We start from the raw sequence: 57671 nt of genomic DNA, 5'->3' as shown, positions 1-57671 counted from the left end.
ACGTACTCGAAGACACAGCCCTTGGGCTTCGCTTCCGCGAATCGAGACGTTCGCAGGCCGTTCTCGTCGATGGCGATGAGCTCGCCCGGCTCGATCTCGCGGACGAAGCTGGCGCCGACGATGTCGAGGGCGGCGGTCTCCGAGGCGGCGACCCAGCCGCGCTCCAGCCGGCCGAGGACCAGCGGGCGGATGCCCTGCGGGTCGCGGGCGGCGTATAGCGTGTTCTCGTCCATGAAGACGAGGGAGAAGGCACCCCGGACCTCCGGCAGCACCTTGGCGGCGGCCTGCTCGACGGTCAGCGGCTTGCCGTCCTCGTCGGTCTGGCCGGCGAGGAGCGCCGTGACGAGGTCGGTGTCGTTGGTGGCGGCGACCTGGGTGGCCCGGCCGTCCTTCTTGGGGAGGTCGGCGACCATCTCGGCGAGCTGCGCCGTGTTGACGAGGTTGCCGTTGTGGCCGAGGGCGATGGAGCCGTTGGCCGTGGCCCGGAACGTCGGCTGGGCGTTCTCCCAGACGGACGCGCCGGTGGTCGAGTAGCGGGCGTGACCGACCGCGATGTGACCCTGGAGGGAGCTGAGGGAGGTCTCGTCGAAGACCTGGGAGACGAGGCCCATGTCCTTGAAGACGAGGATCTGGGAGCCGTTGCTGACCGCTATTCCCGCGGATTCCTGACCCCGGTGTTGGAGGGCGTAGAGCCCGAAGTACGTGAGCTTTGCGACCTCTTCACCCGGCGCCCAGACACCGAAGACGCCACAAGCGTCCTGGGGGCCCTTCTCGCCGGGAAGCAGATCGTGATTGAGTCGACCGTCACCACGTGGCACGCCACCGAGTGTAGGCGAGATCGACCACTGGTCCGAATTGGGGACGGGCCCGCCCGCAGGGGCCCCCGCCGGGAAGGGCCCCCTGCCCAGACGCCCTTTCCCCGCCCGCGGGGACCCTTTCGCGCCACGTCCGGTGTGACGGACCTCGCACCCCTACCCGGCCGTGACGCGGGCGCCGAACCCGGAACCGTCCTGCGCGGTGACCGTCAGTGTGCGCTGTTGGATCCGGTACGTCACCGGACCGCTGCTCAGCGTCCCGTACAGCTTCTGCTCCAGCTCGTTCTGGGGCGCGGCGCACATGCGGCGGGTGAGGGCGATGCGGCCGAACGTCAGCTTGTCGCCGTCCGCCTTCACGACGGCGGTGAAGGTGTTGCAGCCGAGGTTGCCGCGGACGGTGCGGTCGATGCCGATCGTGAGGTGCGGCTTACCGGTGGCTCCGGCGGGCAGGGAGGTGGCGGTCCGCCCTTCGAGGAGCGTGTCGACGTTCCACTCGGTGCCCTCCAGGGGCGCGTCGAGCCGTTCGGACAGGGCGATGGCGTTCCCGTCGGGGGCGGTGAGGGTGAGGCGGTCGCCGCCGTCGTGGAGGCGGGCGGTGAGCCTGCCGGCGAACACCTCGCGGAAGTCGCTCGCGAAGGCGTTGACGGCGTCACCGCAGCCCTTGAGGGTCGAGGGGAGCTGTTTCGCGGTGATGGTGTCGCCGTCGATGGTGAGGTCGGCGCCGAAGCCGTTGCAGTCGGGGTTTCCGCGCACCTTGGCGTCCGGCGTGAACTCGACGTACATCGTGGGGCTGGGGGCGGCCTTCTCGGCGCCGTCGAGGGTGAGGCCGTCGATGGTCCAGTAGGTCCCCGCGAGGGGGATGTCGGGGCGGTCCCCGGCGCCCTGGCCGGGATCGGAGCCGCCGGAACCGCCGGAGCAGCCGGCGAGCGCGGCGGTCGCGGCGAGGACGGGAAGCAGGCACGTGGTGATCCGCATGCCGCTCTGACGGACCGTGCGCCGGTCCGGTTCCCTCCCCGCGCCACCGGTACGGGGGACGGGGCCCAGGGGTACGGGGGCGGGGAGCCGGGGTGGGAGTACGGGGCGGGGGGTGCGGGGCGCGGGGCGCGGGATCGGTCCAGGGCGGGGAGCCACACGGTCTCCGAGCCGTGGGCGTGCAGGCGCGCCCCGTGCGGGGTCAGCCCAGGACGGGGAGCCACGGCGCCAGGTCGGCGCGCTCGCCGCTGGCCTGGAGGCGGGCTTCCGACAACGCGTCCCGCCAGGCCGTCCGCCCCGTCGCCAGGCGGGTCCACGTCAGCGGGTCGGTCTCGACGACGTTCGGCGGCGTCCCGCGCGTGTGCCGGGGACCCTCCACGCACTGCACCACCGCGTACGGCGGCACCCGCAACTCCACCGACCCGCCCGGCGCCTTCAGCGCCAGCGCGTCCGCCAGCACGCGCGTGCAGGTCGCGAGGGCCTGCCGGTCGTGCGGCACGGCCAACCCCGTCGCCGCGTTCAGGTCGTCGGTGTGCGCGGTCAGCTCCACCGTCCGCGTCACCAGGAAGTCGCCCAGCGGCATCCCGCCGAACCGCGTCACGATCAGCCGCTCGTCCGGCGCCGCCGCCAGCGCCCCGGCCAGCTCGTCCGCCGTACGCGCGTACAGCTCCGCCAGCCCGCCCGCCCCGTCGGCCCATTCGGCCAGTTCACGGGTGTCCTCGTCCACCGCGCCCGCGAACCCCCGCGTCGCCGCGGGCCAGTCGAGCAGCCCCACGTCCCGTACGGCGGGCTCCGGCGCGGCCACGCCCCGCACGACGGACCGGAGCACCAGCGCGAGGTGCGCGGCCAGTTCCCGTACCGTCCACTCCCCCAGCCGCGTCGGCAGCGCCAACTGCTCCGGCGTCAGCCGCTCGACGCCCTCCCGCACGTGCGCGAACTGCGCGGTCACCGCCGCGCGGGTCTTCGCGGAGTCGTACCTGCGGGCGCGCTTCCTCGGCTGTGGCATGCCCCGAGGCTACCGCCGGCCCGTCGGGTCGGGAGCGCGGCGCCGCCCACGCCTTCGGGCCCACGGCGCCGTCGGCCCCCGGGCCCTTGGCGCACTGGAGGGCGAGGACGGCGTCCTCGGTGGCCGTGCCGAAGCCGCCGTTCCCGCACCGGGACCGCCGCCGGCGGACAGGGCCGGGTGCACGCGGCCCGTCCCACCGCTGCCGAGCACGCCGAGCGGGTCGTACGGGCCGATCCGCGCCGGGTCGGACGGCCGCAGCGGCGCGGCCCCCGCGTCCCGCGGCGCGGCCTCGCGGGAAGACGGGAACGAAGACGCCGGAGACACCGAAGACGCCGGAGACGCCGGAGACGCCGGAGACACCGGAGACGCCGGGAACACGGAGAAAGACGAAGAAGACGGTGACGGCCGCTGGTCCGACACCCGATTCCCCCGAGGACGCCTTGCCCGTGTGCCGGTCCTGTGAGGCCGTCGCGACGGCACGGAGGGCCGGCCCGCGGCGTCAACCGCGGGCCGGCCCTCCGTCCGTGGGTCCGGGCACCGGAGGTCTCAGGCCAGCAGGCCCGGGATCGTCGCCTCGTACGCCTCGCGCAGCTCCGCCAGCGGGATGCTGAACTCGCCCTGCACGTCGACCGCGTCGCCGTCCACGACGCCGATGCGCGTCGCGGGCAGCCCGCGCGCACCGCACATGTCGGTGAAGCGGAGCTCCTCGCTGCGCGGCACGGCCACGACGGCGCGGCCCGCCGACTCGCTGAACAGGAACGTGAACGCGTCCAGACCGTCCGGGACGATCAGCCGCGCGCCGTTCCCGCCGCGCAGGCAGGACTCGACGACCGCCTGGACGAGACCGCCGTCGGACAGGTCGTGCGCCGCGTCGACCATGCCGTCGCGGGAGGCGGCGATGAGGATCTCGCCGAGCAGCCGCTCCCGGCCCAGGTCGACCTTGGGCGGCAGGCCGCCGAGGTGGTCATGGACGACCTGGGACCAGGCCGAGCCGCCGAACTCCTCGCGCGTGTCGCCCAGCAGGTAGAGGAGCTGGCCCTCTTCCGCGAAGGCGATCGGCGTGCGCCGCGTCACGTCGTCGATCACGCCGAGGACGGCGACGACCGGCGTCGGGTGGATGGCGACGTCCCCGGTCTGGTTGTACAGCGAGACGTTGCCGCCGGTGACGGGCGTGCCCAGCTCCAGGCAGCCGTCCGCGAGGCCGCGCGTGGCCTCCGCGAACTGCCACATCACGGCCGGGTCCTCGGGCGAGCCGAAGTTCAGGCAGTTCGAGATCGCCAGCGGCTTGGCGCCGGACGCGGCCACGTTGCGGTACGACTCCGCCAGCGCGAGCTGCGCGCCCGCGTACGGGTCGAGCTTCGCGTACCGGCCGTTGCCGTCCGTGGCGATGGCGACGCCGAGGTTGGTCTCCTCGTCGATGCGGACCATGCCCGCGTCCTCGGGCTGGGCGAGGACCGTGTTGCCCTGCACGAAACGGTCGTACTGGTCCGTCACCCACGCCTTGGACGCCTGGTTCGGCGAGGCGACGAGCTTCAGGACCTGCTCGCGCAGCTCCTGGGCCGAGGCCGGCCGGGGCAGCTTGGCGGGGTCGTCGGCCTGGAGGGCGTCCTGCCACTCGGGGCGCTCGTACGGCCGGTGGTACGTCGGGCCCTCGTGGGCGACGGACCGCGGCGGCACGTCGACGATCTGCTCGCCGTGCCAGAAGATCTCCAGGCGCTCGCCGTCGGTCACCTCACCGATGACGGTGGCGATGACGTCCCACTTCTCGCAGATCTCCAGGAAGCGGTCGACCTTGCCGGGCTCGACGATCGCGCACATGCGCTCCTGCGACTCGCTCATGAGGATCTCCTCCGGCGAGAGCGTCGCGTCGCGCAGCGGGACCGCGTCCAGCTCGACGCGCATGCCGCCGGAGCCGGCGGACGCCAGCTCGGAGGTGGCGCAGGACAGGCCGGCGCCGCCGAGGTCCTGGATGCCCACGACGAGCTTCTCCCGGAAGACCTCCAGCGTGCACTCGATGAGGAGCTTCTCCTGGAACGGGTCGCCGACCTGGACGGCCGGGCGCTTGGTCGGCTTCGTGTCGTCGAACGTCTCGGACGCGAGGACCGAGACGCCGCCGATGCCGTCGCCGCCGGTCCGGGCGCCGTACAGGATGACCTTGTTGCCGGCGCCGGACGCCTTGGCGAGGTGGATGTCCTCGTGCTTCATCACGCCGATGCAGCCGGCGTTGACCAGCGGGTTGCCCTGGTAGCAGGCGTCGAAGACGACCTCGCCGCCGATGTTGGGCAGGCCCAGGCAGTTGCCGTAGCCGCCGATGCCGGCGACGACACCGGGCAGGACGCGCTTGGTGTCGGGGTGGTCGGCGGCGCCGAACCGCAGCGGGTCGACGACGGCGACCGGGCGGGCGCCCATCGCGAGGATGTCGCGGACGATGCCGCCGACGCCCGTGGCCGCGCCCTGGTAGGGCTCGATGTACGAGGGGTGGTTGTGCGACTCCACCTTGAAGGTGACCGCGTACCCCTGGCCGACGTCGACGACGCCCGCGTTCTCGCCGATGCCGACGAGCATCGCGTCCGAGTCGGGCTTCTTCTCGCTGAACTGCTTCAGGTGGACCTTGCTGCTCTTGTACGAGCAGTGCTCGGACCACATGACCGAGTACATGGCCAGCTCGGCGCCGGTCGGGCGGCGGCCGAGGATCTCGCGGATGCGCTCGTACTCGTCCTGCTTGAGGCCGAGCTCGGCCCACGGCTGCTCGACGTCGGGCGTCTCGGTGGCGTGCTTGACGGTGTCGAGGCTCATCAGGCGTTGACCAGCTTCTTGAGGATCGAGGTGAAGAAACCGAGCCCGTCCGTGCGGCCCGTGCCCACGAGCGGCTCCACGGCGTGCTCCGGGTGGGGCATGAGGCCGACGACGTTGCCCGCGGCGTTGGTGACGCCCGCGATGTCGCGCAGCGAGCCGTTGGGGTTCCCGTCCAGGTAGCGGAACGCGACCCGGCCCTCGGCCTCCAGCTCGTCGAGCGTGCGCGCGTCGGCGACGTACCGGCCGTCCATGTTCTTCAGCGGTACGGAGATCTCCTGGCCCTGCTCGTAGTCGGCGGTCCAGGCGGTGTCGGCGTTCTCCACCCGCAGCTTCTGGTCGCGGCAGACGAAGTGCAGGTGGTCGTTGCGCAGCATGGCGCCGGGCAGCAGGTGCGCCTCGGTCAGGACCTGGAAGCCGTTGCAGATGCCGAGGACGGGCATGCCGGCCCTGGCCTGCTCGATGATCGTCTCCATGACCGGCGAGAACCGGGAGATCGCCCCGGCCCGCAGGTAGTCGCCGTAGCTGAAGCCGCCCGCGAGGACGACCGCGTCCACCTGCTTGAGGTCCTTGTCGCGGTGCCAGAGCGGGACCGGCTCGGCGCCGGCCAGCCGGGCGGCGCGCAGGGCGTCCTGGTCGTCGAGCGTTCCGGGGAAGGTGACGACTCCGATGCGGGACGTCACGCCTCCTCCACCTTGACGACGAAGTCCTCGATGACGGTGTTGGCGAGGAAGGTTTCGGCCATCTCGTGGATGCGGGCGAGGGCGGCGTCGTCGACCGGGCCCTCCACATCCAGCTCGAAGCGCTTCCCCTGACGGACGTCCGCGATCCCCTCGAAACCGAGACGGGGCAGTGCGCGCTGCACCGCCTGTCCCTGCGGGTCGAGGATCTCCGGCTTGAGCATGACGTCGACTACGACGCGTGCCACTGGCACTCCCGGTGGTGTGTTGCGTGGGCGGTTCCCTCAGCGTACCTGCCTACAAATTCTACGCGAGTAGATTTCCGGAGGATCCCACAAACGCATGAAGTGATCATGGGCCGGAGAGGCGAAGGGGCGGCCCGGAAGACGCCCGAAGACCCCGGAAGGGGTGCGGGGAAGCGCACCGGAGCACCTCGGAGGCCCGGCGTCGAGAAGCACTCGGAAAAATCCCGGAAAAGAATCTCGGTACGGCGATAGCGTACGGACACGCGGGCGCAATTGCCGGGTCTTCCCAGTGCGGCACTCCGGGCTGTACAAAGGAATACACCCATGAGAATCCGGTATCGCCGCACGTCACGCGTGTGACAGAACACACCCTGAACGGCGGCTTACCACGGGAAAGGACCGATATCCGTGGCGCAGCGCGTAGTAGTCACGCTCACCGACGACATCGAGGGCGGAGAAGCGGCGGAAACGGTCAGGTTCGGCCTCGACGGTAAGTGGTACGAGATCGACCTCAGCGAAACCAATGCAGAGAAACTGCGCAAGGCTCTCGCCCCGTACATGGAGGCCGGCCGAAAGAAGTCCGGCACGGAGAAGCCCCGCAAGGCGTTCCGGCACACCGCCGTCGACCCCGACCCGGCGGCCGTACGGGCCTGGGCGCAGTCCAACCGGATGGAGGTGCCCGCGCGCGGCCGCATCCCGAAGCGGATCTACGAAGCCTTCCACGAGGCCAACTGACCCCGCACCGCCCGGGGCGGGGTCCGTGTCCCGGGGCGGGTGCCGCCGCGGGCCGGGCCGGCGGGGCACTGGGCCGGCGCGGCACCGCGCCCCGGGACACCGAGTTGCGCGGCACCCCCCTTGATCGGCTAGAGTCTGGAGCACGCCGAGGGGCGAGGCCGGAAAGCCGAGCGCCTCACGGAGCGTGCGGGTGTAGTTCAGTAGCAGAACATCCCCCTTCCAGGGGGAAGGCGCAGTGTGCAATTCCTGTCACCCGCTCCACATCACGTACCGACCACTCCGGTGGATCAGGTACAGTGGTGTTCGCACCGCCCGGTGAAAGCCGGTCGGGAGCAATGCGGACGTGGCTCAGTTGGTAGAGCATCACCTTGCCAAGGTGAGGGTCGCGAGTTCGAATCTCGTCGTCCGCTCGTGAGCGAAGGCCCCGGTCATCAGACCGGGGCCTTCGACGTTCGCCCTGTCGTTTGCCCTCCGGGCCCTCATGACATTTGTCATCGCCGGCCGCTGACAGCGCGTACTGCCGGGCGCCCCGCCCCGCCCCGACGCTGGAGCCATGACCAGCGACGACCACCACACGGACCGCGCGCGCCCCGCGCACGGCCACGCGATCGAGGCCGCGGAACTGCGGCGCCGGTACACCGGGGGCTTCGAGGCCGTGAGCGGCGTCACCTTCGCCGTCCCGTACGGCGAGGTCTTCGCCCTCCTCGGCACCAACGGCGCCGGCAAGACCTCCACCGTCGAGCTCCTCGAAGGGCTCGCCCCCGCGAGCGGGGGCCGCGTCCGCGTCCTCGGCCACGACCCGTACCGGGAACGCGCCGCCGTCCGGCCGCGCATCGGCGTGATGCTCCAGGAAGGCGGCTTCCCCTCCGACCTGACCGTCGCCGAGACCGTCCGCATGTGGGCCGGCTGCACCAGCGGCGCCCGCCCCACCGGCGAGGCCCTCGACATGGTCGGCCTCGCCGCCCGCGCGCGCGTCCGCGTCAAGCAGCTGTCCGGCGGCGAACGGCGCCGCCTCGACCTGGCCCTCGCCCTGCTCGGGCGGCCCGAGGTGCTGTTCCTCGACGAGCCGACCACCGGACTCGACGCCGAGGGCCGCCGCGACACGTGGCACCTCGTCCGGGACCTCCGCGACACCGGCACCACCGTGCTGCTCACCACGCACTACCTGGAGGAGGCCGAAGCCCTCGCCGACCGGCTGGCGATCATGCACGGCGGGCGGATCGTCGCCTCCGGCACCCCCGCCGAGGTCACCGCCTCCCGGCCCGCCCGCATCCGCTTCGAGCTGCCCGCCGGGGTGTCCGCCGCGCGGCTGCCGCTCTCCCTGCGCGCCGCGCGGTACGGGGGGCGGCGCGTCGAGATCCGCACGCACGACCTCCAGTCCGCGCTGACCGAGCTGCTCCGGTGGGCGGACGAGCGGGGCGTACGGCTCGAAGCGCTCGACGCGCGGTCCGCGTCCCTGGAGGAGGCGTTCCTGGAGATCGCCCGCTCCGGTGCCGCCACCGAGCCGGCGGGGGTGTGACATGGCGTCCGCGACCACCCCGCACCGGCCCGACTCCGGTCCTGGCCCCGACCCCGGCCCCGACCACGACCGCGGCACCGGTCCCGGCCCCGACCGCGACACCGGCCCCGGCACCACGGCGACCGGACGGCTCGGCGCGCTCGCCCGCGCCGAACTGGTCCTCCTCGTCCGGAACCGGACCGCCCTCTTCGTCACCCTCCTCATGCCGCTGCTGATGATCGGCTCCATCCGCGCCGGCCTCGACGAAGTCGGTCTGGAGGGGACCGGGCTGACCCTGGTCGAGGCGGTCGTGACCGGCGGCCTCGGCATGGTCCTCGTCATCGTCGTCTACATGAACCTCGTCCCCGCCTACGTCGCCCGCCGCGAGGAGCTGGTGCTGAAGCGGCTGCGCACCGGGGAGGCGTCCGACGCGGAGATCCTCGCCGGGACGGCGCTGCCCTCGGTGGCGCTCACCCTCGCCCAGTGCGTGATCATGGTGGTGGCCTCGGTGGCGTTCCTCGGCGTACGGGCGCCACAGCGGCCCGAGCTGCTCGTCGCGGGCGTACTCGCCGGCATCGCGCTGCTCGGCGCGCTCGCCGCGTTCACGGCCGCGCTGACCAGGACCGTGGAGAGCGCGCAGCTGACGACCATGCCGCTGTTCCTCGTGTCGGCGCTCGGCTCCGGGCTGTTCGTCCCGCTGGAGGCGTTCCCGGAGCGTGTCGAGGCGGTGTGCGCGCTGCTGCCGGTGACCGGGGTCGTGACGCTCGTACGGGCCGGGTGGCTCGGCGGGGCCGACGCCGGGGAGCTCGTACGGGCCGCGACGACCACGCTGGCCTGGGCCGCGGTGGCGGTGTTTGCTGTGCGGCGGCGGTTCCGGTGGGAGCCGCGCCACTGATGGGGAGGAGGGCACGGGGCGCATGACCGGACTGACCGGCTGGTGGACCCGCAGGAGCAACGCGGAGAAGGTCGAGCTCTACACGCGGTGGACGTACCACGGGCTCGCCTGCGTGGCCGTCCTCATCGGCGGGCTGCCCGCGCTGGCCGCGACCGGGAACGTGGGGCCGGTCGGCGGGTGGCTGTTCCTCCTGGTGCTCCTCCACACCGTGCTCGTCGCCGTGCTGGCGGCGCGGGCGCTCAGCTGGCAGCTGGGCCGGCGCGGGCGCCCGAACCGGCTCGCCGCCGCCGTCGCCGTGCTCACCGCGGGCGGTTGCGTCACCGTGCTGGCGCTGCGGCGGGCGCTGCCGGACCTGGACCTCCAGATGTCGATGTACGTGGCGGCCGGGCTGGCCAGCTGGGGCGTCGGAGCGCTCGCCCTGTGCACGACGCGGGTGCGGCACGTGCTGGGGCTGACGGCGGTCGCGGTGACGGGGCTCCCGGCGATCGCGACGGTCATGGGCCTGCCGCTCACCGACACGGTCGCGTACGCGTTCTCGGCCGCGTTCGGCATCCTCGTCTTCGCCTTCACCAGCGGTTTCTCCGGATGGCTGCTGCGGGCCGTGTGGGAGCTGGACGCCGCCCACCGGCTCCAGGCGCGGCTGGCCGTCGCCGAGGAGCGGCTGCGGTTCGCCCGGGACCTCCACGACGTGATGGGGCGGAACCTCTCGGTCATCGCCCTCAAGAGCGAGCTCGCCGTGCAACTGGCCCGGCGCGGGTCGGCCGACCGGGCCGTCGACGAGATGGCGGAGGTCCAGCGGATCGCCCGCGAGTCCCAGCGGGAGGTGCGGGACGTGGTGCGCGGCTACCGCGAGGCCGACCTGCACACCGAACTGGAGGGCGCGCGCGGCGTCCTGGCCGCGGCGGGCATACGCTGCCGCATCGACGTCCGCGACACGGACACGGACCTGTCCGCCGCGGCGCAGTCGGCCCTGGCCTGGGTCGTCCGCGAGGCCACGACGAACGTCCTGCGCCACAGCGACGCCCGCCACTGCCGGGTGGCGGTCTCGGCACCGGCGGACGGGGGACAGGCGGTGCTGGTCATCGAGAACGACAGCGCGTACGGCGCCCCGCACGACGGCGGCGCGGGGGCGGCGCCGGGTGGTACGGGTGCGTCGAGCGGTACGGGGGCGGCGGCGGGCGGCGGAGGGGCGCCGGGCGGTACGGGCGTGCCGGGCGGCGGAAGGGCGGCCGGCGGTGCGGGAGCGCTGGGCGGCGCGGGGACGGCCGGGTCCGGGCTGGCCGGGCTCCGGGAGCGGCTCGTGGTGCTGGGCGGGGTGCTGGAGGCCGGGCCCGTGGACGGCGGCGGGCGGTTCCGGGTGACCGCGCGCGTGCCCCTCGGGGGCGAGGACCGCCGCCCCGCCGTGGGCGAACCGGCCGGGAGGGGGCTGTCGTGACCGTACGCGTCCTGCTCGCCGACGACGAGCACCTCATCCGGGGCGCGCTCGCCGCGCTCCTCGGGCTGGAGGACGACCTGGAGGTCGTCGCCGAGGCCGCGTCCGGCCCCGAGGCGATCGCCATGGCCCGCGCGCACCGCCCCGACGTGGCCGTGCTCGACCTCCAGATGCCGGGCGCCGACGGTGTGAGGGTCGCCACAGCCCTCCGGGCCGAACTCCCCGGCTGCCACACCATGATCGTGACCGGTCACGGCCGCCCCGGGCACCTCAAGCGGGCCCTCGCCGCCGGGGTGCGCGGCTTCGTTCCGAAGACCGTCAGCGCCCAGCGGCTCGCCGAGATCATTCGCGCCGTCCACGCCGGAAGCCGCTACGTGGACCCCGAGTTGGCGGCCGACGCCATCTCCGCGGGCGACTCGCCGCTGACCGCCCGCGAGGCCGAGGTGCTGGAACTGGCCGCCGACGGCGCCCCCGTGGCGGAGATCGCCCGGCGCGCGTCCCTCTCTCCCGGAACGGTCCGCAACTACCTCTCGTCCGCCGTCTCGAAGCTCGGCGCCGAGAACCGGCACACCGCGGTGCGTCTCGCGCGCGAGCGAGGTTGGGTATAGTAGGTCTCGCGCTACGGCGCAGGCGGACGTGGCTCAGTTGGTAGAGCATCACCTTGCCAAGGTGAGGGTCGCGAGTTCGAATCTCGTCGTCCGCTCGTGAGCGAAGGCCCCGGTCATCAGACCGGGGCCTTCGGCGTTCCCGAAGCGGGGTCGGGGCAGGGGCCGGTCACCGCGGGGCCGCCCCGGGCACGCGTCGCGTCGCGCGCCCGGGGCGGGCCCACCGGCCTGCCGGACCGGTCCCTACGACCAGGCCGTGCCCGTCAGCAGCTCGTACGCCTCGACGTACTTCGCGCGCGTGGCGTCGACGACCTCCTGCGGCAGCGGCGGGGGCGGCTGCTCGCCGTGCCGGTCCCAGCCGGACTCCGGGGACGTCAGCCAGTCCCGCACGTACTGCTTGTCGTACGACGGCTGCGCGCGTCCCGGCTGCCACTCGGCGGCCGGCCAGAACCGCGACGAGTCCGGGGTCAGCGCCTCGTCCGCGAGGAACAGCCCGCCCTTCTCGTCGTAGCCGAACTCGAGCTTCGTGTCCGCCAGGATGATCCCCCGGTCCCGCGCCACGTCCCGCGCGCGGCTGTACACGGCGAGCGTCGACTGGCGCAGCTGCGCGGCGGTCTCCGCGCCGACCTGGCGGGCGACCTCCTCGTACGAGACGTTCTCGTCGTGCTCGCCGACCTCGGCCTTCGTCGCGGGTGTGAAGATCGGAGCGGGAAGTTCCGAGCCGTCGGCGAGGCCCTCGGGGAGGGCGAGGCCGCAGACCGTGCGGTTCTCGTCGTACTCGACCAGTCCCGAGCCGGTGAGGTAGCCGCGGGCCACGCACTCGACCGGGATCATCCGCAGCCGCTTGCAGACCAGCGTGCGGCCCGCCCAGTCGTCGGGGGCGCCCTCGGGCACCTCGGTCGAGATCACGTGGTTGGGGATCAGGTCGGCGAGCTGGTCGAACCACCACAGGGAGAGCTGGGTGAGGACCCGCCCCTTGTCCGGGATCTCCGTGGGCAGCACCCAGTCGTACGCGGACATGCGGTCGCTGGCGACCATCACGAGGTCGCCCGCCTCGTTCTGGTACAGCTCGCGCACCTTCCCGGTGTGCAGATGCACCAGGCCCGGCACCTGAAGGGGCTCGGGCTTTTCTACGAATCCGGACACGGTTCCTCCCCGTGGATCTGTCCCATCGACTCCGATTCTCCCGCACGTGGGGAGGCGGGCCGTGGCCAGGGGTGCAGGAAGGTTCTAGTCGTGTTTGCAGATGCGGTCCAGCAGGTTCGCCGTGGCGCGCTGGACACGGGGGTCGACATGACCCGGCCGGTCCAGAGCCGGGGACCAGCCGAACGTGCCGGACGCGAAGACCAGCGCCCCGGACGGGGACCGGTACAGCGACGTCTCCTGGTGGCGTACGGCCCCGTCCGCGTCCCGGTAGGGGGAGTGCGCGAGGAGGATGCGGCGCTGGTGCGCGGGCAGCGCCGTGCGCGGGAAGTACCGGTCGGCCTCGCCCGCGACGAGCCCCGGCAGCCCGTCGCCCTCGCCGGCGCCCGTCGCCTCCCAGAACCAGTGCCCGGCGTTCCGCACGACGAGGGGGGACGGCTCCGGAACGCGGCCCGCGTACTGGATGCCGAGCAGTTGCTGCTCCGGCCGGCCCGCCTCCCGCCACAGCGCCGGTCGGCCGGGGCCCCGGCGCTTCCGGCAGGTCAGGAGGCGGTCGGGCACGCCCGAGGGGGACGGGGCCAGCTCGACCTGCCAGTACAGGGTGTTGGCGGAGAGGAAGACCAGGGACGTGCCGCTGTCGCGGGCCTCCTCGACGGCGCGGCGCAGCGGCGCGGACCAGTACTCGTCGTGGCCGGGGAAGATCAGGCCCCGGTAGCGGGTGGGGTCGACGCGGCCGGAGTGGAGGTCGGTGGCGTTCGCGTAGGCGAGGTCGTAGCCGTAGCGCTCGGCCCAGCGGATGACGTCGTACGCGTGGCCGATGTGCAGGGGCAGGCCCTGGCCGGCGTACGGGCGGTCGAAGGAGATCGTGACCGCGGCGTGCGACTCGCCCAGGAGGCGGCCGTCCTCGTCCCACGCATGGTACAGGCTCGCGCCCGTGCGGCCGTCCTCCGGGTACAGGTTGTACGCCTGCCAGGTCATGTCGGGCAGGACGAGCAGCAGGTCGGCGGGGTGGCCGTCGCGGACGGTGAAGGGGATGTGGGAGCGGTAGCCGTCGACGGTCGTGAGGACGGCGACGTACGCGCCGGTCGACCAGTACGACGGGACCTGCAGCCGCCAGGAGAGCCACCAGTGGTGGCAGGAGACCGTGCGGTCGGCGGTGAGCGGGGGCGGCTGGACGATGCCGGAGAGGCGCGGACTGGTGATGATCTTGGTGGCGCCGTCCCCGCCGTAGTGGCCGATGCGATAGATGTCGACCGAGAACTGCTGCGGCGGGTTCACGGTGATGTGGAAATCGATCGCCTCGCCGGGAGCGACGACGCCGGTCGAGGCGAAGCCCTTGATCTGGAGGTGGACGTCGTCGGCGGCGCGGGGACCACCGCTCCGGCCGCCGCCCCTGCCCTCGCCCCGGCCACCGTCCTTGGTGCCGTCCTTGGTGCCGCCCCGGGTGACATCCGGTCCGTGGCCCAGGCCGTTGTCCGGTCCGTGGCCCGCTCCGGGGCGGTGCCGGTGGGGCTCGGCGCACCAGGGCGTGAACCGGCCGTCCTCGCCCACGTACCGCTCGGCACCGCGCAACCAGGGCAAGGGGCCCAGGCCGAACGGGTCGTCCGCGGCATGGGCCAGGGCCCCCGACTCCCACCGCCGTACCTGCTCCGCCCCCATGCTGCGCCCCTCCCTCGGCTCCCCCGGTGTCCCGACACGTTCATCGCCGGTCCCCAGCACATCACATTACGCACCCACTCCGTCACCCGTCGTCGCGAATTGACGTGAACGGAAGGGGTGGTACACGCCCATTCCACGGGAATGAGGCGGGAAACCACGCGCGGGGCGTGGCCGGAAACGGTGTGGGCTGCGGGGGCGCGGAAAGGGTCGCGAGGGCGCAGCGGGGCGCGGAAGGTCGCGGACGGGCGCGATGTAGGCGCATCGGGGGTGAAGAGGCGTAGGCAGGGGTGCGGGAGCGCGGGGGCCAGAGGCGTGGTGAGGCGGGGCAGGGCGGGTCACGGAGGGTGGGGAGCCAGGTGGAGGCGGGCCACGGGATGCGGGAAGCCGTGGGCGGCACGAGCGGGCGCGGGCGGGACACGGGGGCGGGAAGCCGTGGGTGGCACGAGCGAGCACGGGGAGCGGGAAGCCGTGGGCGGACGCGGGGCGGAGGCGGGTCACGGGGAGCGGGAAGCCACGGGCGCGGGGCGCGGGCGGGCGCGAAGCGCGGGCGGGACGCGGGCGGGCGCGGGGCGCAAAGCGCCGAAGTACAAGAAAGCGCAAGCAGACTCGGAGGTACGGGCGGGCGCAGCGTCACGGAAGATCACGGAAGGTCACAGGGACACGGAAGGTCACGGGGGACGAGCAGGTGCGGGGGCGCCGCGGGTCGATCAGACGAGGCGCACGGGCTTCTCGGGGCGGGCGCCGACGGAGGCGAGCCAGGTGCGCAGCGGCTCGGGGTCGGCGTCCTCGATCAGGGCGAGCACACCGGGGGCCACCTCGGCCCGCCGCCTTCCGCCGCCGTCACCGACGAGCAGCACGGGGCCGTCCAGCCAGTCGAGCCCGGGCGCCGCGCCGGCCGTGTCGACGGCGGAGCAGCACACCATGGCCAGCACGTGGTCCGCCAGCAGCTCCCGGCCGCTGCGCGGCGGCTGGAGCGGCAGCAGGGGCAACTCGTCGGCCCCCCGGACGAAGGGGGCGGGCCCGGTGGGCGTGACGGTGCCCCCGCCGGGGGCCGGGGCGGTGCCGTCCGCGCTCCGGCCGGTGGCGTCCGCGCGGCCGTCGACCGTGACCGGGGCGGTGTCCCCGGCCGGCCCGTACGCGGCGGCCGACCCGTGCACGGCGGCGGATCCGTGTGCGGCGGCCGGCTCCCGTACGGAGGGCGGCGCGGTGGCCGGATGCCCCTCCGCCGTTCCGTCCCCGCGGGGTGACCGCTCCTCGCGGCAGAGCTCCGCGCTCAGCGCCGCCGCCAGCACCTCCCCGTCCTCGGCCGTCGAGAAGTGGTCCAGGACCCGGGTGAGCGTCGGTCCCTCCGGGGTGGCGCGGGCGCCCAGGCGGTCCAGGACGCGGTGGAGGCGCGCGGCCTCGGTGCGCCACTTCCGGTCGACGACCTCCTCCGGGTAGTGCTGCCAGTCCACCGGCGCCCAGTCCGGCCCCGGCTCGGCGGGCCCGCCGTGGAAGAGGCGCGCGGCCAGCAGGGACGTGGCCTCGTCGACGAGTCCCGGCTCCTCCAGCAGGTCGCACGCCGGCCGCTCGCCGAGCCGCGACGTGAACCCCTCGGCGAGCCGGTCGCGCCGGGACAGCTCCGTGAGCGCCGAGACGACGCCCGCGTCCAGCCGGGACGGCCACCGCCCCATGCGCCACGCGGGCAGCGCCACCCGGGTCAGCAGCCGGTCCCACCCCGCGTACGCGAGGCCGACCTGCTCCTGGGCGACGATCCGCAGCCCGTAGTCCACGGCCTGCGCCCGCTCCGACGCGGCGACCGCGACGCCCCGCTCCATCTCGGCGGCGTGCTCCCGCACGGCCCGCAGCATCCGCCGGGCCACCGCGCCCGCGACGCGCGCGCCCAGGCGCCGTACCACCCCGAGGTCCGGCCGGCCGGGCAGCGCCACCGCCGCGTCCAGCCCCCGTACGAACCGCCGCGCGGCGGCTATGTCGGGGTCGGCGGACGGCCCCGTGCCGGCCACGACCGGCGCCAGCACCGCCCGGAGTTCGCCGACCCGCATCCACCACAGGAACGGCGACCCTATGACCAGCACCGGAGCGGTGCCCGGCGCCTCGTGCGCCCCGCCGCCGGAGATGCGGTGCGCCGGGTGCGTACGGTCCTCCAGCCAGCTGTCGCAGTCCGGTGTGAGCGCCACCGCGGACGGCGCCGGAACCGCCAGCCGCGCCGCCAGGTCCCGCACCATCCGGTACAGGTCGGGCGCGGACGCCTCCGCGATCTCCACCGTCGGCGTGAGCGCCGGCCGGGCCCGCGCGATCACCGCGCCGATGCCCGCCGCGCCCAGCAGCACGGCCACCGCGGCGACGGACACCGCCCACCGGGCGGCGTCCCAGCCGGGGCCCTCCCACCGCTCCGTCGCCCCGCCGGCCAGCAGGACGACGGCCACCGCCGCCGGCAGGAGCGCGACGGCGAGGGCCCTGCCGCGCACGCGCAGCACGGCCAGGGCCCGGGCGCGCGCGGTCCGCGCGCCCCGCTCCTCACCCAAGGCGCCCGGGGCGCGCATCGCGCTCCGGCCGCCCCCGTCGGATCCGGGTCCGAACACGGCCGTACGTCACCCCCTCCACCCCTGCGACGGTTTTGCTCACTCCCCCACTGTGACACTCGCCACTGACATCGCAATGCCGGTGGGCCAAGTGCCGGAACGCCTGCGCGGCACCCTAGTTGGGGTGTCGGCAGGCGTCATTCAGATGAGTGAGCCGTCACTCGATGGAATGGCTTGGGCAGGACTGGGGCCGTTCGGGGCGCTCGCGGGTGTACGGAGGGCCCGGAACGTCCGCCCCGGGCCCGCCCCGCGCCTACTGCTGTTCCGCTGCCGCGCGCGCGATGTCCGTACGGTGCTGGGAGCCGTCCAGCCGGATGCGCCCGACCGCCGCGTACGCCCGCTCCCGCGCCTGCGCCAGGTCCTCGCCGGTCGCGGTGACCGACAGGACCCGCCCGCCGGCGCTCACGACCGCGTCGCCGTCCTGCTTCGTACCGGCGTGCAGGACGTACGCGTGCGGGGCGTCCAGCTCCGCCACCTCGTCCAGGCCGGTGATCGGGTCGCCGGTGCGGGGCGTGCCGGGGTAGTTGTGCGCGGCGACGACCACGGTGACGGCGGCCTCGTCGCGCCAGGTCAGCGGCGGCTCGGTGTCGAGCGTGCCGTTCGCCGCGTGCAGCAGGACACCGGCGAGCGGGGTGCGCAGCCGGGCGAGGACGACCTGCGTCTCGGGGTCGCCGAAGCGGGCGTTGAACTCGATGACCCGCACTCCGCGCGACGTGATCGCGAGGCCCGCGTACAGCAGTCCGGAGAACGGCGTGCCCCGGCGGCGCAGTTCGTCGACGGTCGGCTGGAGGACCGTCGTCATGACCTCGTCGACGAGCTTCGGGTCGGCCCACGGCAGCGGAGAGTAGGCACCCATGCCGCCCGTGTTGGGGCCTTCGTCGCCGTCGAGGGCGCGCTTGAAGTCCTGGGCCGGGGTGAGGGGGAGGACGGTCGTGCCGTCGGTGATCGCGAAGAGGGAGACCTCGGGGCCGTCGAGGTACTCCTCGATGACCACGCGCTCGCAGGACAGGGCGTGGGCGCGGGCCTGCTCCAGGTCGCCGGTGACGACGACGCCCTTGCCCGCGGCGAGGCCGTCGTCCTTGACGACGTACGGGGGGCCGAACGCGTCGAGCGCCTCGTCGATCTCGGCTGGCGTGGCGCACACGTAGCTGCGGGCCGTGGGCACGCCCGCGGACGCCATCACGTCCTTGGCGAACGCCTTCGAGCCCTCCAGTTGCGCGGCCTCCTTGGAGGGGCCGAAGCAGGGGATGCCGGCCGCGCGCACGGCGTCGGCGACGCCGGCGACGAGCGGCGCCTCCGGGCCGATGACGACCAGGTCGGCTTCCAGGTCACCGGCGAGGCGGGCCACGGCCGCGCCGTCGAGGGCGTCGACCTGGTGGAGCTCGGCGACCTCCGCGATTCCGGCGTTGCCGGGCGCGCAGTGCAGAGCGGTGACGTCGGGATCGAGGGAGAGGGAGCGGCACAGGGCGTGTTCGCGGGCGCCGCCGCCGATGACGAGGACCTTCACGCCAGTCAGGGTAGCCCGGCGGGCGACCTGGTCTTTGTGCGGGCCGCCGAGTGGACGGCCCCTACTCGTTCGTGTATTCCTCCACCACGGTCGCGCCGAGCTCGCGGACGATCAGGTCGTGGCCGGAGAGCGCGGAGTCGACGAGGTCCGGGTCGTCCTCCTCCGGTACGTCGTCCTCGGGCGCGACCGGCGGGGGCGCGGTGGGGCGCCGGGCCTCGTGGCCGGCCGGTCCGGCGCCGGGTCCGCCCTGCGGCGGCCGGTGCGGTGCGGGGGCGGCCGGGGGCTGCTGCGCGGGGCGGGGCGCGGCGTGCGGGGCCTGGGGGGGCTGCGGGCCGGGCGTGGGCATGCCGGTGGGGCGGCCGTGTCCGCCCTGGTGGGAGGGGGCCTGCCCGGCGCCGCCGGACGGGTCGACGATCGCCTCGATCTTCCAGTCGACGTGGAACTGCTCGGCGAGGGCCTGTCTCAGGACCTCCTCGCTGCCGCTGCTCGCGAAGTTGTCGCGGGCGCCGGCGTTGAGGAAGCCGAGCTGGAGGGTGGTGCCGTCGAACCCGGCGACCTGGGCGTTCTGGCTGAGCAGGATCCACGTGAAGCGGCGCCTGTTCTTGACGGCCTCCAGGACGCCGGGCCACATGGCGCGCGCCTGGGCGGCGCCCTGCGCCATGTCGGCGGAGACGCCGGCGGCGGGGGTGGGGGCGGCCGGGGGCGCGGCGGGGGCGGGTGCCTGGGGCTGCGGCGGCTGGGCGGGCGCGGCGGGGCGGCCCTGGCCGGGCGCGGCGGCGGAGGGCCAGGCGCCGGGCTGCCGCGCGCCACCGCCGCCACCGGCACCGGGTGCGGCGGCGGTGGGCCAGGCGCCGGGGGCGCGGGACGCGGGCGCGGCGGTCGGGGGCACGGCGGGCGGCCCCACAGGAGCCGCCGGAGCCGTCGCGGTCACCGGAGCCGACGCGGCGGGGGCCACGGGCTGCGCGGGAGCGGGCGGCGGCGCGGCCGGAGCACCCGCTCCGCCCCCCGCCTGCGGGTCGCCGCCCCGCACGGCGGCACGCGCGGCGGCGGCCCCGCCGCCGTCCGGCGCGCCCGCGTACGCGGCACCCGGCGCCGCGACGGCGTCGGGCGCGTGGGCGCCGGGCCCCGGCACGTACCCCACGGCGGGTCCCGGCCCGGCGGGCTGGAAGCGCGCGCCGCGCTCCAGGCGCTCCAGGCGGGCCTGCACCGACCGCTCGTCGTCGAACGCGGCGGGCAGCAGCACGCGCGCGCAGATCAGCTCCACCTGGAGGCGGAGCGAGGTGGCGCCGCGCATCTCGGTCAGCCCGGTGTTGACGATGTCGGCGGCGCGGCTGAGCTCGGCGGCGCCGAACGTGGACGCCTGGGCCTGCATGCGCTCGACGACGTCGGCGGGCCCGTCGACGAGCCCCTTGTCGGCGGCGTCGGGCACGGCCGCGAGGATCACGAGGTCGCGCAGCCGCTCCAGCAGGTCGGCGACGAACCGGCGGGGGTCGTTGCCGCCCTCGACGACCCGGTCGACCACCTCGAACGCGGCCGCGCCGTCACCGGTCGCGAACGCCTCGACGACCGCGTCGAGCAGCGACCCGTCGGTGTACCCGAGGAGGGACGTGGCCATGGCGTACGTCACGCCCTCCTCGCCGGCGCCGGCGAGGAGCTGGTCCATGACGGACATCGAGTCGCGCACGGACCCGGCGCCGGCCCGCACGACGAGCGGCAGCACGCCGTCCTCGACGGGGATCCCCTCCCGCCCGCACACCTCGGCGAGGTAGTCCCGCAGCGTCCCGGGCGGCACGAGCCGGAACGGGTAGTGGTGGGTCCTCGACCGGATGGTCCCGATGACCTTCTCGGGCTCGGTCGTCGCGAAGATGAACTTGAGGTGCTCGGGCGGCTCCTCGACCACCTTCAGCAGGGCGTTGAAGCCCGCCGGGGTGACCATGTGCGCCTCGTCGATGATGTAGATCTTGTACCGGCTGGAGGCGGGCCCGAAGAACGCCTTCTCGCGCAGGTCGCGGGCGTCGTCCACACCGCCGTGCGACGCGGCGTCGATCTCGATCACGTCGATGGAGCCCGGCCCGTTGCGCGCGAGGTCCCGGCACGACTGGCACGCGCCGCACGGGGTCGGCGTGGGCCCCTCCTCGCAGTTCAGGCACCGCGCGAGGATGCGGGCGCTGGTCGTCTTGCCGCAGCCGCGCGGCCCGCTGAAGAGGTACGCGTGATTGACCCGGTTGTTCCGCAGCGCCTGCTGCAGCGGGTCGGTGACATGCTCCTGCCCGATGACCTCGGCGAAGGACTCGGGTCGATAGCGGCGGTACAGCGCGAGGGACGACACGCTTACGACGATATCGGGCCCCACCGACAAACGGCCCGCCCCAAGATCCCCACCAACGCAAGCGCCCCCCACGCACCCGCCAGAGCCGACCTACCCTTGCTGCCTTCCGGCCCTGGGGGAGTTCAGTCAGATAGCGCCACGTGAGGGGCTGCGCCCAGCGTACCCGATCCTTCGCCCGGGGAACGAGTTCGCGAGCACGGCTCAACGTCATGTAATGTTTCCGGCGGAGGATTCGCCTAGAGGCCTAGGGCGCACGCTTGGAAAGCGTGTTGGGGGCAACCCCTCACGAGTTCGAATCTCGTATCCTCCGCCAGTGCCTCACCGGGCACGATGTCGAAGGGCCCCACCGTTCGCGGTGGGGCCCTTCGACGTTGTCCGGCCATTTCCACCTCAGTAGGTCTCGGAACGGGTGTTGGGACCGCGTCCAGGACCTCCCCGGGCTCTTGCCGACGGTCATGTCCGGGACGACCCCGACGCGCGCAGAGCGGCCCTCCTGCCAGGCAAGTCCGGTCGCGTCGGCCTGTTACCAACAACGGCTGGAGCATGGCCGGTCAGCGCACAGGCACCCCGCATCCGGGGGTCGAAGGACACCGACCGGGTGTCGCGCACCTGACCGCCCGAGGGTGTACGACCCTGCGGATCAGTACGCGTGAAGAGCGAAGACGCAGCTCAGACAGGGGTTGCGGCGCTAACCCGCACATCACTCATCCTCACCGTGCTGCCGGGGACCTCCGCAGCCCACGGAAGAGGTGGAGCTCATGCGCTCCGCTTCGTACGTGCGAGTCACTCGCCTACTCAAAAGGATGTTTCTCGATGTCCCTGATCATGCTCGTGCTCCTCGTAGTGGTCATCCTCCTGACGCTGCTCCTGGCCTTGGCGCTCGGTCTGCTGGTGCTCTCGCGGCCCGCGCTGACGGCGCCGGTCCAGACCGCGATGGGCGGCGTCGCAGCGATGGTGGCGCTGATGGCCCTGCTCGTGGCCGCCACCCGTTGACAGACGCGGGGACACGGCTTTCGGCATCGCTCTCCCTCCGCCTGCTCGTCCGGGCGGGCGGAGGCCCCGGCCCATGGGGAATCGGGGCCTCCGGCTTCGTCCGGCCAGGTCATCCGTTGGTCGACCCCGCAAGGCTCCTCCGGCCTGCTGTACGACCTTCCGGAGCAACCGCCCGGTGACGTGCGCGTACCGGCCGCGATCCGTTTCCGCTCCCGGCCCCGGGCTTCCCAGGACCGCCGTGGGATCTCGTTCGTCAGCGCGAACCGCAGGAAGCCTGAGATCCCTGCGCATCAAAATCTACTCTCGCTGGAGTAGACATTGGCTCCTTGCGCGGTTAGGCTTTTTCTCGTTGACAGAGTCGAGAGAGACCCGGCAGAGACGAACTGGCGGGTAGTGGTACCGCAGTACGCATTCACCCAGTGGTTGGTTCAGAGGAAGGACGGAGGAGCAGACGCCATCAGGATCGCCCGGCCCGAGGAGCCCTCGGCCCGGGTACCGCAAGACCCCTGGATTGGATGGTGGTCCCCGGTCACGCAGCCGCGATCCCCGCACCCCTCCCCTCGTCGGGACGGGTAGCGGAAACAGAAGGTCGGCACAGCAAGAGGGCCGACAGATGGTGTTGAATTTCCTTCGGGGCCCTGGTGCCGTACGGCACCAGGGCCCCTCGATGCGTTGCACAACGAGGTGACATGGCAGCAGACACTCCGCTCAGCGATCGTCTGGACGACGACGACTACCCCGCGTACACCATGGGCCGGGCCGCCGAGATGCTCGGCACCACCCCCGGTTTCCTCCGAGCCATCGGCGAGGCCCGTCTGATCACTCCGCTGCGCTCGGAGGGCGGACACCGCCGGTACTCCCGCTACCAGTTGCGGATCGCCGCCCGCGCCCGCGAGCTCGTGGACCGGGGAACCCCGATCGAGGCTGCCTGCCGCATCGTCATCCTCGAGGACCAACTCGAGGAAGCCCAGCGCATCAACGCCGAGTACCGCCGCGCCGCGAGCGAGGCGTCCGGCGGCTCCCGTACCGGTTCGAGCTGATCCCGCGGGCGCGGGCGGATCGGCCCGAGCGCGTACGGCTCTGGAAGGCGCACGGGTGAAGACGCGCAGGTGAAGGCGTGTGTGCCGGCTGTCCGGCCCCGTCCGCCGTCCCTCCGGCCCCGCCCGCCGTCCGTCCGGCCGTCCCCTCCGCCACGGGACGGAACGCCCTTGGGCGAACCACCCACGTTGGAGAGCGGGGTGACCCCTCGCGGGTGCGCGTCCCGGGCCTCGGCGCCGCGGGGGCCGCGGGGGCCGGTGCGGTCGTCCACGGGCCGGCCGGGACCCGGTGACCTGGTGGCCCGATGCCCGATGGCCCGGCGGCCCGATGCCTGGTGACCCGATGGCTCGGTGGTCCGGTGGTCCGGTGGGGTGCGCGGGGTCAGCGGGGCGGCGGTCGGTCGGGGAGCGGGACGCTCGGACGGTCCGACGCCGGCCAGACGTACGGCAGGTCGTCGGGCACGTCGGGGAAGAGGTGGCCGTAGGCGGCCGGTTCCTTGCGGACGAGGGCCGACCGGTGGCTGCGGTGAAAGGTGTCGTCGCCGAGCCAGGGCGGCAGCTCCCCCGCGGCGGCCAGGGCCGCCTGGTCGCGTACCGGCGCGTGGGGGTGGAGCGCGGCGAAACCGGAGACGAGCGAGGCCGCGCAGCCGTCCTGGTGGCCCAGGCCGCGCCACATCCCGCACACCTCCAGGCCGTACCGGACCAGTGCCTCCTCGTACCCGGCCCACATCCGCACCGCCGGATGCCGGCGCCACCCGTAACCGGGCACCGTGAGGCCCCGCAAGACCTGCAGCGCCTCCACCCGTTGCTTGCCGAGCCGGCGGCGGTCCAGGGCCAGCGCGGAGGCCCGGAAGTCGGGGTAGGGGAGGAAGGTCTGCATCTGTCGCCCCTCGTACGGCGTGCGGAAGCCCGGTGCCGGTCCCCACGCGGGTACCACGCGGGTACCACGTGGGGCGCGGGCCGCACCTCCCCCGCCGCCGTCCTCGGCCTGGTCACCCGCCACCGGTCGTCCGGCCGGCCACCCGCCCCACACCGGTCCAGCCCAGTCGCCCACCCCACACCGGTCCAGCCCAGCCACCCACCCCACAACGGTCTGGCCCGGCCGCCCGCCCCACGGCGGTCCGGTGCGTGTTCCCGTACGGGGGCGGGGCACGCTCAGGAGTGGGCCGGCGGCGGGTGCCCGCCGCGGCCCCACGGGGCGGGCACCCGCCCGTCCTCCCCCACCGGCTGGACGGCAGGAACATGAACACGCACCACGACGGCCCCGACCGGGCCCACCAGCGCCCCGAAGGTGTCAGCGACACACTGGTGGAGGCGCTGGGGGCGCTGTCGAAAGCACTGGAGACGACGGAGCGGGCACGGGGGCACCTCTACGGCTTCCACCAGCTGACCGGCACGGCGGACCTGGAGCTGGACCGGGCCGTGGCACTGCTGCGCGAGGCCGGCCACCCGGAGTGGGCCGAGAAGGTGCGCAAGGAGATCCTGGGCCGCAACGTCATCCCCGGCCACTGGACCTTCCAGATCGTCGAGGCCTACGACGACACGTACTACCAGCCGTTCAAGGACCTCGAACGCGCCGCGGTGGACGAGCTGGCCGAGGGCCGCGCCCACCTGTACGAGGCGGAGATGAAGGAAGCCCGCCGCACCCCCGGCCACCCTGCCCACACCGCCCGCCCCGACACCACCGCGTGACGGGGCGCGCCGGGAAGGTCGTACCCGGACATCGACCGATCGGCTGATGGCGGGTCGAGCGCGATGGCCGATGTCCGGGCCCGCCCCGCCCCGGCAGGCTCATGGACATGGCAATCATCGAAGTCAGCGGCCTCCGGAAGGTCTACGGGGGCAGGGCGGTCGTCGACGGGGTGTCCTTCGCCGTCGAGGAGGGCGAGGTCTTCGGGATCCTCGGCCCCAACGGCGCCGGCAAGACCACCACCGTCGAGTGCGTGGAGGGGCTGCGGCGGCCCGACGCCGGCACCGTGCGCGTCGCCGGGTACGACCCCGCCGCCGACCGCGGCCCCGTCACCCAGATCCTCGGCGCGCAGTTGCAGGAGAGCGAACTCCAACCGAAGATCACCGTCCGGGAGGCGCTCGAACTGTACGCCGCCTGCTACCCGGACCCCGCCGACTGGCGTGCCCTCGCCGAGCGCCTCGGGCTCGCCGACAAGCTCGGCACGCGGTTCGCGCGGTTGTCCGGCGGCCAGAAGCAGCGCCTGTTCATCGCGCTCGCCCTGGTCGGCAACCCCCGGATCGTCGTCCTCGACGAGCTGACCACCGGGCTCGACCCGCGCGCCCGCCGCGACACCTGGCGACTCGTCGAGGACGTGCGCGACAGCGGGGTCACCGTGCTGCTGGTCACGCACTTCATGGAGGAGGCCCAGCGCCTGTGCGACCGGATCGCCCTGATCGACAAGGGCCGGATCACCGCGCTGGACACCCCGGCCGGGCTCATCGGGCGCGGCACGGGCGGTACGGAGGTCTCCTTCCGGCCCTCCGCCCCGCTGGACACCCGAGACCTGGCGGCCCTGCCGTCCGTCGCGTCCGTGGCGGAGCGGGACGGCCGGATCCTCGTCCGCGGCACCGACGAGACCGCGGGCGCCGTGCTGTCGCTGCTCGCCGGTCGGGGCGTCACCGCCCACCAGCTCCGCGTCACCGAAGCGACCCTCGACGACGCCTACCTCGACCTGACGGGACAGGACGCATGACGACCACCACCCGCCCCCGCCCCGCCGCCCGCCCCGTCACCGCCAGGGGCGGCGCCACCGCCGTCCTCAAGGCCGAGGCGCGCCTCTTCCTGCGGGAGCCCGCCGCCCTCTTCTGGATCCTCGTCTTCCCCACGGCCCTGCTGTGCGTCCTGGGCGCGATCCCCTCGTTCCGGGAGCCGTCGCCCGATCTGGGCGGCCTGCGCGTCGTGGACCTGTACGTCCCCATCGCCCTCCTGCTCGCCCTGATCACGGCCGGCATCCAGTCCATGCCGCCCGTCCTCACCGGTTACCGCGAGCGCGGCATCCTGCGCCGCATGTCGACCACGCCCGTGCGGCCCGTCGCCCTCGTCGGCGCGCAGATCGCGCTGCACGGCGCCGCCGTCGCGGTCTCCGCGCTGCTCGCCCTCGCCGTGGGCCGGATCGTCTTCGGCGTGGCCCTGCCCGGTCACGTGCCCGGGTACCTCGTGGCCTTCGTACTCGCCGCGTCGGCCGCCCTGGCGCTCGGCGGCACCGTCTCCGCCGTCAGCCGCACCACCAAGATCACCCAGGCGGTGGGGTCGGCGGTGTTCTTCCCCGCGATGTTCACCTCGGGGGTCTGGCTACCGGTCGCGGCCATGCCGGACGCCCTCCAGCGCATCGTGCTCCTCACGCCTCTGGGCGCCGCCGCGCGGGCCCTCGACCAGGCCGCCGCGGGGGGCTGGCCCGACGGGACGCTCTTGGCGATCATGGCTCTGTGGGCGGTGCTGCTGACGGTCGCGGCCCAACGCTGGTTCAGGTGGGAGTAGGACACGCATGACGACGACGCTCGAGGAGCGGTGGGCGCAGTTCTTCCGGTACGGCCCGTACCTGCTGCTCGGGCTCGCCACGCTCATCTCCGCCGCCACCGCCGACCTGCTGATGACCCCGCGTGAAGTGCGCGTCGCGGCGGCCCTGCTCCTCGCGTCGCTGGTCCTCCAGGTGTGGTGGAGCCGGGCCGCGCCCCGGCCGGACGGCGGGAAGCCGGAGAAGCAGGAGAAGCAGGAGAGGCAGGAGAGGCAGGAGAAGGGGAAGCCGGAGGGGCGGACGGCGGAGAGCGGCGTCGGCGCGGGGCCCGCCGTGCCGATGCCGTCCGGGGGGAGCGTCGCGGGGCGCGTCTACTTCACCCTGCGTACCGTCCTCGCCTTCGCCCTCACCTGGCTCAACCCCTTCTTCGCGATCTACGCCTGCCTCGGCTACTTCGAGGCCAGGCGCCTGCTGCCGACGCGTGCCGCCCGGGCCGGGCTGGTCGTCACCGCCGTCACGATGGCGGGCTCCCAGTCCGGCGGCCTCCCGCCCGCCTCCCCGATGAACTGGGCGGCCTTCGGCGTGCTGTTCGCGCTCAACGCGGCCCTCACCATGGTCATGGACCACCTGGAGACCAAGGAGGCGGAGAAGGCCGCCGAGCGGGCCGGGACCATCACCGCCCTGGAGGAGGCCCTCGCCGAGAACGCCGCCCTTCACGCCCAACTCGTCGTCCAGGCACGGGAGGCGGGGGTCGCCGACGAGCGCCGCCGTCTCGCCGCCGAGATCCACGACACGATCGCCCAGGGTCTGACCGGCGTCATCGCCCAGCTCCAGGCGGTCGCCACCACCGCCGACCCGGACCTGGCCCGCGAGCACCTGGACCGTGCCCAGGCGCTCGCCCGCCGGTCCTTGGGCGAGGCCCGGCGCTCCGTGCAGAACCTCTCCCCGTCCGCCCTGGAGCACGACGCGCTTCCCGAGGCGCTGAAGAAGACCGTCGCCGAGTGGGCCGAACGCACCGGCGTGGACGCCCGGTTCACGGTCACCGGCACCGAGGAGCCGCTGCACGACGAGGTCGCCGCGACCCTCCTGCGGATCGCCCAGGAGGCCCTCGCCAACGCCCACCGGCACGCCGGCGCCACCCGCGCCGGCGTCACCCTCTCCTACATGGGCGACGAGGTCACCCTGGACGTACGGGACGACGGGCGCGGCTTCGACCCCCTCGCCGTGCCGCCGCGCACCGGCGCCGGCGGCTTCGGCCTCGACGGCATGCGCGCCCGCGCCGAACGCATCGCGGGCACCGTCACCGTCGAGTCGGAACCCGGCCACGGCACCGCGATCGGCGCCCGCGTACCGTTGGTGCGCCATGACTGACCGCGTCATCACCCTGCTGATCGTCGACGACCACCCCGTCGTACGGGACGGTCTGCGCGGCATGTTCGCCTCCGACCCCGGTTTCGACGTCCTCGGCGAGGCGGCGGGCGGGGTCGAGGGCGTCGAACTCGCCCTGCGCCTCGACCCGGACGTCGTCCTCATGGACCTGCGCATGCCGGCCGGCAGCGGGGTGGAGGCCATCGCCGAACTCACCCGGCTCGGCGCCCGTTCCAAGGTCCTCGTCCTCACCACGTACGACACGGACTCCGACACGATCCCCGCGATCGAGGCGGGCGCCACCGGCTACCTGCTCAAGGACGCGCCCCGCGAGGACCTGTTCGCGGCGGTCCGGGCGGCCGCCGAGGGACGCACCGTCCTGTCGCCCGCCGTCGCCTCCCGCCTGGTCTCCGCCGTCCGGAGGCCCGCCGTGCCCGCGGGCGAGGCGCTGTCGGCCCGCGAGCGCGAGGTCCTCGGGCTGGTCGCCAAGGGCACGTCCAACCGCGAGATCGCCCGCGAACTCTTCATCAGCGAGGCGACGGTGAAGACCCATCTGACCCACCTGTACGGCAAGCTCGGCGTGAAGGACCGCGCGGCCGCGGTGGCGGTCGCGTACGACCGCGGCATCCTGGGCTGAGCCGGGGCGGACGACGGGCCGGGCCGCCCGGTTCGGGCCGGACCGGGCCCGGAGGGGCGGCGTACGGACCAGGCCAGGCCGGGCCAGGCCGGAGGGGAGCGACGTACGGGCCCGGCCAGGCACGACCGAAGAAACGGCGTGCGCACCGGGCCGGGCCCGGAGGAGTGACGTACGGGTCGGATCAGCGGCCCGGAAGGGCGGCGTACGGGTCGGATCAGCGGCCGGGAGGGGTGGCCGGGCGGCGGGTGGCGCCCGGGGGCCAGACGATCTCCACCGGGACGTTCCGGGCCCGGGCGAAGGCGACCAGGTGGGCCGTCGCGTCGCGGGCGTCCGTGGGGGAGCCGTCCCAGACCGCCAGGAGCAGGCGGCTCGTGGTGATCATGCGCTCGTCGGCGCCGACGCACGCGTCGCGGCCCTCCGGGTCGTACGGCACGAGCCGCGTCTGCGCGGCCAGCCGCAGCAGTTCGCCCGCCGCGCGGCGGTCGCGGTGCGGCAGCACCGCCGGTACCGAGCCCTGCGCCGGGAGCACCACCACCAGGGGCCGGCCCGCCTCCCGGGCCGCGCGGCCGAACGCCAGCGGCAGGCCCGCCCCGACGCGCACGACGCCCTTCGCGCCGTCCGCCTGGCGTACCAGGCGGGTGTGCAGTTCCGCCTCGACCAGGGTCAGCGTCTCGGGGGTCAGGTCGGTGTGCCCGACCACCGCGATCACCTCGCGGCTCGCTCTCCGGCCATGGTGCCTCCCGTTCGTCCGTGGTGGGCGTCCGCCAGTGAACACAGGTCGCCGGGGGGAACGGAAGGGGGGCGCGGGGGCGTACGGCAGGGGCGGGGGTGGTGGACGGCGCGCGGTTCGGTGCGCCGAAGGCCCCGGCGGCGACGACCCGGGGGTCGGGGCGGCCGGGGCCTTCGCGGTGGTACGGGGCGTCAGGCGTCCGTCGTACGGCGGCGGCGGACGGCGAACACCGCGCCCGCGCCGAGCGCCACGGCGGCGCCGCCCGCGAGGGCGAGGCCGTCCAGGGAGTCGGAGGAGCCGGTCTTCGCGAGCGTCCCGCCCGTCGTCGTGGTGGTGGCCGTGGTGGTCGGCGTGGCCGTCCCGACCGGGGTGGTCGTACCGCCGCCCTGCGCGGACGGGCCCGGCGACGGGCTGGCGCCGGTGGCCGCGACGACCTGGAACTTGTGGGCCTTGAGCGTGGTGTTGGCGCCGCAGTCGTCGCCGCGCTCGTACCAGCCGTACACCTCGACCCGGCCCGACCAGTCCTTGAGCGAGGCGGCGGGGTTCAGCCGCAGCTTCAGGTCCGCGTGGGCGCCGGGCTCCAGCGCGCCGACGTTGACGCCGATCCCCCAGGAGTTCCAGTCGCGCCACTTCGAGGAGGCGGCCGTCGCGTACTGGGGCTTGAAGAGGTCGACGAGGTTCTTGCCGCCGGGCGCCAGGGTGACCTGCCCGTACGCGCGGTCCACCTTCTCGCCCGTGTTGTTGGTGACGCGGACGGTGAGGTCGACGGCGGTCCCGGCGGTGACCTTCTCCGGCAGGCCGGTCAGCTCGGCGACGAGGGCGTCGTCTCGGGCGCACATGCCGTTGTCGTCGTCCTCTTCCTCCTTCTTCGCGTCCGCGAGCGCCTTCTCCGCAGCGGCGAGCTCGGCGAGGGCCTCCTCGGTCGCCTTCTTCGCCGTGCTGTAGGCGCGGACGAGGGCGACGCGGAGGTCGTCCAGGGCCGTGTCGGCGTCGGTGAACTTCTTGTCGGCCGCGGCCTTGGCGGTCGCGGCGGCGTCGGCGGCGGCCTGCGCGTCCTTGACGGCCTTCTCGGCGGCGGCGCGCTCCTCCGGAGTCGCGGTGTCGCCCAGGGCGGTGAGCTTCGCCTTCGCCTCGTCGAGGGCCTTCACCGCGGCGGTGTGCGCGGCGGTGGCTGCCTCAAGCTCCTTCTTGGCGGCGGCGAGGGCGACGACCTCCGGCGTGGTGTCGGGGAGGGGCTCCTTCGCCGCCTTGAGCGCGGCGGCCTCGGCCGCCACGGCCGCCTCGTACGCCTTGCGGGCCTTCTCGACGGCCTTCTCCAGGTCCTCGATGGACGGGCCCTTCGCGAGGGTGCCGGGCGACGGGGACGGGGACGCCGACACGGCCGGGGGCGTGGGCGGCGGGGTCACGGTCGCGGCGGACGCGGGGCCCGCGGCGAGGAGGAGTACGGGCGCGGTGACGGCAGCGGCGACGGCCGTTGCGAGAGTACGTCTGGTCTTCACGGATGCTCTTTCTCGGGAGCGGACGTCGTGAACGCGTCGGAGCACGTCGATGATCGGTCGATCGTAGGGAGCGGTTTCCGTCACGGCGAAGGCGGACGGTCCCGCCCCGGCCCGCCCGGTCACGGAAGGAACCTCTCCACCACCGGGCGAAGTCGGGCAATCGACACAGTTGCCCCCTCACCTCCGATTTCCCGTGTGGAGATTCTCATCAATCGCAGACGTGCCGGTCCCGCTCCGGGGAGTACAGGTGGCTGTCGCGGAACTGCGTCGCCGCGAGGGTGCGGCCGACGAGGATCACCGCCGTGCGCGTGACGCCCGCGGCCTTCGTCTGCCCGGCGATGTCCGCGAGGGTGCCGCGCAGCACCAGCTCGTCGGGGCGGCTCGCCATCGCGACGACGGCGGCCGGGCAGTCCTCGCCGTAGTGCGGGACGAGTTCGGCCACGACGCGGTCGACGTACCGGGCCGCCAGGTGCAGCACCAGCAGGGCGCCGCTGCGGCCGAGGGTCGCCAGGTCCTCGCCCTCGGGCATGGGCGTGGCCTGCTGCGCGACGCGCGTGAGGATGACGGTCTGCCCGACGGTCGGCACGGTCAGCTCCCGCTTCAGCGCCGCCGCCGCCGCGGCGAACGCCGGGACGCCGGGGACCACCTCGTACGGCACCCCGGCCGCGTCGAGGCGCCGCATCTGCTCCGCGACCGCGCTGAACACGGACGGGTCGCCGGAGTGCAGCCGGGCCACGTCGTGGCCGGCCTCGTGGGCGCGGACCAGCTCCTCCGTGATGGCGTCCAGGTCCATGCGGGCCGTGTCGACGAGGCGCGCGTCCGGCGGGCACTCGGCGAGCAGCTCCTTCGGCACCAACGAGCCGGCGTACAGGCACACCCGGCAGGAGGCGAGGGTGCGGGCGCCCCGCACCGTGATCAGGTCGGCGGCACCGGGGCCCGCGCCGATGAAGTAGACCGTCATTGTTCCTCTGCTCCCGCCTTCGTTACGGACCACTGCGTGACCGGCATCGCCTGCCGCCAGCCGGTGAAGCCGCCCACCGGCACGGCGTGGGCGACCGCCAGCCGTACGAGTTCGCCGCCGTACCGCCGGTACCGCTCCGCGAGGAGCGCCTCCGACTCCAGCGTCACCGTGTTCGCGACGAGGCGTCCGCCGGGGCGCAGCGCCGCCCAGCACGCGTCGAGCAGGCCGGGCGCGGTGAGGCCGCCGCCGACGAAGACGGCGTCCGGCGCGTCGAGGCCCGCGAGGCCGTCCGGCGCGGCGGCGGTGACCACGCGCAGGCCGGGCACGCCGAGGGCGGCGGCGTTGCGGGCGATCCGCTCCGCCCGCGCCGGGTCCCGCTCGACGGTGATCGCGCGGCACGTGCGGTGGACGCGCATCCACTCGATGCCGATGGAGCCGGAGCCGCCGCCGACGTCCCACAGCAGCTCGCCCGGCACGGGTGCCAGCGCGGCGAGCGTCGCGGCGCGGACGTGGCGCTTGGTGAGCTGCCCGTCGTGCTCGTACGCCTCGTCGGGAAGGCCCGGTACGGCGCCGAGGCGCGGGGCGCCGGGGGCGCGGACGCACTCGACGGCGACGAGGTTCAGGGGGTCGCCCGGCGGGTGCGGCCAGTCGTCGGCGGTGCCGTGCAGGGCGCGCTCGCGGTCCGGGTGGCCGAGCTGCTCCAGGACCCGCAGGCGGCTCGGGCCGTAGCCGCGGGCGCGCAGCAGGGCGGCCACCTCGGCGGGGGTCGCCGCGCCGGCGCTGAGCACGATCAGGCGGCGGCCGTCGTGGAGGGCGGCGGTCAGGGTGTCGAGGGGGCGGCCGACGAGGGTGACCGTCTCGGTGTCCTCCTGCGGCCAGCCCAGGCGGGCGCAGGCGTACGCGACGGAGGACGGGTGCGGCAGGACGCGCAGCCGGTCCGGTCCGAGAACCTCCGCGAGGGCGCGCCCGACGCCGTGGAACAGGGGGTCGCCGCTGGCCAGGACCGCGACGGCCCGGTCGGCGTGCGCCGCGAGGAGGGTGGGGACGGCGGGACGGAGGGGGCTGGGCCACGGCACGCGCTCGGCGGTCACCTCGGCCGGGAGGAGGTCCAACTGGCGGGCGCCGCCGCCGATGACCACCTCGGCGGCGCGGAGGGCCGCGCGGGACGGCTCGGACAGGCCGGCCCAGCCGTCGGCGCCGATGCCGACGACGGTGACGGTGCCGGGTCGGGGGCGGGTGCCGGCGTCGGGGTCGGTGCCGGTGCCGGGGCCGAAGTGGATTCCGGGGTCGGTGCCGGGGCGGGAGTCGGTCCCGGTTCCGGGGCGGTTGCCGGTGCCGTCGGGGCGGGTGCCGGGATCGGGGCGGAGGCCGGTTCCGGTTCCGGGCCGGGTGCCGTGGTCGGGGCGGGGGTCGTCCTGGCCGCCGGCGGGGCCACCGGCCGGGCCGCCGGCCGGACGGGTCGCTGGACTGCTCGCGGGCCTGCTCACGGGCCGGAACCCTACCGGCCGGTCGGGGGGCGGGTGGGCGGCGGGGGGCCGTGAAGGGCCCGGCAGCACACCGGACCGCGGGCCGGGCCGGAAGTCCACGGACCGGTCCGGGGTTCGGCGGGGGGCCTTCGCCCTCCGGAGGGAGCCCGGTGTTCCCCGCCCCCGGGGCGTTCCGTGGTTCCGCGGGGAGTCCGGGCGGCCCCGCGGTGGCGCGGCCCACGGTAACCGCGTACCGGCCGGGTCCGGTGACCGGGCTGCGGGCTCCGGGCTGCGGGCTCCGGGCTCCGGGCTCCGGGCTCCGGGCTCCGGGCTCCGGGCTCCGGGCTCCGGGAGCGAGATTACGATGCGGCTGTCCCCGCGCCATTTCCCCTGCCAGACAAGGACGTTCGGCATGCGCAACTCTTCCGGCAGAGGGCTCCGGCCCAACGCGCTGGGCACGTTCGACACCGTCGTGATGGCGGTCGCGGGAAGCGCCCCCGCCTACTCGCTGGCGGCGACGACCGCCGTGCTCGTCGGGGCCGTCGGGCTCGCCGCCCCCGCCGCGCTGCTGTACTGCGCGCTGCCCGTGCTGGGCATCGTGCTGGCCTACGGGAGGCTCGGGCGGCTCGACGCGAACGCGGGCGCCGCCTACTCGTGGGTGGGGCGGACCCTGCACCCGTTCCTCGGCTTCCTGTGCGGGTGGGCGCTGGTCGTGTCGGCGACGCTGTTCATGGTGGCGGGGACGCTGCCGGCGGGGGCGCTGACGCTGGCCCTGTTCGACCCGGAGGCGGCGAAGGACACGTGGTCGGCGACGGCGGTCGGGGCGGGCTGGTTCGTGGTGATGCTGCTGGTGGTGCTGGGCGGGGTGCGGCTGTCCGTACGGACGCAACTGGTCATCACCGGGGTCGAGCTGGTGCTCCTCCTGCTGTTCGTGCTCGGCGCGGTGGCGCACGGCGGCGCGGCGGCCGCGTTCGACTGGTCGTGGCTGGGGTTCGGGCACTTCGACGGGGTGTCGGGTTTCGCGACGGGCGCGCTGATAGCGGCGTTCTCCTACTGGGGCTGGGACGTCACCGGCAACCTCAGCGAGGAGACGCGCGACGGCCGGCGCACGGCCGGGCTGTCGGCGCTCGTCGGGGTGGGGATCGTCTTCCTGCTGTTCGAGGCGTTCACCGTCGCGGTCAACGTCGTCCTGACGACGGAGGGGATCAGCACGCGCGGCGACATCGGCACCCTCGCCCTGCTCGGCGACGCGGTCTGGCCGGGGATCGGCGGGAAGTTGCTGGTCGTGGCGGTGATGCTGTCGACCGTCGCGACGCTGGAGACGACGCTGATCCAGGTGACGCGGACGCTGTTCGCGATGGGCCGGGACCGTACGGTGCCGGCCGCGTTCGGGCTGGTGCACCGCCGCTGGAACACCCCGTGGGTGGCCGTCGCCGTCGTCGGCGGGGTCGCGCTGGCGCTGTTCGTCGCGTCGAACGCGCTCGGCTCGGTCGGCGACGTCCTGTCCGGCGCGGTCGGCGCGATGGGCTTGCAGGTCGCGTTCTACTACGGCCTCGCCGGGATCGCCGCCGTCGTCGCGTACCGTCGCGTACTGCTGTCGTCGGTACGGGAGTTCCTGCTGGGCGGGGTGTGGCCGCTGGCGGGGGCCGCGTTCATGCTGTGGATCTTCTACGAGTCGCTGGCGGAGCTGTCCACCGCGTCGCTCGTCATCGGCCTCGGAGGGCTCGCGACAGGACTCATTCCGATGATCTGGTATTGGCGGCGGGGCAGTTCGTACTACCGTCCGGCGAAGCTGGACGCGGTACGGAACCTGGCGGCGGAGGCGGACGTGCCGCACGGCGACGTACCGCGGCAGCACCGGCCGGCCGCCGACGAGGACCTGGCGACCGACTTCTGACCACGCGACCGACCACGCGAACGGGGGAGAAGGCATGGCCGCACGTCACCGCGCCACCGGAGGGGGACGCCCGGACCGGAACGCGGGCGCCGGGAAGTTCCGGCACGGGCGCGTCACGAGACGCGTCGGGCTCATGGGCCGCGCGGCCCGCGCCGCGCGCGAGAACCGTTTCGTCCCCGAGCCGGACCCGTACTTCGGGGACGAGGCGCTCGGCGACGTGCGCCACGACATCGCCATCGGCCGCTGGCAGGGCGTACGGGACCTGCTGCGCGCCACCGGGGACGACTGGCCGCGGCGCACCCACCGCATCCGGCTCCTCGCCCACGCGGCGGCCGGCACGTCGGTCGTCGAGTGCTGGCGGGCCGCCGAGCCCGACGACCCGGACGCGGCGGTGCTGCGGGCCGCGACCGAGGTGGTACGGGTCTTCGACGCGGCGATCGCGGCGGGCCGCAGCCGCTCCGTGGACCGGGCCCGGCTCGATTCCACGGTCCTGGCCTGCCTGTCCGCGGCGGACGCCCGGCCCGCGGACCCGATGCCGTGGGTGTCGCTGTTGACGGTGGCCCGGCTGTACGAGGGCGGGGTGTGCCGGGCGGAGCTGCGCCGCTGGTGGGACGAGCTGCGCCGGCGCGACCCGCACAACGCGGAGGGCCACGTGCAACTGCTGCGCTACTGGTCGGCGCGGTGGCACGGCACGCACGGCTCGATGTACGACTTCGCGCGGGACGCGGCCGGCGCGGCGCCCCCCGGCTGCCCGCTGCCGGTGCTGGTGCAGATCGCCCGCGTCGAGGAGTACCGGTACGTGGTCGACGGGGCGCTGGGGCGGGGCCGGGGGCCGGGCTCGGTGCGGGGCTTCGACCAGCACTGGAAGCACGAGCTGGCGGTGGTGGAGGTACGGCGCACCTGGGAGCGCTGGATCGGCGACCGCGCGCCGGGGCCGGTCCGGCCGGAGGAGGTGGAGCTGCTGAACTACCTGACGCACGCGGCGTGCTACGCGGGGCGGCTGGAGGTGGCGAACGACCTGTTCGGGCTGCTGGGGGCGCGGGTGTCACGGGTCCCGTGGTCGTACACGGGCGATCCGGCGGAGCAGTTCACGAGGTGGCGCGCACAGGCCCGCGCCACCCCGTGAAGCCCCGCCCCGGGCCGGTCCGGCTGCCGTACGGTCCCGGCCCGGGGGTCGTCCGGGCCCGGTAGCCCAGGTCCGGGCCTGGTGTTCCGGGTCCCGGCCGGGGTTCGGGTCCCGCCCGGGGTTCAGGCCGGGTCCGGTCCCGGCCCGGGGGCCGCCGCGGGGGGCGGGCGTCCGGCTCCGTGGGGACGCCCGCCCGGTCGCGGCCCCGGCCGTCGCCGGGCACCGGCCGGCCGCCGTCGGGCGCCACGGGGCGCCGTCGGGCGCCGGCCGGAGGTCGCGGTCAGACGCCGATCGGGCGGCCGTCCTCGCGGTAGACGGCGACGACGGACGGGCGGACCAGCCGGCCCGGGCCGTCGGGCCACGACGAGGCCGGCTTCTCGACGGACGCGCCGTCGACCTCGCCCGGGTGCTGCACGGCGACGAGCACCCGGCGGTTCTGGATGACCGGCCCGCACGTCTCGGCGCCCACCGGGACGGTCAGGAACTGCTTCAGCTCACCGCGCCGCTCGCCGTGCGTGGCCACGCCGAACAGGCCGTCGTGGGTGCCGAGCGCGTTGCCGTCCGTGGAGATCCACAGGTTGCCGTACGCGTCGAAGGCGACGTTGTCGGGGCAGGAGATCGGCGACACCTTCTCCTTCGGGTACCCGGCGAAGTACGTCGACGGGTCGTCCGGGTCGCCCGCGACGAGGAACAGCCGCCACGCGAAGCCGTCCGACGCCGGGTCGTCCCAGTGCTCGGCCAGCTCCAGGATCTGGCCGTGCTTGTTCCTCGCGCGCGGGTTCGCCTCGTCGACGCCGGGCTTCCCGTCCGTGCCGCGCTGCGAGTTGTTGGTCAGGGCGACGTACACGCGGCCCGTGCGGGGCGACGGCTCGACGTCCTCGGGGCGGTCCATCTTGGTGGCGCCGACCTTGTCCGCGGCGAGCCGCGTGAAGACGTACACCTCCTCGGCGGTCATGCCGGGGACGTGCGACACGTCGCCCGTGGCCAGCGGGATCCACACGCCGGAACCGTCGAACTCGCCGTCGTTCGGGAGCTTGCCGGTGCCGTCGAACTCGGCGGCGGGCGAGTCGCCGGTCAGCTTCGCGACGTACAGGGTGCCCTCGTCGAGGAGGGTCAGGTTGTGCGCGCGGGCGGCGCGGGAGGAGCCCTTCATCATCCGCTTGGACGAGACGAACTTGTAGAAGTAGTCGAAGCGCTCGTCGTCGCCCATGTACACGACCGGGCGGCCGTCGTCGGTGAGCCGGGGCTGCGCGGCCTCGTGCTTGAACCGGCCGAGCGCGGTGCGCTTGCGAGGTGTGGAGTCGGGGTCGTATGGGTCGAGTTCGACGACCCAGCCGAAGCGGTGCGACTCGTTGGGCTCCTGCTTCGCGTCGAAGCGCTTGTCGAACCGCTCCCACTTGCGCTCGGTGGCGCCGGAGACGAGGCCGTAGCGCTTGTCGGTGGCGGAGGAGCCGTTCGCGAAGTACTGGTTGAAGTTCTCCTCGCCGTGGAGGGTGGTGCCCCACGGGGTGGTGCCGCCGGCGCAGTTGTTCAGCGTGCCGAGGACCTTGCGGCCCGACGGGTCGGCGGACGTCTTCAGCAGGTCGCTGCCGGCGGCCGGGCCGGTCAGCTCGAACACGCTGGTCGCGGTGAGGCGGCGGTTGAGCGGGTGCCGGGTGACCGGGGTCAACCGGCCGGTGCGGTGCTCCTCCTGCACGACGACGACGGACAGGCCGTGCGCGGCCCAGGCGATCTCGACCTGCTCGCGGGTCGGGTTCTCCGGGTCGTACCCGCGGAACATCAGGACCTCGTCGGTGTACTCGTGGTTCGCGACGAGGACCTGGCGGCCCGGCTCGCCCCGCAGGGGCAGCAGGGAGAGGAAGTCGTTGTTGTAACCGAACTGCCCCGCCTGCGCCTTGGCGGTCTGCCGGTCCGGGTCGAAGGCCGGCGCGCCGCGCAGGATCGGCTCGCCCCAGCGGATGACGACGTTCTGGGTGTAGCCGCGCGGGACGGTGACCTTGTCGGCGGTGTTCGGCGCGACGGGCGTGAAGCGCAGGCCGCGCGCACCCGACGGCGTACCGGTGCGGTGCGCCGCCGCCTGCGCGGCGTGGGCCTCCTGGGCGCCCGAGCCGAGGACGGCGCCGCCCGCGGCGGTGGCGACGGTCACCACGGCGGCGGCGCGCATCACCGAACGGCGGGAGAGGGCACCGGCGATGACGTCGCCGACGTACTCGTTGTCGCTGGTGTTGGGCACTTCGTGGAAGCAGGCGTCGCCGCAGCGGTAGCGGCAGGTCAGGGCGGACCGGCCGCCGGCGTGCGGGGTCGTGGTGAGCAGCGGCAGCAGCTTGCGCACGGTGTTCCTCCTTCGGCGCGCACCGCGCCGACGTCGTGTCGTGATCGTCCGGCGGCGACGTTAGGCGGGCCCCCGAGCAGGGCGGCGGCGCGGGAGTGAACGCGTGGTGAATGGGGGGCGTCAAAGGCGGTCTTGACGCGAATGGACGGCACCGGTACACGCCACTCCGGGCGGCTAACCTTACGTGTCCGCCCTGGCCAGGGATGATTCCTAGGTATTCCCAGCAGTACGGACATATACGGCACCCTCTATGCGAAAGGCCACGGCTCATGGGCATTCGGAGCTTGCTGCGCAAGGTGTTCGGACGCGACCGCGACGCGGAGCGCGACGAGTCGACGGACACTCCCTCCGTCCCGCCCCAGGCGGAACGCACGGTGCCCGGGGACGAGCCGCCGGCGACGGTCCCGTCCCAGGCGGAACGGCAGGCCCCGACCCCGGAGGAGGTCGCGGCGGAGCTGGTGGCGGCCTCCTTCGACAACCCGAAGCCCACGATCCCGACGGCCCGGGCCGATTCCTCGGAACCCCCGGCCGCCGAGCCCCCGGCCACTGCGGATCCGGCCACCACGAAGCCGGTCGCCTCGGACCCGGACCCCGTGACCACGGCCGCTGCGGACCCCGACCCCGTGACCACGGCCGCTGCGGAGCCGACCGCCTCGGAGCCGACTGCCGTGGAGCCGACTGCGCATGCGCCCGAGGCCGTGGACGCCCTGGACGCGGACCGGCCGGACGCCGCCGAGCCGGAGCCCGAGGCCAGGACAGCCGAGCAGCCCCCGGTGGACACCACCACCCCGGTGGCCGAGCCCGCCGCCGTGGAGCCGACCGTTGCGGAGCCGACCGCGCATGCGCCCGAGGCCGTGGACGCCCCCGACGCGGACAACGCGGACAACGCGGACACTGCCGCCACCCCCGAGCCCGAGGCCACGACAGCCGAGCAGCCCCCGGTGGAATCCGCCGAAACGGTGGCTGAACCCGCCGCCGTGGAGACCGCCGAACCCACCGCCGACACCGCACCGCAGGAGCCCGGTGCCACGACGGCCTCCGACGCGGACGGTACGGCCGCCGACCCCGTGGAAGCAGCACCGGACACGACCGCCCCGGAAGCCGGGGCCGCCGACGCGCCGCAGGAGCCCGAGACCGGGAACGCCCCCGCCGCGGACACCACGGACACCACCGAGGCGGACACCGCTGACGCGGACACCACGGACACCGCCGAGACGGACACCGCCACCGGTGCGGTCACCACCGGCCCGGACGGTGGAGCCGCTCCGGAGGCCCCGGGCGGCGGGACCCCGGAAGCCGGCGCCTCGGAAACGAAGACCCCGGAGACCAAGACCCCTGAGTCCAAGATCCCTGAGGCCAAGGCTTCAGAAGCCGAGGCCCCGGAAGCGGAGGCCCCGGAGGCCAAGAGCGGTGAGCCCGCCGTCGCGCTGCGGCGGGTCAAGGCCGTGGCGCCCGAGAACGTCGTCGAGGCGTACAAGGCCGCCGGCGCCGCGCTGCGCAAGCGGGGCCTCGCCGGGAAGCGGGCCACCGTGTACCTCGTGCTCGACCGGTCGGGGTCCATGCGCCCGTACTACAAGGACGGCAGCGCCCAGCACCTCGGCGAGCAGGCGCTCGCGCTCGCCGCGCACCTCGACGAGAACGCGACCGTGCCCGTCGTGTTCTTCTCCACCGAGGTCGACGGCACCGGCGACGTCACCCTCGACAACGTCGGGGGACGGATCGACACCCTGCACGACGGCCTCGGACGCATGGGCCGCACCAACTACGACCGCGCCGTCCGCGAGGTGCTCTCCCACCACGAGAAGGCCGACCCCGGCCGCCCCGCGCTGGTGATCTTCCAGACGGACGGCGCCCCCGAGTCGAAGACCGCCGCCACGCAGGCCCTCGCGGAGGCCGCCGCGACCGGGCGGCCGGTGTTCTGGCAGTTCGTCGCGTTCGGCGAGGAGGACGCCAAGGCGTTCGACTACCTGCGCAAGCTGGACGTCGACAACGCCGCCTTCTTCCACGCCGGCCCCGCCCCCCGGGACGTCCCGCACGCCCGCTTCTACCGCGAGCTCCTCGCCTCCTGGCCGGCCTGACCCCGGCCGTCCCGCCCCCGGCCGGTCCGAGGCGCCGCCGCCGGCGCGGGGGCCGGGTCCACCGTCACGACCGGGCCCCCGCCGATCCCACCGGGCTCACCGGCCCCACCGGCCCCGCCGGGCCCACCGCTCCCGCCAGGACCCGCGAGGGCGGCGAGCGGCTCGGGGGACGGCGGCTCGTCCCCGTCCGGGCCGACCCGGACCGCCGCGCCCCGGAGGCGGGCGGAGGCGAATGGAGGTGAGGGGGGCTTCGGCCGACCGATAGGATTTCGACCATGGCGGCCACTGGATCCGAGAAGCAGGGGGACGAAGGCGTGAAGGCCTTCTACGTATCGACCCCCATTTACTACGTCAACGACGCTCCTCACCTGGGCCACGCCTACACGACCGTCGCAGGCGACGTGCTCACGCGCTGGCACCGTCAGCGCGGCGAGAAGGTGTGGTACCTCACCGGCACGGACGAGCACGGTCAGAAGATCATGCGCACGGCCGACGCGAACGGGGTCACCCCCCAGGAGTGGTGCGACAAGCTCGTCGAGGAGGCGTGGAAGCCCCTCTGGCAGCACCTGGACATCGCGAACGACGACTTCATCCGCACCACGGAGAAGCGGCACACGGACCGCGTCCAGGAGTTCGTGCAGGACCTGTACGACAAGGGCGAGATCTACAAGGGCGGCTACGAGGGCCCGTACTGCGTGGGCTGCGAGGAGTACAAGCTCCCCGGCGACCTGATCGAGGACGAGCAGGGCACGAAGCTCTGCCCGATCCACAAGAAGCCGGTGGAGATCCTCAAGGAGGAGAACTACTTCTTCAAGCTCTCCGCGTACGGCCCGAAGCTCCTGGAGTTCTACGAGGCGAACCCGGGCTTCATCCAGCCCGAGTCGGCCCGCAACGAGGTCGTGAACTTCGTCAAGCAGGGCCTCCAGGACCTGTCGATCTCCCGCTCGACCTTCGACTGGGGCATCCCGATCCCGTGGGACGAGAAGCACGTCATCTACGTGTGGGTGGACGCGCTCCTGAACTACGCGACGGCCGTCGGCTACGGCTCCGACCAGGCGAAGTTCGAGTCGACGTTCCCCGCCGACGTGCACCTGGTCGGCAAGGACATCCTGCGCTTCCACGCGGTGATCTGGCCCGCGATGCTGATGGCGCAGGGCCTGCCCCTGCCGGGGAAGGTCGCGGCGAACGGCTGGCTGATGGTCGGCGGCGAGAAGATGTCGAAGTCGAACCTGACCGGCATCAAGCCGCAGGACCTGACCTCGCACTTCGGCGTGGACGCCTACCGCTGGTACTTCCTGCGGGCGATCGCGTTCGGCAGCGACGGCTCGTTCTCGTGGGAGGACTTCACCGCCCGCTACACCTCCGAGCTGGCCAACGACTACGGCAACCTCGCCTCGCGCGTCGCGGCGATGGTCGGCAAGTACTTCGACGGCGCCCTGCCGGAGGCCACGGCCGCCGGTGACGCCGAGCGGGCCGTCCGGGACGGCCTGGCGAAGGCGGTCGCGGAGGCCGACCGGAAGATCGGCGAGGAGCTGGACTTCCAGGGCGGCATCCTGGCGGTCTTCGACTTCGTGAAGCAGGTCAACGGCTACATCACGGAGCAGGAGCCCTGGAAGGTCGCGAAGGACACGTCGCCGGAGGGCCGTGCCCGCCTGGCGACGATCCTGTACACGGCGGCCGAGTCGCTCCGCGCGGTGGCCGTCCTGCTGAACCCGGTGATGCCGGAGACGTCCGGGAAGCTGTGGGAGTCCCTCGGCGCGGAGCCCGCCCTGGGCGCCCTCGCCGACCAGCCGCTCGCCGATGCCGGCAGGTGGGGTCAGCTCCCGCCCGGCGCGACGGTGACGAAGGGCGCGGTCCTGTTCCCGCGCCTGGAGGAGCCCAAGAAGGACGCCTGACGGCTCTCCGCGAGGACCGCCGCCCCACCCGCGGGGCGGCGGTCCCGTGCGTCCGGCACCCACCCGCCCGACGGCGAGACGGCCGTGACCGTCCGACAGGGGCACCACCCGCCCGACGGCGGCGCGGCACGGCTCGCCCGGCGGCCACCCCGCCACGGCACCACCCGCCCGACGGCCACCCGCCCACCGCACGGCAGGCACCACCCGCCCGCCCGACCAGGCACGGCACGGCACGGCACCACCCGACCGGCGACCGGCTGGCTGCGGGACGATCGTTCGGCGGTACGACCCGCCCGGCGGCCACCCGGTCGGGGCGCGGCGCGGCCGTCCGGTGACCGTCCGGCGACGACGAGGTCCCCGGCCCGACCCCCGCGTGCCCGCGCGCCCATACCGCCGCCGAGGAGCCTCCCGTGTCCGTTGCCGTCGCCCGCCGGGCCTGGCTGACCGACCTGCCCGTACTGCTGGTCGCCGTCGTGTGGGGGTCCAGTTACCTGGCCGCCAAGGGGATCACCACCGCCGGGACGGTGCTCGCCGTGCTCGTGCTGCGGTTCGCGGTCGTGGTGCCCGTGCTGGTCGTCGCCGGGTGGCGGAGGCTGCGGGGGATGAGCCGGGCGCAGGTGCGGGGGGCCGGGGTGCTGGGGGTGATCCTCGCGGGGATCTTCGTCCTGGAGACGTACGGCGTCGTCCACACCTCCGCGACCAACGCCGGGCTGATCATCAGCCTCACCATGGTCCTCACCCCGGTCGCGGAGAGCCTGGTGCGCCGGACCCGACTGTCCGGGGCGTTCGCGGCGGCGGCCGGGACGTCGGTGCTCGGGGTGGTGCTGCTGACGCAGGGCGCCGGGTTCAGCGCCCCGTCCGGCGGGGACCTGCTGATGCTGGGCGCCGCCGTGGCCCGTACGGCGCACGTGCTGGCGATGGCGCGGATGGGGTCGGTGCGGGGCGCGGACTCCCTGTCGCTGACGACCGTCCAGTTGGGCGGGGCGGTGTTGGTGTTCGCGCTGCTGGCGGTGGGGTCCGGCGGGGGCGGCGCGCCGTGGGCGGTGGCCGCCGGGTTCGGGGCGGGCGAGTGGCTGGGGCTGCTGTACCTGTCGGTGTTCTGCACGCTGTTCGCGTTCTTCGTCCAGATGTGGGCCGTACGGCGCACGTCCCCGTCGCGGGTGAGCCTCCTGCTCGGTACGGAGCCGGTGTGGGCGGCCGTGGTCGGCATCGCGCTGGCGGGCGACCGGCCGGGCTGGCTGGGGTTCGCGGGCGTCGTGCTGGTCCTGGGCGGTACGGCGTGGGGACGCGCCGCCGCCGACCGGGACGGGGACCAGGACGGGGACCGGAGCGGGGACCGGAGTAGGGGCCGGAGCGGAGACCAGGACGGGGACCGGAACAGAGACCAGGACGGGGACCGGGACGGGGACCGGGACGGGGACCGGGGGACGGTCGTCGGCGGGGGTGCCCGGCCCGGTGGTCCGGGCGGCGCCCCGGAACGGGCGCCGGTGCCCTGATCAGAGGCCCAGGCTCTGCACGTCGCCCATCACCACCACCGGCTTGTGCGCCGGGTCCAGCCACCTCAGCAGCTCCCGCATGTGGGCGCGGCCCAGCGACACGCAGCCCTGCGTGGGCCCGTCGTGGTCGACGTGGATCCAGATGCCGCCGCCGCGCTCCTCGCCGAGCGGGCGGGTCAGGTCGAGGGGGGTCGTACCGGAGACGCGGTTGTAGTTGATGGCGACGACGTAGTCGAACGACCCCTCCAGCGGTTCGCCCAGGGAGCCGCTGCCGGTGGCGGTGAAATCGGCGTTCTGGTCGTACGGGAGCTTCGCGCCCGGGTCCGGGAGGAGGCCGCCCGCGTCGGTGAGGCCGAAGACGCCGATCGGGGAGCGCAGGTCGTCCTGGACGTGGTGGTCGGTCCAGCCCCGCACGCCGTTGTGCGCGGGCCACGGTTCGGAGACGGCGGTCCAGCCGGTGCCGGGGCGGCGTTCGTACAGGGTGGCCGTGCCCGTGTTCACGTCCCGGCCGTGGCCCTGGACGACGAGGGCCTGGCGGCTGTCGTGCGGGATGGCGGCGCGGGTGGCCGGGCCGAGGCCGGGGATGCTGGCGGGCGCGGCGGGCGGTCCGGGCACGGCGCGCGGGGGCGCGTGGCCCTCCTGGCTCCGGGTGGCGGTGGCCGCGCCGGGACCCCTGTCGCGACCGCCGGCTCCGGCGCCGTCGCCGCCGGCGGCGCAGGCGGACAGCGGCAGGAGCGCGAGCAGCAGCGTCGCGGCGAGGAGGCGGCGGCGGGGGCGTCGCAGGACGGGCATGTCGGGCCTTTCGGTGGTGGCGGCTTCGGAGGCCGCGAGGGGCCTCCCCTTCACAGCTCCCACGGCGGGCCCCGCCCAGAACGCCCCTGCCCGCAGAACGCCCCCGTACGCGCGACCCCGCCCGGTCGGGTGCCCGCGGCGCGGGGCCGCCCGGGACGGCCGCGGCCCCGGGCTCCGGAGGGCCGGGAACCCGGGGCCTCGGGTCGTCCCCTGCGATCGGGGACCACCGGGGGTCAGACTCGCTGGTAGCGGAGCGCCGTGCGGCCGGAGCCGTCCGAGAAGATGTCGGCCCGGATCGTCTCGCCGACGCTGTTGACCCGCCTCACCTGCAGTCGGATCGTGGTCTCCTCGGTCACCGTGATGCGCTCGCTGATCGGCGCCGTCGACTGCTTGGCGACGATGCCCAGGGCGGGGATGTTCATGTGGGTGACAAGGCGCTCGCTCAGCGGCACCGCCTCGTTCTCGGTGACGTTCCAGAGCCGGGCCTGGATGGACGCGAGGAGGCGGTCGTCGGCCGCGATGCGCCCGCGGACGTCCGCGTCCAGGAGGTACGTTCCGGGCCGGGGCAACGTGACCCGCAGGGACGTGTTGACCCAGGTGCCCGACGCGGTCGGCTGTAGGTTCACGTTGCCCTGCTGCAGGTGCGCGACGCCCCCGTCGGGGCCCTGGGCGGCGGCTGGGGTGGTGTGGCTCTGCGTGGCGAGCACGGCGGCCAGGCAGAGGAGGAGGGCCGCGACGACGGCGGCGGAACGGGTGCGGACGGATTGCATGCTTCCTCCCGGACTCGAGCCCGATGGGCGGTTCCGCCACGGTAGGAAAGGGTGCACGAGGGAAGCAGTCACCCGAATGAGTGAAGGAGTATTCAATCGGACAATACGATTTGAGTGGATGTACTACTAGTGCGCCCCTTCGGTTCTCGCACGCCCTCGACACGGGCCGGTTCGCGCGGCGGAGGCAGCCGCACCCGGGTGAATCGGCGCCGGACCCCGGCGGGCCGGGCCACGGGAAAGGCCCCGGGACCGTGGGGTCCCGGGGCCTTCAGCCCGTCCGCGCCGTGCCTACTTGTCCGACACCGGCTTGCGCAGCGCGATGTTCAGCTCCCGCAGGCGCGCCTCGTCCAGCTCCGTCGGGGCGCCCATCATCAGGTCCTGGGCGTTGCCGTTGAGCGGGAAGGCGATCGTCTCGCGGATGTTCGGCTCGTCGGCCAGCAGCATGACGATGCGGTCGACACCGGGGGCGATGCCGCCGTGCGGCGGGGCGCCGAAGCGGAACGCGCGGAGCATGCCCGCGAACTCCTGCTCGACGGTCTCGCGGTCGTACCCGGCGATCTCGAACGCCTTGATCATGATCTCCGGCTCGTGGTTCCGGATCGCGCCGGAGGAGAGCTCGACGCCGTTGCAGACGATGTCGTACTGCCAGGCCAGGATGTCGAGCGGGTCCTTCTCCTCCAGGTCCTTCATGCCGCCCTGGGGCATCGAGAAGGGGTTGTGCGAGAAGTCGATCTTGCCGGTCTCCTCGTCCTTCTCGTACATCGGGAAGTCGACGATCCAGCAGAAGCGGAAGACGTTCTCCTCGAAGTGGCCGGCGCGCTTGGCGGCCTCGACGCGCACGGCGCCCATGATCTTGGAGACCTCGTCGAACTCGCCGGCGCCGAAGAACACGGCGTGGCCGGGCTTCAGGCCGAGGCGGTCGACGAGCGTCTTCACGTCCTCCTCGGTGAGGAACTTCGCGATCGGGCCGCTGAGCGTCATGTCCTCGCCGACGCGGATCCAGGCGAGGCCCTTCGCGCCGTGCTCGACGGCGAAGTCGCCCATCGAGTCGAAGAACTTGCGCGGCTGGTCCTGCACGGCCGGGACCGGCAGGGCGCGGACGTGCTTGCCGGCGAACGCCTTGAACCCGGAGTCCGCGAAGACGTCCGTGAGGTCGACGAGCTCCAGCCGGGCGCGCAGGTCCGGCTTGTCGGAGCCGTACTTCAGCATCGCCTCGCGGAACGGGATCCGCGGGAACGGCGACGTGACGTGGCGACCGCCGCCGAACTCCTCGAACAGCTCGGTCATGAGCTTCTCGATCGGCTGGAAGACGTCCTCCTGCTCGACGAAGGACATCTCCACGTCGAGCTGGTAGAACTCGCCCGGCGAGCGGTCGGCGCGGGCGTCCTCGTCGCGGAAGCAGGGCGCGATCTGGAAGTAGCGGTCGAAGCCGGAGACCATGAGCAGCTGCTTGAACTGCTGCGGCGCCTGCGGCAGCGCGTAGAACTTGCCCGGGTTGAGGCGGGAGGGCACGACGAAGTCGCGGGCGCCCTCGGGGGAGGTCGCGGTGAGGATCGGCGTGGCCATCTCGTTGAAGCCGAGGGCGACCATCTTCTGCCGGATCGCGGAGATCACGGCCGTGCGCAGCATGATGTTGCGGTGCATGCGCTCGCGGCGCAGGTCGAGGAAGCGGTACTCCAGGCGGCGCTCCTCGTTGACACCGTCGTCCGTGTTGATGGTGAAGGGCAGCGGGCCGGCGGCGCCCAGCACCTCGACCTCGGAGACCTCGACCTCGACCTCGCCGGTCGGCAGGTCCGCGTTGACGTTCTCGGCGCCGCGCGAGACGACCTTGCCGTCCACGCGGACGACGGACTCCTTGGTCTGCTTGTCGAGGGCCTCGTACGCGGGGGTGCCGGGCCGGGCGACGAGCTGCGTGATCCCGTAGTGGTCGCGCAGATCGATGAAGAGGATGCCGCCCAGGTCGCGCCGATTGTGCAGCCAGCCGCTGAGCCGGACGTCGGTGCCGACGTCAGAGGCGCGGAGCTCGCCGCAGGTGTGGGACCTGTACCGATGCATCGTCGTTCATCCAGTCTTGGGTGGGCGGGTAGGGCTCGACCCGTCAAGGTTACCGTCCGTCCCCTCGCCGCCTCCCTGGACGACCGGGCGGCCGTTCGGTGCCTTCGCACGGTGGTGGTGCTTCGGGCCGCACAGTGGCGGTGCTTCGGGCCCTCTCCATAAAGTGGGGCAATGCGCACCGAGGACGTCCTGGCCGCGATCCTGACCGGTCTGTGGCGTTGGGACAACGCGACCGGAATCGTCCAGCTCGACGCCGAGGCGGCCCGGTTGCTCGGGCTGCCCGCCGAGCCCGTGGAGCTGACGGAGGGCGCCGTGCGCTCCCGGTTCCACCCGGTCGACTGGAACGAGATCGACGGCGTGGTCAACCTGGCGCTCGCGGAGGGCACCCTCGCGGAGTCGCGACTGCGGGTGATGGACGAGAGCGGCCGGGTGGTCCGTACGGTGCGGTCGCGGGCGAAGCCGTCGGTGGACAGGACCGGGCTGCGGCTGGTCGGCACGGTGCAGGAGGTCGCGGAGCCGGAGCCGGGGAGGGCCGCGCGCTCGCCGGTGACGGGTGACTGGCGGCGGTCGCGGGAGGCGTTCCTGCTGGACGCGGGGCGGGCGCTGGCGGAGGCGCGGTCGACGGCGGAGGTGCTGCGGGTCGCGGCGTCGCTGTCGATGCCGGGGTTCTCGCCGGACGGGCTCGCGGTGTTCGGGGTCGCGGGCGACCGGCTGACGATCATCGGGCAGCACGGGTACGGCCCCGGTGACGAGGAGCCGTTCTCGGAGATGCCGCTGGACACGGACTACCCGGCGGCGGAGGTGGTCCGCACCGGGCGGGCGATCTACCTGTCGACGCCGGACGAGTACCGGGAGCGGTTCCCCACGACGTGGCCGCTGGCGCGGCGGTTCGGCCGGGAGTCGTGGGCGTTCCTGCCGCTGACCGTCGCGGGCCGGACGATGGGCGCGTGGCTGGCGGCCTTCACGTACCGGGTCGGGTTCACCCCGGACGAGCGGTCGGTGCTGACGACGGTGGCGCGGATGCTGGCGCAGGCGCTGGCCAGGGCGGGGGTCGCGGAGTCGGAGCGGGAGCTGTCGCTGGGGTTGCAGCGGACGATGCTGCCGGTGCTGGGCCCGGCGGTCCCCGGCATGGAGGTGGCCGCGCGGTACGTGCCGACGGGCGGCGGGCTCCAGGTGGGCGGCGACTGGTACGACATGATCCAGCTCCCCGGCGGGCGGGCCGCGTTCGTGATCGGCGACGTGCAGGGGCACGACGTGCGGGCGGCGGGGCTGATGGGCCAGTTGCGGATCGCCCTGCGCGCGTACGCCTCGGAGGGGCACCGGCCGGACGCGGTGCTGTCGCGGGCGTCGCGGTTCCTGTACGGGATCACGGAGGGCGGCAACGGCGGGGGCGACGCCGACGGGGCGCGGTTCGCGACGTGCCTGTACCTGGAGGTCGATCCGGCGACGGGCACGCTGGACATCGCCCGCGCCGGGCATCCGGACCCGGCGGTGCTGATGGCGGACGGCACGGTGATGATCCGGCCGACGGACGGCGGGCTGCCGCTGGGGATCGTCCCGGACACGGACTACCCGACGACGCGGATGACGCTGGAGCCGGGCGAGACGCTGATGATCTGCACGGACGGCCTGCTGGAGACCGGCGGGCACGACATGGAGACGGGCTGGCTGCGGGTCCGCAAGCTGCTGGAGGAGCACGAGCCGGGCCGGGAGTCGCTGGAGGAACTGGCGGACTCGCTGGTGCAGGCGGTGCACGGGCCGGGTTCGCACCACACGACGGGCCCGCTCGCGGACCGGCGCGAGGACGACATCGCGCTGCTGCTGCTGTCCCGTACGGGCGAGCCGGGCGGGCGGCTGGCACCGCCGCGGCGCACGGCGCTGACGGTCGCGCAGGCGGAGCCGGAGCGGATCGCGGGGGCGCGGCGTCAGCTGCGGGAGCTGCTGCACGACTGGGCGGACGAGGACCAGGTCGACTCGGCGGTGCTGATGGTGTCGGAGATGGTCACGAACGTGCTGGTCCACACGGACGGGGACGCACTGCTGGTGGCGGAGGCGCGCGGGGAGCGGGGCGGGCGGCGGCTGCGGGTGGAGGTCGCGGACGCGAGCGACGAGCTGCCGCACCGCCGGCGGCCGGGCGAGATGGCCTCCTCGGGGCGGGGGCTGGTGCTGATGGAGACGCTGGCGCACGCGTGGGGCGTGGACCCGCGGGGCGAGGGCAAGTCGATCTGGTTCGAGCTCTACGAGGGCGGGGCGCCGGCCGCCGGGTGACCGTAGTGCCGCCGCACCTCGCCGAGGACGCCGAACGCGGCGGCGGCGAGGGGCACGGCGAGCAGCATGCCGAGGATGCCCGCGACGGACGCGCCCGCGGTGATGGCGATCATGACGACGGCCGGGTGCATCTGGACGGTACGGCTCTGGATCAGCGGCTGGAGGACGTTCCCCTCCAGCACCTGCACGGCCAGGAGAACCCCCAGCGCCCACAGGGCGATGGCCAGGCCCCGGTCCGCGAAGGCGACGAGCACGGCGACGGCCCCGGAGAGGAACGCGCCGAGGTACGGGACGTAGGCGCCGACGAAGACGAGCGCGCCCAGCCCCACCGCGCCCGGCACGCGCAGCACGAGCAGTCCGGCGGTGATGAACGCGGCGTCGATCAGCGCGATCAGGGTGGTGCCGCGCATGAACCCCTCGACGGCTTCGAACGCGCGCCGCGCCATGGCCTCCACCATGTCGCCGGTCGACGCCGGTGCGAGCGAGCGCAGCGCGCCGACGGCGCGGCCGGAGTCCCGCAGGAAGAAGAAGACGAGGAACAGGGCGAGGACCGCCATGGCGATTACCTCGCCGACGACGCTGATCCCGCTGAGCACGCCGGACGCGGCGGTCGAGCCGAACCGGCCGAGGAGGCCCCTGGCATTGGCGGCGAGGTCGTCGAGGGAGGTGCCGGCGGCGCCGAGGGGGCCGGCGAGGTCCCGGGCGGCGCGGCGCAGGGACACGACGATCTGGTCGCCGGTGTCGATGAGCGCGGCGACGACGACGTAGGCGGCGCCGCCGCAGACGGCGACGACGGCGGTGCAGGTCAGCCCGGCGGCGAGGGAGCGGTTGAGGCGCATCGCGACGAGCCGGCGGTGGAGGGGGCCGAGCAGGGCGGTGCCGAGGAGGGCGAGGAGGACCGGGACGACGGCGGTCCGGAAGGTGACGCACAGCCAGACGGCGACGGCCGCGGCGCCCGTGACGAGGAGGGCGACGGCGCACCAGGCGGCGAGGCGGCGGACGGGTTCGGGCAGCGGGGACGGCGGCACGCCCCCAGCGCACCACGCGCGCGCGGGCCCCGCACTCCGGCGGGACCCACGCGGGTGACGTACCGTCAGAGACGGTCAGAGGGGCTGGTCCTCGCCCATGCCGTGGACGGCGGGGACGCGGCCGAGACGGCCGGCCTGGAAGTCCTCGAACGCCTGGAGCAGCTCGTCGCGGGTGTTCATGACGAACGGCCCGTAGTGCGCCATGGGCTCCCGGATGGGCCGCCCACCGAGGAGCACGACCTCCAGGTCGGGCGTGTTGCCGTCCTGCTTCTCGTCGGCCCGTACGGTGACCGCGCCCCCGTCGCCGAAGACGGCGGTCTGGCCCGTGTGGACGGGACGCCGTTCCGTGCCGACCGTGCCGCGCCCGGCGAGGACGTACGCGAGGGCGTTGAAGTCGGAGCGCCAGGGCAGCGTGACCTCGGAGCCGGGGCGCAGCGTGGCGTGGACCATGGTGATGGGCGTGTGGGTGATGCCCGGGCCCTCGTGCCCGTCCAGCTCGCCGGCGATGACGCGCAGGAGCGCGCCGCCGTCGGAGGAGGTGAGGAGCTTGACGGAGCCGCCGCGGATGTCCTGGTAGCGGGGGTCCTTCATCTTGTCCTTGGCGGGGAGGTTCACCCACAGCTGGAGGCCGTGGAAGAGGCCGCCGGACATGACGAGCGACTCCGGGGGCGCCTCGATGTGCAGGAGCCCCGACCCGGCGGTCATCCACTGGGTGTCGCCGTTGGTGATGGTGCCGCCGCCGCCGTTGGAGTCCTGGTGGACGAAGGTGCCGTCGATCAGGTACGTGACGGTCTCGAAGCCGCGGTGCGGGTGCCAGGGGGTGCCCTTGGGCTCGCCCGGCGCGTACTCCACCTCGCCCATCTGGTCCATCATGATGAACGGGTCGAGGTGGCGGTAGTTGATCCCGGCGAACGCGCGGCGGACCGGGAAGCCCTCGCCCTCGAAGCCGCTCGGCGCGGTGACCACGGTGAGGACCTTGCGGGCCTGGGCGTCCGCCGGTGCGGTGACGCGGGGCAGGGTGAGCGGGTTCTCGACGGTGACGGCGGGCATTGCGGACCTCCGGGTGTCGGCGGGGCGGCGTGCGCCCACTTTAGTTGAAGGTTGAACTTCCTGCCAGTGGAACACCGCACCGGGCCCCCTTGTTCCCGGGCCGGCCGCATCGGCGGGGTGCGGGAGGGGCCTCCTCGACGGCGCGCACCCCTCCCCGCCCCGGGCGAGCGGGGACGCCGCGACCTCCCCCGGCCGCGCCCGCCACGGTCGCCGGACGAGCCGTACGGGTGAGGGCCGTCCCGCCGCGCCGATCGCCGGTCACCGCACCGGCGGGGGCCGGACAGCGCCGCGCCCCGGGCGCCGGGCGCGTCCAGGGTGGCGCCGCCGCGGCTCGCGGCGAGCCGTCCGGGGCGCGTCACGGGCCCGTGGGCACGCGTGCGGTGGTGGCCGGACCTCCACCCGGTCGAGTGCGGGGACGCCCGCCGCGTCGGCGGGCCCGTGGGCACGCGTGCGGTGGCGGCCGGGATGACCGGTTCGCCCCGCCGGAAGACGGCGGTCCGCCGTGCCGAACGGGCCCGGTCCGGGACTTCACCGCCCACTCGCGGCACCAGGTCCACCAGGGCACAGGGCGTACAGGGCGAATTCGCGGATCAGCAGCGTGCTCGGCGGCTCCCCGGCCGGCCGGGACGGCACGCGGGGACGGCGCCCCCTGGAGGACGTCGGGCCCGGCGGCCACGTGGCGCGCGGACGCGCTGCCGGCGGGCCGCTCGCCCCTCGAACACCGGGCGGACCCTGGAGGGTCGACCGTCCGCCTGGAGGCCGACTGCCCTCCCTGCCGACCACGGGGGACCGAAGGACGAAACGGTGCGGCGACCGCGTACGACCGGTCGGTGTCCGAACCGGCCCTATCCGTACATCCGGCGCATCGCGAAGTCGACCATCTCCTCGACGGCCTTCGCGTCGAACACGATCCGGTGGTCGCCCTCCATGTCGAGGACGAAGCCGTACCCGGTCGGGAGGAGGTCCAGGACCTCCGCGCCGGTGATCACGAAGTACTTCGACTCCTTGCCGGCGTACCGGCGGAGCTGCTTCAGCGAGGTGAACATCGGGATGACCGGCTGCTGCGTGTTGTGCAGCGCGAGGAAGCCGGGGTTGTCGCCGCGCGGGCAGTACACCTTCGACGTGGCGAAGATCTGCTGGAAGTCCTCGGCGGACAGCGAGCCCGTGGTGAACGCGCGTACGGCGTCCGCGAGGGACGGCGGGGACGGCTCCGGGTACAGCGGCGGCTGCTGCCCGTACCCCTGCTGGGGCGGGGCGTACTGCTGCTGGGCGCCCGGGTTCTGCTCGTAGCCGTACATGCACGCAAGGGTACTGAGTGCCCGGGGCCCCGTGGCGCGCGCCCGGCGAGTTCGCGCCGCCGCCACCGCGGGGTGCCTCAGCCGCGCACCGCACTGGAGACGAACAGCGCGCCGGTGGGCGCGAGCACCGCCGCCGCGCCCACCGACCAGTACAGCCGCCCGGACCCCCCGGCCCTGCGCCGCACGGGCCGGTTGGCGAGCCACCACACGAGCCCGAACAGCACCAGGACCGGCGTGGCGACGATGAACCACGGCAGCATGCCGTCGTTCTCGGTCGGCTCCCGCTGCGTCCACCCGAGCCCCGCGAGCGGCCAGTTCGACGCCCAGTACCAGACCAGCCAGAACGGTACGACCCCGGGAATCCCGAGGAACACGTTCAGCCCCACGCCCACCGCCAGCCACTTCCGCATCGGCCCAGTCTCCCAGGGGGCGAGGCGTGTCGGTGGCGGGGCCTAGGGTCACCCCATGAGTGCGCAGAGATGGGCGGGAGTCCGCGAGCGGGTCACGGCGCTGGCCGGGGCGCCGGGCGTGGCGGCGGTGTTCGGGTTCCCCCGGGGCGGTCCGCCGCTGGAAGACCCCTTGACGGAGGGGGAGTTGGCGGCCCTGGAGCGGTACGCCGGGGTACGGCTGCCGGAGGAGTACCGCGACTTCCTGCTGCACGTCGGCGCGGGCGGCGTGGGCCCCGCGTACGGCGTGTACCCGGTCCGAGGGCGCCCGGACGGCACGTGGCAGTGGCACGGGGACGGCGCCGACATGACGCTGCCGCGGCGCCTCGCCGAGCCGTTCCCGGTGGACCGGGTGGACCCCGAGGTCCTCGACGCCCTGGTGGCCGAGCAGCCGGACGAGGAGGAGTACGACGACGAGGACGCGTTCGACGCGGCGCACGAGGCATGGGAGGAGCGCATGGAAGCCCTCCTGTGGACGGACGAGTCGACGGTCGGAGCGATCTGCCTGTCCACCACGGGGTGCGCCCAGCGCCAGTGGCTGGTCGTGTCCGGCCCCGAACGCGGCAACATGTGGGACGACCCGCGCTGCGACGACGCCGACCTGGAGCCGATGGGCGTCACGTTCGCGGAGTGGTACCTGAACTGGCTGGACGACGCGACCCGCACTGCGGGAGCGGCGTAGGGCTCAGCCCTTCAGCGCCTCGACGAACGGCACCCAGGCGCGAGCGGACACCACGAGCACGTCCCCGTCCGGCACCTTGGAGTCCCGGACGGGGACGACACCGGGGAGACTGTCGGAGACTTCGACGCAATCGCCACCAGAGGTGTTGCTGTAGCTGCTCTTACGCCACCGGGCGCCGGTCAACCCAAGCTGTCTGCTTGTCATTACGGTAGTCCTCTGCCGCTTCCTCGATCAGGGCAAGGGACGCCTCGGGTGACAACGCGACGGCCCTCAACACATCGTAGGACTTCTGGTATTGCTTCACGAGTGCCGGATCGTCAACCGTGAGCCCGTGGTGCTGGGACTCCGTGTAAACCAATGGCGGTGCGTCCGCGAAGGTCAACACCATGGCGTTGCTCAACATGAGCGGATGCGCGCCGGCCCTCCACGGAACGACCTGTGCAATTACCCGGTGGTTCACGGTCAGGTCCAGGATGTGCCTCAGTTGCTCCGCCATCCTCCTGGGGGGCAGCACCGGCATCCTCAGCACCGTCTCGTGCAGGATCACCCAGTACTCCGGGTCTTTGCCGCCGCCCTGGAGGAGCTTTGCCCGAGCCAGCCTTCCCTGCACCCTGGCCTCGATCTCCTCCGGAGACTGCACATGCTCGCCGTGGAAGAGTGCACGCATGTAGGGCTCGGCTTGCAGCAACCCCGGAATGACGGCAGGCGCCCACTGCTCAATCGTCTCCGCGCGCTTCTCCGCCTCCAAGATGCGCTCGAAGTACTCGGCGTGGCCCCGCAGGCGGGCCCGCCGCACGTCGTCGCAGCACCGCTCGAAGTACCCGTCCGTCTTCAGGACGCGGTCCACGTGGCGGGCCAGGTCGACCGGCATGCGGCGCTGGCCGCGCTCGATCTCGCTCAGGTACGTCGCCCCGTAGAAGCTGCCCTCCACCAGCTGCTCCAGCGTGAGCGCCGCACGCTCGCGCTGGAAGCGCAGTTCCTTGCCGTAGAAGCACGGGACGCTCTCCGACCCGTCGATGTCCTTGCGCTGCCCTCGCGCCATCGGAGATCACCTTTCACACCTCGCGCCGTGGTGGGCGAACGCCTTCCACCGTACGCACCGGCGCGCCATTGTGTGACCGCTTCGTCACAGCACGCACAGAAAGGGTGAACCCGATGACCGCGCACTACGACCCGGAGCGGGACCAGGAGGCCCGCAGCCTCGTGAGCGACCTGCGGACCGTCCTCGGAACGCACGGGATCAAGCTGCCGTCGCTCGGGCGGGACTACGGCGATCCGACGCTCATCACGCTCGGGAACTGCAACCTGGCGACCGCCAAGGCCCTGGTGGACGCCCTTCGACAGGCGTAACGCGTCACAGTTCGGGCGGCAGGGGTTGCCCTTATTACCCACGGGTAGCATCATCGTAGCTACCAACTGGTAGATGCACGAGGAACCTGCCTCCCGATCCCTTACGGAGCCGTCGCCATGGGGCACTACAAGTCGAATCTCCGCGACATCGAGTTCAACCTCTTCGAGGTCCTCGGCCGCGACAAGGTGTACGGCACCGGTCCGTTCGAGGAGATGGACGTCGAGACCGCCAAGAGCGTCCTGGACGAGCTCCGCCGGCTCGCGGAGAACGAGTTCGCCGAGTCCTTCGCCGACGCGGACCGCAACCCGCCGGTCTTCGACCCGGAGACGAACACCGCGCCGATCCCGGAGTCGTTCAAGAAGTCCTACAAGGCGTTCATGGACTCCGAGTACTGGCGGCTCGGCCTGCCGGAGGAGATCGGCGGCACGACCTCGCCCCGCTCGCTCATCTGGGCGTACGCGGAGCTGATCCTCGGCTCGAACCCGGCCGTCTGGATGTACTCCTCCGGCCCGGCCTTCGCCGGCGTCCTCTTCGAGGAGGGCAACGAGGCGCAGAAGAAGATCGCCGAGATCGCGGTCGAGAGGCAGTGGGGCTCCACCATGGTGCTGACCGAGCCGGACGCCGGCTCGGACGTGGGCGCCGGCCGCACCAAGGCCGTCCAGCAGGAGGACGGCTCGTGGCACATCGAGGGCGTGAAGCGCTTCATCACCTCCGGTGAGCACGACATGTCGGAGAACATCCTCCACTACGTCCTCGCCCGTCCCGAGGGTGCCGGTCCGGGCACCAAGGGCCTGTCGCTGTTCCTCGTCCCGAAGTACCACTTCGACTGGGAGACCGGCGAGCTGGGCGAGCGCAACGGCGTCTACGCGACGAACGTCGAGCACAAGATGGGCCTCAAGGCGTCCAACACGTGCGAGATGACCTTCGGCGACAAGCACCCCGCCAAGGGCTGGCTGATCGGCGACAAGCACGACGGCATCCGCCAGATGTTCCGCATCATCGAGTTCGCCCGCATGATGGTCGGCACGAAGGCCATCGCCACCCTGTCGACGGGCTACCTCAACGCGCTGGAGTACGCCAAGGAGCGCGTCCAGGGCCCCGACCTGGCGAACTTCATGGACAAGACCGCGCCGAAGGTCACCATCACGCACCACCCCGACGTGCGCCGCTCGCTCATGACGCAGAAGGCGTACGCGGAGGGCATGCGCGCCCTCGTCATGTACACCGCCGCGATCCAGGACGAGATCCAGGTCAAGGAGGCGGCCGGCGAGGACGCCAAGGCGCTGCACGGCCTGAACGACCTGCTGCTGCCGATCGTGAAGGGCTACGGCTCCGAGAAGTCGTACGAGCAGCTCGCCCAGTCCCTCCAGACGTTCGGCGGCTCCGGGTACCTCCAGGAGTACCCGATCGAGCAGTACATCCGCGACGCCAAGATCGACACCCTCTACGAGGGCACCACGGCCATCCAGGGCCAGGACTTCTTCTTCCGGAAGATCGTCCGCGACCAGGGCGCCTCGCTGAACGCCCTCTCCGAGGAGATCAAGAAGTTCCTCGCGCTGGGCACCGGCGGCGACGAGCTGGCCGGCGCCCGCGAAGCGCTCGCCAAGGCGGCCGTCGACCTGGAGGGGATCGTCGGCAAGATGCTCACCGACCTCACCGCGACCGGCGAGGACGTCAAGAACATCTACAAGGTCGGCCTGAACACCACGCGCCTGCTCATGGCCTCCGGTGACGTCGTCGTCGGCTACCTGCTGCTGCGCGGTGCCGCCGTCGCCGCCGAGAAGCTGGCCGCCGGCGCCTCCGCGAAGGACGCCGCCTTCTACCGGGGCAAGATCGCGGCGGCGAAGTTCTTCGCGGCCAACGTCCTGCCCGGCGTCGCCACCGAGCGCCTGATCGCCGAAGGCGTCGACAACTCCCTGATGGAGCTGGACGAGGCCGCCTTCTGACCGGCGCCCCACCCGCGGCCTGACGGCCCGCTCCCCCGGACGGTCCGGTCCGGGGGAGCGGGCCGTCCGCGCGTCCGCCCCCCCCCCCCCGGCCGGCCGCTCCGGAGCCC

46 protein-coding genes, 4 tRNA genes, 1 other RNA gene and 1 pseudogene (1 of these 52 running past the window's edge) are annotated in these 57671 nt (G+C 73.8%); 25 read left to right on the top strand and 27 right to left on the bottom strand.

The window, feature by feature from the left end:
- From purF to purS, 6 genes are all read right to left on the bottom strand, one after another.
- Window positions 1-818, bottom strand: partial view of an amidophosphoribosyltransferase gene (purF, locus tag RND61_RS19935; RefSeq protein ID WP_315879364.1) — the 5' portion only. It extends 709 nt beyond the left edge of the window; only the first 818 of its 1527 coding nucleotides appear in the window; it begins with the start codon at window positions 816-818; its stop codon lies beyond the left edge, outside the window.
- A 153-nt stretch (window positions 819-971) separates the two neighbouring features.
- On the bottom strand, window positions 972-1790 hold the full coding sequence (locus RND61_RS19930) for an META domain-containing protein (RefSeq protein ID WP_315879363.1): 819 nt from the start codon (window positions 1788-1790) through the stop codon (window positions 972-974).
- 199 nt (window positions 1791-1989) lie between these two features.
- Window positions 1990-2793 carry a maleylpyruvate isomerase family mycothiol-dependent enzyme gene (locus tag RND61_RS19925; protein ID WP_315879362.1) on the bottom strand — a complete coding sequence of 268 codons (804 nt, stop codon included), beginning with the start codon at window positions 2791-2793 and terminating at the stop codon, window positions 1990-1992.
- A 546-nt stretch (window positions 2794-3339) separates the two neighbouring features.
- Window positions 3340-5589 carry a phosphoribosylformylglycinamidine synthase subunit PurL gene (gene purL / locus RND61_RS19920; RefSeq protein ID WP_315879361.1) on the bottom strand — a complete coding sequence of 750 codons (2250 nt, stop codon included), beginning with the start codon at window positions 5587-5589 and terminating at the stop codon, window positions 3340-3342.
- A complete protein-coding gene (purQ, locus tag RND61_RS19915) occupies window positions 5589-6269 on the bottom strand; it encodes a phosphoribosylformylglycinamidine synthase subunit PurQ (RefSeq protein ID WP_315879360.1) in 681 nt (226 codons plus the stop codon). Before purQ ends, purL begins: the two co-directional genes overlap by 1 nt.
- Window positions 6266-6514 (bottom strand): phosphoribosylformylglycinamidine synthase subunit PurS, encoded by a 249-nt coding sequence (purS, locus tag RND61_RS19910; protein ID WP_023587565.1) that lies wholly within the window; start codon window positions 6512-6514, stop codon window positions 6266-6268. Before purS ends, purQ begins: the two co-directional genes overlap by 4 nt.
- A gap of 405 nt (window positions 6515-6919) precedes the next feature.
- Here purS and RND61_RS19905 point away from each other — a divergent pair, with 405 nt between their 5' ends.
- The 8 genes from RND61_RS19905 to RND61_RS19870 all read left to right on the top strand — a co-directional run bounded on the left by RND61_RS19905 (window position 6920) and on the right by RND61_RS19870 (window position 11774).
- Window positions 6920-7246: a histone-like nucleoid-structuring protein Lsr2 gene (locus tag RND61_RS19905; protein ID WP_315879359.1), complete on the top strand. Its 327-nt coding sequence runs from the start codon at window positions 6920-6922 to the stop codon at window positions 7244-7246.
- Between the two features lie 186 nt (window positions 7247-7432).
- A tRNA-Gly gene (locus tag RND61_RS19900) sits at window positions 7433-7507 on the top strand.
- 76 nt (window positions 7508-7583) lie between these two features.
- Window positions 7584-7656, top strand: a tRNA-Gly gene (locus RND61_RS19895).
- Window positions 7657-7799: 143 nt separating this feature from the next.
- Window positions 7800-8765, top strand: coding sequence for an ABC transporter ATP-binding protein (locus tag RND61_RS19890; protein WP_315879358.1), 966 nt, complete (start codon window positions 7800-7802; stop codon window positions 8763-8765).
- A gap of 1 nt (window position 8766) precedes the next feature.
- Window positions 8767-9639, top strand: coding sequence for an ABC transporter permease (locus RND61_RS19885; protein ID WP_315879357.1), 873 nt, complete (start codon window positions 8767-8769; stop codon window positions 9637-9639).
- A gap of 22 nt (window positions 9640-9661) precedes the next feature.
- Window positions 9662-11074 (top strand): sensor histidine kinase, encoded by a 1413-nt coding sequence (locus RND61_RS19880; protein WP_315879356.1) that lies wholly within the window; start codon window positions 9662-9664, stop codon window positions 11072-11074.
- Window positions 11071-11679 (top strand): response regulator transcription factor, encoded by a 609-nt coding sequence (locus tag RND61_RS19875; protein ID WP_315879355.1) that lies wholly within the window; start codon window positions 11071-11073, stop codon window positions 11677-11679. Before RND61_RS19880 ends, RND61_RS19875 begins: the two co-directional genes overlap by 4 nt.
- 22 nt (window positions 11680-11701) lie before the next feature.
- Window positions 11702-11774 (top strand) — tRNA-Gly (locus RND61_RS19870).
- A 145-nt stretch (window positions 11775-11919) separates the two neighbouring features.
- On the opposite strand, the gene RND61_RS19865 is transcribed toward RND61_RS19870, so the two are convergent.
- From RND61_RS19865 to ffs, 6 genes are all read right to left on the bottom strand, one after another.
- Window positions 11920-12822 (bottom strand): phosphoribosylaminoimidazolesuccinocarboxamide synthase, encoded by a 903-nt coding sequence (locus RND61_RS19865; RefSeq protein WP_315879354.1) that lies wholly within the window; start codon window positions 12820-12822, stop codon window positions 11920-11922.
- An 84-nt stretch (window positions 12823-12906) separates the two neighbouring features.
- Window positions 12907-14478 carry a N,N-dimethylformamidase beta subunit family domain-containing protein gene (locus RND61_RS19860; RefSeq protein WP_315879353.1) on the bottom strand — a complete coding sequence of 524 codons (1572 nt, stop codon included), beginning with the start codon at window positions 14476-14478 and terminating at the stop codon, window positions 12907-12909.
- Between the two features lie 707 nt (window positions 14479-15185).
- Window positions 15186-17021 (bottom strand): hypothetical protein, encoded by a 1836-nt coding sequence (locus tag RND61_RS19855; RefSeq protein WP_315879406.1) that lies wholly within the window; start codon window positions 17019-17021, stop codon window positions 15186-15188.
- Between the two features lie 292 nt (window positions 17022-17313).
- Window positions 17314-18567 (bottom strand): phosphoribosylamine--glycine ligase, encoded by a 1254-nt coding sequence (gene purD / locus RND61_RS19850; RefSeq protein ID WP_315879352.1) that lies wholly within the window; start codon window positions 18565-18567, stop codon window positions 17314-17316.
- A 61-nt stretch (window positions 18568-18628) separates the two neighbouring features.
- Window positions 18629-20896, bottom strand: coding sequence for a DNA polymerase III subunit gamma and tau (locus RND61_RS19845; protein WP_315879351.1), 2268 nt, complete (start codon window positions 20894-20896; stop codon window positions 18629-18631).
- A gap of 54 nt (window positions 20897-20950) precedes the next feature.
- An RNA gene (ffs, locus tag RND61_RS19840) (signal recognition particle sRNA small type) lies at window positions 20951-21049 on the bottom strand.
- Window positions 21050-21121: 72 nt separating this feature from the next.
- On the opposite strand from ffs, the gene RND61_RS19835 reads away from it, so the two are divergent.
- The 3 genes from RND61_RS19835 (at window position 21122) to RND61_RS19825 (ending at window position 22929) form a co-directional block, all read left to right on the top strand.
- Window positions 21122-21209, top strand: a tRNA-Ser gene (locus RND61_RS19835).
- Window positions 21210-21709: 500 nt separating this feature from the next.
- Entirely contained in the window at window positions 21710-21889 is a 180-nt protein-coding gene (locus RND61_RS19830; protein ID WP_315879350.1) for a hypothetical protein, read from the top strand.
- Between the two features lie 689 nt (window positions 21890-22578).
- A complete protein-coding gene (locus tag RND61_RS19825) occupies window positions 22579-22929 on the top strand; it encodes a MerR family transcriptional regulator (RefSeq protein ID WP_315879349.1) in 351 nt (116 codons plus the stop codon).
- 379 nt (window positions 22930-23308) lie between these two features.
- Here the strand turns inward: RND61_RS19825 and RND61_RS19820 are convergent, their stop codons facing one another.
- Window positions 23309-23806: an MSMEG_6728 family protein gene (locus RND61_RS19820; RefSeq protein WP_315879348.1), complete on the bottom strand. Its 498-nt coding sequence runs from the start codon at window positions 23804-23806 to the stop codon at window positions 23309-23311.
- A 362-nt stretch (window positions 23807-24168) separates the two neighbouring features.
- Between RND61_RS19820 and RND61_RS19815 the strand changes: the two genes are divergently transcribed.
- From RND61_RS19815 to RND61_RS19795, 5 genes are all read left to right on the top strand, one after another.
- Window positions 24169-24618 carry a hypothetical protein gene (locus RND61_RS19815; protein WP_315879347.1) on the top strand — a complete coding sequence of 150 codons (450 nt, stop codon included), beginning with the start codon at window positions 24169-24171 and terminating at the stop codon, window positions 24616-24618.
- Between the two features lie 107 nt (window positions 24619-24725).
- Window positions 24726-25628: an ABC transporter ATP-binding protein gene (locus RND61_RS19810; protein ID WP_315879346.1), complete on the top strand. Its 903-nt coding sequence runs from the start codon at window positions 24726-24728 to the stop codon at window positions 25626-25628.
- Complete coding sequence (locus RND61_RS19805; protein ID WP_315879345.1) at window positions 25625-26413, top strand: ABC transporter permease; 789 nt, start codon at window positions 25625-25627, stop codon at window positions 26411-26413. Before RND61_RS19810 ends, RND61_RS19805 begins: the two co-directional genes overlap by 4 nt.
- Before the next feature lie 7 nt (window positions 26414-26420).
- Window positions 26421-27761, top strand: a complete 1341-nt coding sequence (locus RND61_RS19800; RefSeq protein WP_315879344.1) for a sensor histidine kinase — start codon at window positions 26421-26423, stop codon at window positions 27759-27761.
- Window positions 27754-28395, top strand: a complete 642-nt coding sequence (locus tag RND61_RS19795) for a response regulator transcription factor (protein ID WP_315879343.1) — start codon at window positions 27754-27756, stop codon at window positions 28393-28395. The genes RND61_RS19800 and RND61_RS19795 overlap by 8 nt, the downstream gene beginning before the upstream one ends.
- A gap of 214 nt (window positions 28396-28609) precedes the next feature.
- Here the strand turns inward: RND61_RS19795 and RND61_RS19790 are convergent, their stop codons facing one another.
- From RND61_RS19790 to cbiE, 4 genes are all read right to left on the bottom strand, one after another.
- On the bottom strand, window positions 28610-29104 hold the full coding sequence (locus RND61_RS19790; RefSeq protein WP_315879342.1) for a hypothetical protein: 495 nt from the start codon (window positions 29102-29104) through the stop codon (window positions 28610-28612).
- A gap of 212 nt (window positions 29105-29316) precedes the next feature.
- Window positions 29317-30624 carry an LPXTG cell wall anchor domain-containing protein gene (locus RND61_RS19785; protein ID WP_315879341.1) on the bottom strand — a complete coding sequence of 436 codons (1308 nt, stop codon included), beginning with the start codon at window positions 30622-30624 and terminating at the stop codon, window positions 29317-29319.
- Window positions 30625-30832: 208 nt separating this feature from the next.
- A complete protein-coding gene (cobM, locus tag RND61_RS19780) occupies window positions 30833-31585 on the bottom strand; it encodes a precorrin-4 C(11)-methyltransferase (RefSeq protein WP_315879340.1) in 753 nt (250 codons plus the stop codon).
- Window positions 31582-32787: a precorrin-6y C5,15-methyltransferase (decarboxylating) subunit CbiE gene (cbiE, locus tag RND61_RS19775; RefSeq protein ID WP_315879405.1), complete on the bottom strand. Its 1206-nt coding sequence runs from the start codon at window positions 32785-32787 to the stop codon at window positions 31582-31584. The genes cobM and cbiE overlap by 4 nt, the downstream gene beginning before the upstream one ends.
- Window positions 32788-33463: 676 nt before the next feature.
- Between cbiE and RND61_RS19770 the strand changes: the two genes are divergently transcribed.
- Window positions 33464-34948, top strand: coding sequence for an APC family permease (locus RND61_RS19770; protein ID WP_315879339.1), 1485 nt, complete (start codon window positions 33464-33466; stop codon window positions 34946-34948).
- Between the two features lie 133 nt (window positions 34949-35081).
- Window positions 35082-36074 carry a hypothetical protein gene (locus RND61_RS19765; protein WP_315879404.1) on the top strand — a complete coding sequence of 331 codons (993 nt, stop codon included), beginning with the start codon at window positions 35082-35084 and terminating at the stop codon, window positions 36072-36074.
- Between the two features lie 280 nt (window positions 36075-36354).
- On the opposite strand, the gene RND61_RS19760 is transcribed toward RND61_RS19765, so the two are convergent.
- Complete coding sequence (locus RND61_RS19760; RefSeq protein ID WP_315879338.1) at window positions 36355-38406, bottom strand: PhoX family protein; 2052 nt, start codon at window positions 38404-38406, stop codon at window positions 36355-36357.
- Between the two features lie 269 nt (window positions 38407-38675).
- On the opposite strand from RND61_RS19760, the gene RND61_RS19755 reads away from it, so the two are divergent.
- The 3 genes and pseudogenes from RND61_RS19755 to RND61_RS19745 all read left to right on the top strand — a co-directional run.
- Complete coding sequence (locus RND61_RS19755; protein ID WP_315879337.1) at window positions 38676-40484, top strand: VWA domain-containing protein; 1809 nt, start codon at window positions 38676-38678, stop codon at window positions 40482-40484.
- Window positions 40485-40759: 275 nt separating this feature from the next.
- Window positions 40760-42379 (top strand): methionine--tRNA ligase, encoded by a 1620-nt coding sequence (metG, locus tag RND61_RS19750; protein ID WP_315879336.1) that lies wholly within the window; start codon window positions 40760-40762, stop codon window positions 42377-42379.
- Window positions 42380-42789: 410 nt separating this feature from the next.
- Window positions 42790-43680: pseudogene (locus RND61_RS19745) on the top strand (DMT family transporter); the annotation flags it as partial.
- A gap of 195 nt (window positions 43681-43875) precedes the next feature.
- Here RND61_RS19745 and RND61_RS19740 read toward each other — a convergent pair.
- The 3 genes from RND61_RS19740 to aspS all read right to left on the bottom strand — a co-directional run bounded on the left by RND61_RS19740 (window position 43876) and on the right by aspS (window position 47492).
- Window positions 43876-44667, bottom strand: a complete 792-nt coding sequence (locus RND61_RS19740; RefSeq protein ID WP_315879335.1) for a L,D-transpeptidase family protein — start codon at window positions 44665-44667, stop codon at window positions 43876-43878.
- A gap of 233 nt (window positions 44668-44900) precedes the next feature.
- Complete coding sequence (locus RND61_RS19735) at window positions 44901-45437, bottom strand: hypothetical protein (protein ID WP_315879334.1); 537 nt, start codon at window positions 45435-45437, stop codon at window positions 44901-44903.
- A 288-nt stretch (window positions 45438-45725) separates the two neighbouring features.
- On the bottom strand, window positions 45726-47492 hold the full coding sequence (gene aspS, locus RND61_RS19730) for an aspartate--tRNA ligase (protein WP_315879333.1): 1767 nt from the start codon (window positions 47490-47492) through the stop codon (window positions 45726-45728).
- 171 nt (window positions 47493-47663) lie between these two features.
- Here aspS and RND61_RS19725 point away from each other — a divergent pair, with 171 nt between their 5' ends.
- On the top strand, window positions 47664-49760 hold the full coding sequence (locus RND61_RS19725) for a SpoIIE family protein phosphatase (RefSeq protein ID WP_315879332.1): 2097 nt from the start codon (window positions 47664-47666) through the stop codon (window positions 49758-49760).
- On the opposite strand, the gene RND61_RS19720 is transcribed toward RND61_RS19725, so the two are convergent.
- From RND61_RS19720 to RND61_RS19705, 4 genes are all read right to left on the bottom strand, one after another.
- Complete coding sequence (locus RND61_RS19720; protein ID WP_315879331.1) at window positions 49730-50788, bottom strand: AI-2E family transporter; 1059 nt, start codon at window positions 50786-50788, stop codon at window positions 49730-49732. The two genes, RND61_RS19725 and RND61_RS19720, sit on opposite strands and share 31 nt — an antisense overlap.
- A gap of 75 nt (window positions 50789-50863) precedes the next feature.
- A complete protein-coding gene (locus RND61_RS19715) occupies window positions 50864-51838 on the bottom strand; it encodes a pirin family protein (protein WP_315879330.1) in 975 nt (324 codons plus the stop codon).
- Window positions 51839-52683: 845 nt separating this feature from the next.
- Window positions 52684-53136: an SseB family protein gene (locus RND61_RS19710; protein ID WP_315879329.1), complete on the bottom strand. Its 453-nt coding sequence runs from the start codon at window positions 53134-53136 to the stop codon at window positions 52684-52686.
- 77 nt (window positions 53137-53213) lie between these two features.
- A complete protein-coding gene (locus RND61_RS19705; protein ID WP_315879328.1) occupies window positions 53214-53546 on the bottom strand; it encodes a hypothetical protein in 333 nt (110 codons plus the stop codon).
- A 55-nt stretch (window positions 53547-53601) separates the two neighbouring features.
- Here RND61_RS19705 and RND61_RS19700 point away from each other — a divergent pair, with 55 nt between their 5' ends.
- Complete coding sequence (locus RND61_RS19700) at window positions 53602-54264, top strand: SMI1/KNR4 family protein (RefSeq protein ID WP_315879327.1); 663 nt, start codon at window positions 53602-53604, stop codon at window positions 54262-54264.
- Window positions 54265-54267: 3 nt separating this feature from the next.
- Here RND61_RS19700 and RND61_RS19695 read toward each other — a convergent pair whose 3' ends face one another.
- Both RND61_RS19695 and RND61_RS19690 read right to left on the bottom strand, forming a co-directional pair.
- Complete coding sequence (locus tag RND61_RS19695; protein WP_315879326.1) at window positions 54268-54468, bottom strand: DUF397 domain-containing protein; 201 nt, start codon at window positions 54466-54468, stop codon at window positions 54268-54270.
- Complete coding sequence (locus RND61_RS19690; protein WP_315879325.1) at window positions 54425-55306, bottom strand: helix-turn-helix domain-containing protein; 882 nt, start codon at window positions 55304-55306, stop codon at window positions 54425-54427. Before RND61_RS19690 ends, RND61_RS19695 begins: the two co-directional genes overlap by 44 nt.
- 113 nt (window positions 55307-55419) lie before the next feature.
- Between RND61_RS19690 and RND61_RS19685 the strand changes: the two genes are divergently transcribed.
- Complete coding sequence (locus tag RND61_RS19685) at window positions 55420-55614, top strand: hypothetical protein (protein ID WP_315879324.1); 195 nt, start codon at window positions 55420-55422, stop codon at window positions 55612-55614.
- A gap of 117 nt (window positions 55615-55731) precedes the next feature.
- A complete protein-coding gene (locus RND61_RS19680; RefSeq protein WP_315879323.1) occupies window positions 55732-57561 on the top strand; it encodes an acyl-CoA dehydrogenase in 1830 nt (609 codons plus the stop codon).
- The last annotated feature ends 110 nt before the right edge of the window (window positions 57562-57671 follow it).

This window comes from Streptomyces tamarix (assembly GCF_032423885.1).
GTDB classification, from domain to species: domain Bacteria; phylum Actinomycetota; class Actinomycetes; order Streptomycetales; family Streptomycetaceae; genus Streptomyces; species Streptomyces tamarix.
The sequence above is the reverse complement of the archived record's forward strand: the minus strand, read 5'-3'. Positions and strand labels throughout refer to the sequence as shown.

Coding starts and splice junctions, on each gene's coding strand:
- RND61_RS19765 (WP_315879404.1), top strand. CDS start 35,082: ATGGGCCGCGCGGCCCGCGCCGCGCGCGAGAACCGTTTCGTCCCCGAG.
- RND61_RS19735 (WP_315879334.1), bottom strand. CDS start 45,437: ATGCAATCCGTCCGCACCCGTTCCGCCGCCGTCGTCGCGGCCCTCCTC.
- RND61_RS19820 (WP_315879348.1), bottom strand. CDS start 23,806: ATGCAGACCTTCCTCCCCTACCCCGACTTCCGGGCCTCCGCGCTGGCC.
- metG (WP_315879336.1), top strand. CDS start 40,760: ATGGCGGCCACTGGATCCGAGAAGCAGGGGGACGAAGGCGTGAAGGCC.
- RND61_RS19710 (WP_315879329.1), bottom strand. CDS start 53,136: ATGTACGGCTACGAGCAGAACCCGGGCGCCCAGCAGCAGTACGCCCCG.
- RND61_RS19930 (WP_315879363.1), bottom strand. CDS start 1,790: ATGCGGATCACCACGTGCCTGCTTCCCGTCCTCGCCGCGACCGCCGCG.
- RND61_RS19855 (WP_315879406.1), bottom strand. CDS start 17,021: ATGCGCGCCCCGGGCGCCTTGGGTGAGGAGCGGGGCGCGCGGACCGCG.
- RND61_RS19815 (WP_315879347.1), top strand. CDS start 24,169: ATGAACACGCACCACGACGGCCCCGACCGGGCCCACCAGCGCCCCGAA.
- RND61_RS19740 (WP_315879335.1), bottom strand. CDS start 44,667: ATGCCCGTCCTGCGACGCCCCCGCCGCCGCCTCCTCGCCGCGACGCTG.
- RND61_RS19690 (WP_315879325.1), bottom strand. CDS start 55,306: ATGGCGCGAGGGCAGCGCAAGGACATCGACGGGTCGGAGAGCGTCCCG.
- RND61_RS19880 (WP_315879356.1), top strand. CDS start 9,662: ATGACCGGACTGACCGGCTGGTGGACCCGCAGGAGCAACGCGGAGAAG.
- RND61_RS19860 (WP_315879353.1), bottom strand. CDS start 14,478: ATGGGGGCGGAGCAGGTACGGCGGTGGGAGTCGGGGGCCCTGGCCCAT.
- RND61_RS19825 (WP_315879349.1), top strand. CDS start 22,579: ATGGCAGCAGACACTCCGCTCAGCGATCGTCTGGACGACGACGACTAC.
- RND61_RS19890 (WP_315879358.1), top strand. CDS start 7,800: ATGACCAGCGACGACCACCACACGGACCGCGCGCGCCCCGCGCACGGC.
- RND61_RS19805 (WP_315879345.1), top strand. CDS start 25,625: ATGACGACCACCACCCGCCCCCGCCCCGCCGCCCGCCCCGTCACCGCC.
- RND61_RS19685 (WP_315879324.1), top strand. CDS start 55,420: ATGACCGCGCACTACGACCCGGAGCGGGACCAGGAGGCCCGCAGCCTC.
- cobM (WP_315879340.1), bottom strand. CDS start 31,585: ATGACGGTCTACTTCATCGGCGCGGGCCCCGGTGCCGCCGACCTGATC.
- RND61_RS19705 (WP_315879328.1), bottom strand. CDS start 53,546: ATGCGGAAGTGGCTGGCGGTGGGCGTGGGGCTGAACGTGTTCCTCGGG.
- RND61_RS19885 (WP_315879357.1), top strand. CDS start 8,767: ATGGCGTCCGCGACCACCCCGCACCGGCCCGACTCCGGTCCTGGCCCC.
- RND61_RS19800 (WP_315879344.1), top strand. CDS start 26,421: ATGACGACGACGCTCGAGGAGCGGTGGGCGCAGTTCTTCCGGTACGGC.
- RND61_RS19925 (WP_315879362.1), bottom strand. CDS start 2,793: ATGCCACAGCCGAGGAAGCGCGCCCGCAGGTACGACTCCGCGAAGACC.
- RND61_RS19725 (WP_315879332.1), top strand. CDS start 47,664: ATGCGCACCGAGGACGTCCTGGCCGCGATCCTGACCGGTCTGTGGCGT.
- RND61_RS19830 (WP_315879350.1), top strand. CDS start 21,710: ATGTCCCTGATCATGCTCGTGCTCCTCGTAGTGGTCATCCTCCTGACG.
- RND61_RS19695 (WP_315879326.1), bottom strand. CDS start 54,468: ATGACAAGCAGACAGCTTGGGTTGACCGGCGCCCGGTGGCGTAAGAGC.
- RND61_RS19715 (WP_315879330.1), bottom strand. CDS start 51,838: ATGCCCGCCGTCACCGTCGAGAACCCGCTCACCCTGCCCCGCGTCACC.
- RND61_RS19770 (WP_315879339.1), top strand. CDS start 33,464: ATGCGCAACTCTTCCGGCAGAGGGCTCCGGCCCAACGCGCTGGGCACG.
- RND61_RS19700 (WP_315879327.1), top strand. CDS start 53,602: ATGAGTGCGCAGAGATGGGCGGGAGTCCGCGAGCGGGTCACGGCGCTG.
- RND61_RS19810 (WP_315879346.1), top strand. CDS start 24,726: ATGGCAATCATCGAAGTCAGCGGCCTCCGGAAGGTCTACGGGGGCAGG.
- RND61_RS19755 (WP_315879337.1), top strand. CDS start 38,676: ATGGGCATTCGGAGCTTGCTGCGCAAGGTGTTCGGACGCGACCGCGAC.
- purL (WP_315879361.1), bottom strand. CDS start 5,589: ATGAGCCTCGACACCGTCAAGCACGCCACCGAGACGCCCGACGTCGAG.
- aspS (WP_315879333.1), bottom strand. CDS start 47,492: ATGCATCGGTACAGGTCCCACACCTGCGGCGAGCTCCGCGCCTCTGAC.
- RND61_RS19795 (WP_315879343.1), top strand. CDS start 27,754: ATGACTGACCGCGTCATCACCCTGCTGATCGTCGACGACCACCCCGTC.
- RND61_RS19680 (WP_315879323.1), top strand. CDS start 55,732: ATGGGGCACTACAAGTCGAATCTCCGCGACATCGAGTTCAACCTCTTC.